Here is a 54710-nt window from a genome sequence, read left to right on the forward strand (position 1 = left end):
CACCTGCCCCGCGTCTACGCATTGCTGATGCGCGGGATGAACTACGGCGCCAACAAGGCGCTTCCCGCCGTCCAGGCCGCCCGGCGCGAGGAGGCCGCATGAGCACCGCGCGACTGACGCCCGGGAGGCGCCGCGACGTCGGGATCGTGACCTGGCTGTTCGCGGGTGCCGCCGGCCGCGTCACCGGCACCGAGCCGCCGGCGATCTTCCTGACCTTGGGGCGCAACAAAGGGCTGTTCTGGGGGTGGCTGCACTTCGCCGGACGGTTGATGCCCGGCGGCAGGCTGCCCCGGCGCGAGAGCGAGCTGGTCATCCTGCGGGTCGCCACCCTGGCGCGCAGCGACTACGAGCTCGCCCACCACCGTCGCCTGGGCCGGCGGGCCGGGTTGAGCGAGGCCGAGATCGACCGGGTGACCGAGGGGCCCGAGGACCCTGGCTGGTCCGCACGCGAGCGGCTGCTGCTGACCGCGACCGACGAGCTGCACCGCGAGCGCGACCTGGGTGACCGCACCTGGGCCGCGCTGTGCGCCGAGCTCGACGAGCGGGCGCGGCTGGAGTTCCTGCTGCTGGTGGGGCACTACGAGATGCTGGCGACGACCCTGCACACACTGCGCGTGCAACCGGACAAACCTCGCGGCTGAGGCCACACTGTGCTGCATGTCGGCACCCGTGACCCGCAGCCTCGCGCCTCGCCCCTGGACCCCCGCCCTCGTCGAGGAGCGGGTGAGCGCGGTCAGCTCCGCGGTCGCGGGTCTGGACCCGGCCGCGACGTACGCCGAGATCGAGCGCCTCGTCGGTGAGAACCACCGGATCCACGACCGCGACTGCCTGAACCTCAACCCGGCCACGAACGTGATGAACCCGCACGCCGAGGCACTCCTCTCGCGGGGCCTGGGGTCGCGGGCGAGCCTGGGCTACCCGAGCGACAAGTACGAGACCGGCCTCGAGGCGATCGAGCAGATCGAGGTGATCGCGGCCGAGCTCAGCGCCCGGGTCTTCGGCGCGAGGTTCGCCGAGGTGCGCGTGGGGTCGGGCGCGCTGGCCAACCTGTACGCGTTCATGGCCACCTGCTCCCCGGGCGACTCGATCATCTCCCCGCCGGCCGAGATCGGCGGCCACGTGACCCACCACGGTCCCGGCGCCGCCGGTCTCTACGGACTGCGCAGCATCCCGGCCGAGGTGCACCCGGGCAGCTACACCGTCGACCTCGACGCCCTCGCCGCCACCGCCCGGGCCGAGAAGCCCCGGCTGATCACCATCGGCGGCAGCCTGAACCTCCTCCCGCACCCGGTCGCCGCCATCCGCGAGATCGCCGACGAGGTGGGCGCGAAGGTGCTCTTCGACGCCGCCCACCTGTGCGGGGTGATCGCCGGCGGTGCCTGGCCCAACCCGCTGCGCGAGGGTGCGCACCTGATGACGATGAGCACCTACAAGAGCCTCGGCGGCCCGGCCGGGGGACTGGTCGTCACCGACGACGAGGAGCTGGCCCGCCGCCTGGACGCGATCGCCTACCCCGGCCTGACCGCGAACTCCGACGCGGGCCGGATCGCCGCGCTGGCCGTCACCATGAACGACTGGGTGGCCGCCGGCCCCGGCTACGCGACGGCGATGGTGGCCAACGCGACGCGGCTGGCCGGGGAGCTCGAGCTGCTCGACGTGCCGGTGTTCGCCACCGAGCGGGGCCGGACCGAGTCGCACCAGTTCGCGGTGCTGGCTGCGGCGTACGGCGGCGGGCAGAACGCCTCGCGCCGGCTCCGGCGAGCCAGCCTGCTCACCTGCGGCATCGGTCTCCCGACGGCGGCCGTGCCCGGGGACACCAACGGACTGCGGATCGGGACGCCCGAGCTCACCCGCCTCGGGATGGGCGAGGACCAGATGCCCACGCTGGCGGGCTTCCTCGCCCGCGGACTACGTGAGGACGACCCCGAGGCCGTGGGCGCCGAGGTCACCGAGTGGCGCTCGGCCTACACCGAGGTGCACTTCACGGCTCAGTCACCTGGGCAGTCACCGCTGCCGTAGCCACCCGCAGCGGTGCGCGAGCGCGACCGCCTGCAGCTGGGAGGTGACGCCGAGCTTGGTCAGGACCGCCCGCACCTGGGAGCGCACCGTCGCCTCGGAGACGTACGCCGCCTCCGCGATCGTGGTGACGCAGTGCCCCTCGGCGAGCGCCCGGAGGACCTCGTCCTCGCGAGTGGACAGCCGCTCGAAGGGGGCCACCGCCTCGTTGTGGCAGGCACGCCGGGCGCGTGTCTCCTCGACCAGGTCCCTGCGCCGCGTGGGGTCCAGCACCTGCCGGCCCCTGGCCGCGGCGACCACGGTGTCGAGGAGCACGGTGAACGTCGCTGCCTTGTCCAGCACCCCCACGGCGCCGTTCTCGATGGCGCGGCCGATCTGGTCGGGGTCCACGGACCCGGAGACGACGAGCACACGGGCGCCGGAGCGCACCAGTGGCGCGACTAGCAGCGAGCCGTCTCCCAGCGCACCCCCGAGGTCCAGGTCGAGCAGCACGAGATCGGCAGCGGTCTCGGCCACGGTCCGGAGCAGGCCGTCGCGGTCCTGCAGCGGCGCCACCGAGCAGGAGAGCCCCTCCATCTCCAGGGCCACGGCCAGCGACTGCGTCAGGAGCTGGTGGTCGTCGACGAGCACCACGTGTGGCCGGTGGTCCGGCGCCAGCTCTCGCGTCTCGGTGCTGGCGAGGCTCATCGGGTGCCGACCGGGGTCAGGGGGGTCAGGGCGGCGGCCGCCGCGACGGTGGAGCGGGTGCGTTGGGCCGGGACGTGCGCCGTGGGGCGCGTGCCCTGCGGTGCCGGTGCGGAGGGGAGCAGCACCTCGAAGCCGGCTCCCGAGCCGGTGGCGGCGAGCACGAGGTCTCCGCCCTGGTCGCGCATCAGCTCGCGTGCGTGGTGCAGGCCCAGGCCCGAGCCGGGGCTGCCGGAGGAGTGGTAGCCGCGCTCGAAGAGCCGTGCCGGGTCGGCCGTCCCCAGCCCGGGACCGTCGTCGGAGCAGGCGATCACCACCCCGGACGACGTGGCGCGGACCCGCATCGTCACCGCGCTGCCCGGTGCGTGGGTCTGGGCGTTCACCAGCAGCGTCTTGAGCACCGCGACCAGGTCCTGAGCGCGCCCGTGCCCCGTCGCGGGGTCACCGTGCACGGTGACCAGGGTGCCGAGCGGTCGTGCCGCCGCGGAGACCGCCCGCACGACCTCGGTGACGTCGAAGGTCTCGCACGGCTCGGTGGACGAGCGCGTGAGCAGGTGCTCGATGTGGCCGACCTCCTGGAGCGCGGCCACCCGCAGGCTGGCGGTGACCGCGGGATCCACCCGGCCGTCGTACCGCTCCAGGATCTCCATCGCGGCGCGCAGGCCCAGGCAGGCGCTGCGGGCGTCGTGGGCGAGCTGCTCGCGCCACCGGGCGAGCTCGGTGGTCTCCTCGGCCTCGGTGGTGAGGGCCTCCCCGAAGGCGGTCACGGCGAGCACGGTCGCCGCCGCTGCCACCGCGGCGCAGACGAGTACGCCGGTCAGCGTCCAGCCGGTCGTGCGACCGCTGTCGACCATGCTCACCATCTGCGCGAGCCCCATCCCCCACAGAAGAGGGGCGGACTGCCGGGCCCAGTGGTTCCCGTCCAGAGCGGCCCGCGCGCTGAGCAGCACCCAACCCATCGCCACCGTGACGGCCACAGCCCGGGCCAGCGTCGAGCGGTCGAGCCCGGCCCCGGCGGCCAGCACGGCGAGGTCCTCGACCACCGCGACGAGGAGGAGTGCGCCGGTGCCCAGGGTGATGAGCTGGTCACCGAAGCGGCGGGACTGCTCGGGCGTGGGCTCCTCGGTGGGTCGCAGGGCCCGGGCCACCAGCCACATCGCCGTAACGGAGACCACGGCGTGCAGGGCCACGCCGAGCATGAAGGCCTCGTGGTCGGGGGCGATGACGCGTCCGAGGGCCCCCAGAGGCAGGCACATGCACGCCATCAGGACGTGAGCCGCGCCGACGAGCTCGCTGCGGGGGTCACCGGTCACCCTCCAGGTGACCAGTCGCAGCACCCCGGCGGCGAGGAACAGCGCGGCGGCCAGGCAGGCGACCGTGACCACCCAGCTCGCCGTTCCACCGGGAAGCGTCAGGTCCCACGGCGTCCGGAGGTGGCCGGTGACGAGAAGTCCCGGCAGCACGACAGCGATGCCCAGACCGCCGGCGATGACCGGCACCGGGTGTGGCGGCGCCGCTGTCGAAGCGCCTTGGTTTCCCCCCATGGGAGGAGGATGCATGCCGACAGGGCGTCGCGCGAGTGCCGCCGAGGGCCTCCCAACGGCCTGACATGCCGTTTCAGGCGGGCGGAACGTCCTTTTCGACACTGTAGAAGGTTGTTCGTCCCGGTGGACGGTCTAGTCCTCCGGGGCGTCCGCGACGGCTTGTTCGGGCGTTTCCGCCCCCGGCTCGGGCGGCTGTGCTTCCGGGGCGGCCGGGGCTGGGACGACCGGGGCAGCGGGGGCCTGCGGGGCAGGTGTCGGGGTGGGCGTCGGCTTCTGGGCCGTCTCGGGGGCCGGCTCCGGTGCCGGAGGAGAGGTGGGCATGCCTGCCGCGGGGGAGACAGGCATGCCCACGGCCGGGTGGTCGAGGGTGGGGCCGCCGGACAGGTGGTCCTGGCCGGGGCCGCCGATGAGGATGTCGTGCGCGCCGGTGCCGCGGAGCCGGTCGTCGCCGGTGCCGCCGACCAGGCAGTCCCGGCCGCTGCCGGCCTCGATCACGTCGTCGCCACCGAGGCCCATGATGATCTGCGGTCGCGGTCCGCCGTGCAGGACGTCGTCACCGGGGGTGCCCCACAGGATGCGGTCGTAGCTCGCGACCGGCCCGCAGGCTGCGGGCGGGTCGGGCGCCCAGACGCCGGCCCCAACGGTGCTGCGGACCTCGACGTGGTCGGAGTAGGCGGCGTACGTCGAGGGCGAACCGCCGAGCGCGGCGCCGAGGAAGAGGGCGGCCAGGGCGGCTGCGGCCACTCCGGCTGCCCTATGCGTGCGCACGCTCGTCCTCCTCGCGAGTCCGCGTCAGCGACCTTGCCTCGAGGCCAGACAGGGTGCCCGCCTGGTCGATGATCCGGAGCTGCAGTGGTTGCACGTCGTGCAGCCGTTCCAGGGTGACGGCGATCGCCTCTGGTGCCGGTGTGAGCAGGAAGAGGCAGCTGGTCTCGTCCTCGTGCACCACGGCGGCGGACCACAGGGCCGCGATGGCGTCGGGCGAGAGGCCGGTGCGGGAGTCGAGCCGGGCCTTGTCCAGGTGCGCCAGCACCAGGAGCCGGTTGACCGCGATGTCGCCGGAACGAGCCGTGTCGGGCGTGCCCTGCGCCTTGCGGTCGCGAAGGCCCGCACCCAGCTGGCTCAGCGCGTACCCGCCGAGGAGCAGCATCGCGACCAGGGTGATGCCGCCCTTGCCGTGCAGGGCGTCGCGGATGGCGCCGAGGTAGGGGACGTGGAACCAGACCCGGCCGCGAATCTGGTCGGCGGTTACGGGATCGAGGTCCGCCCCGCGGTTGGCGTCGCCCTTCAGGACGAACGAGGTCGGCGTCGTGGCGGTGTCGACCTTCATGATCCGGTGCGTGATGTATCCCGGCTTGCCGGGCTCGGCCTGGTAGGTGACCACGTTGCCGACCCGGAGCGTCCCGGTGTCGACCGGACGGATCACCACGACCGAGCCGACCGGGATCTCCGGGGTCATGCTGCCGGTGAGCACGGTCAGGGCGCTTCCGTGGGTGGCCCGGGGCAGCACCACCACGACCACCAGTGCGCCGACCACCAGCAGCGCGAAGGCGAGCAGGACCAGGCGGGTCACCCAGCGAGCCAGCAGCTGTGCTGCCTGCCTCGCCGTGCGGGGGGTGGTGTCCCGTGCCATGGTCCTGCTCGCTCTCGTGTCCGGTTCGGTGCGGTCAGGTGGGGCCGGTCTTGGGCTGGCCCCACCTGGGTCGCGCTAGGCGATCGGGGTCCTCGGCGTGCCGTTCGGCGCCTGCTCGAGGTCGAACCTGGTGAGGAACGAGGCGGCGTCGCCCTGCGAGGCGTTGTCCACCGAGGTGGCGAGGTTCAGCGTCATCGACACGCACAGGCCCTGGCCGGGAGCCAGGTAGGAGCGGTTGGCGCCGCCCTTGTCGGAGAGGTCGCCGGTGAGCTCATACGGGGCGGTCTTGCTCGCCCAGAACTTGAGCGAGCCGTTGTGGCTGGCCGTGACCTGCTTGCCACCGGGTGCGTATGACTGGGTGCACTGCCCGGGGCTGTTCACCGCGTAGGAGGTCACCTGCAGGAGCGCGTCCTCGACGAACTGGCCGTCCCCGTTGGTGTCCGCGCAGTTCTTGTCGGCGAGGACCTCCGCGTTGCCGTTGCAGCCGTCCTCGATGCCGTCGAGGTCCTTCAGGCTCATGAACAACCTGCCGCTGGGCGTCGAGTCGCCGGCGTTGCTGGCGACGTACACGTTGCGCTGGGTCGCGATCTGGCCGGGAGCCATCTTGACCTCGTCGAACTTGAAGTCGCTGCTCTTGTTCGGGTCGACGTCGAGCTTCAGGACACCGGCTCCTGCGTTGTTGCCGGCGATCTCGTCGAAGTCGGACCATGCGGCCAGCGTGTTGCCGCCGGCTGCGAGGGCGATGACGGCGACGCCGGCGAGGCTGCCCCGAAGGATCTTCTTGTTCATGGTTTTCTCCCCTGCAGATGCCGCAGTCGCGGCGGTGGTTTGCGAATGCCCACAGCCTCGCTGTCACGCCGGGGCAGCCGCATCACCAGAATTGTTGAAAGCGTTGCCGCCCGGCTTTCCTCAGGATTGGGGATGTGGGGAGGAGACGGCGCTGGCACAGTGTCGGGTCCCTGATCGACCCGAGACGAGGGATGACCTTGCGCCGCCTGCTGGTTCTGACCGCGACCGTGGTTGCCGTGCTGTGCGGCTCCGCTGCGCCTGCTACCGCCGCGGTTCCGGGCCTGCTCGTCGACGTGCCGGGTGACGGCCGGGGCTTCACTCACGAACCGGGTGCTCCGCTCCTGGACGTGGACCGGCTGGTGCCCGGCCTGACGCGGGCGGCCGAGTTGGGTCTACGCAACGACTCGCCCTCCGACGCCCGTGTCGACCTGTCCTCCTTCGGCGTCACGGACGGGGAGAACGGGTGCGTGCGACCGGAGACCCGGGAGCCGGACGAGCGCTGCGAGGCCGACGGAGGGGAGCTCTCCGGGTGGCTGCAGGTCGGGGTCGACCGGCTGGACGAGTCGGGCCCGGTGCCGCTGTGGAGCGGCCCCTTCTCCGCGCTGGACGCGGGGGTGCGGCTGACCGACGAGATGCCCGCCGGGGCCACCTGGTCCCTGCGGATCACGGTCACGCTTCCCGGGGCGGCGACGAACTCGACGATGACCGACACCGTCTCCTTCGGCACCCGTCTGCACGCCCAGTCCGCGCACGGGGGCACCGTCGTCGCCGGTCCGCCGGGCACGGTGGGAGCCGGCGACGCCGGGCCGACCCAGGTCGCCGGCCCGTCCTCCGGCTCGGCCGTCCTGGGGCCGCTGGCCGGGGGCCCGCAGGTGGCGCTGCCGATGACGGGCGCGACCGTGAGCCTGTGGGTCCTGCTGCTCGCGACGGCGCTGGTCGTCCCGGGGGCCGGGCTGGCGTGGCGGTCGAGGAAGCGGCGCGCGGTCGCGGTGCCGGCCGGCCGGCACCGCGCCTGAGGGCTCTCAGTCGAACGCCTGCCTGAGCAGGTCCACCCCTGCCTCCGCGTCCAGTCCCAGCGAGCGCAGCGTGGCCGCGTACTCGTGGGCCGCCTGGCGCGCCGCCCGGTCCACTCCGGCTCCGGTGACCACGCTGCCGGCGCGCCCACGCGTCTCGATCACGCCCAGTGCCTCCAGCTCCCGGTAGGCGCGCGCGACAGTGTTGGTCGCCAGCCCGAGGTCGCCGGCCAGGCGGCGTACGGTCGGCAGCTTGGTGCCCGGCGCCAGCTCCCCGGAGGCCACCTGGGCGCGCACCTGCTCGCGGACCTGCACGTACGGCGGCTCGGGTGACTGGGCATCGATGGTGATCACCCGCCGAGTCTCATTCGTACCATGCATTGTGTCAATCCGGCTGCGCCACCGGACCACCACGCGGCACGCCGTAGGCTGGGCCAGCGATGACCGTCTATCTCGACCACGCGGCGACGACGCCGATCCTCCCCGAAGCGGCAGCCGCGATGACTGCCCAGCTCGGCCGGGTCGGCAACGCGTCCTCCCTGCACGCCTCGGGCCGCCATGCCCGGCGGGTGGTCGAGGAGTCCCGCGAGACGATCGCCCGTGCCCTGGGGTGCCGTCCCGGTGAGGTGGTGTTCACCTCCGGCGGCACCGAGGCCGACAACCTGGCCGTCAAGGGCCTGTTCTGGTCCCGGCGCGCGGAGGACCAGCGCCGCGTGCGGATCCTGAGCACCCCGATCGAGCACCACGCCGTCCTCGACCCGCTGCTGTGGCTGGCCACCGAGGGCGCCAAGGTCGAGCTGGTCGAGGTCGACAAGCTCGGGCGCCTCGACGTCGAGGCTTTCCGGGCGACGCTGGAGGCCGACCCCGACAGCGTCGCGCTGGTGACGGTGATGTGGGCCAACAACGAGGTCGGCACGGTGCAGCCGATCCGCGAGGTCGTCGAGATCGCGCACGCGCACGGCATCCCCGTACACACCGACGCCGTGCAGGCGCTCGGCCAGCTGCCCCTGGACTTCGAGGCGTCCGGGGTGGACGCGATGACGGTGACCGGGCACAAGATCGGTGGCCCCTACGGGGTCGGCGCCCTGCTCGTGCGGCGCGAGCTGCACCCCACCGCGCTGCTGCACGGCGGTGGCCAGGAGCGCGACATCCGCTCGGGCACGATCGACCCCCCGGCCATCGCCGGGTTCGCGGTGGCCTGCGAGCTGGCCGTCGAGCAGCAGCCCGAGCTCGCGGAGCGGCTCTCCGTGCTGCGTGAGGAGCTCGTGGCCGGCGTACGCCGCGAGGTGCCGGACGCGATCTGCAACGGCGACCCGGAACCAGGCCCCGAGCACCGGCTCCCCGGCAACGCCCACCTGGAGTTCCCCGGCTGCGAGGGCGACTCGCTGCTGATGCTGCTGGACGCGCGCGGCATCGAGTGCTCCACGGGGTCGGCCTGCGACGCCGGCGTGCCCCAGGCCTCACACGTCCTGCTCGCGATGGGCTCCTCGGAGGAGTTCGCGCGGTCCTCGCTGCGGTTCTCGCTCGGGCACACGTCCACGCAGGACGACGTGGACGCGCTCGTCGCGGCGATCGGCCCGGTCGTGGCCCGCGCCCGCAACGCGACCCAGTCCACGAGGCGCTGATGCGGGTCCTCGCAGCCATGTCGGGCGGCGTCGACTCTGCGGTCGCCGCTGCTCGCGCCGCCGAGCAGGGCCACGACGTCACCGGCATCCACCTCGCGCTGTCCCGCAACCCGAAGTCCTACCGGACCGGTGCCCGCGGCTGCTGCACCATCGAGGACGCCAACGACGCCCGCCGCGCCGCCGACGTGATCGGGATCCCGTTCTACGTCTGGGACATGAGTGAGCGCTTCCACGAGGACGTCGTCGAGGACTTCCTCAGCGAGTACGCCGAGGGCCGTACGCCGAACCCGTGCCTGCGCTGCAACGAGAAGATCAAGTTCGCCGCGGTCCTGGACCGGGCGATCGGGCTCGGCTTCGACGCGGTGGTGACCGGGCACTACGCGCAGCTGCGCACCGGCGCCGACGGGCTGATCGAGATGCACCGGGCCGAGGACATGTCCAAGGACCAGTCCTACGTGCTCGGTGTGCTCACCCAGGACCAGCTCGCGCACTCGATGTTCCCGTTGGGGGACACCCCCAAGTCCGTGATCCGCGAGGAGGCCGCCCGGCGCGGCCTGGCGGTCGCGGCCAAGCCCGACAGCCACGACATCTGCTTCATCAGCGACGGTGACACCGGCGGCTGGCTGGCCGACAAGCTCGCCGAGTCCGGCCGAGGCGTCAACAGCGGCGGCTCGATCGTCACCGAGGACGGCGAGCGGCTCGGCGAGCACGAGGGGTCCTGGCGCTACACGATCGGGCAGCGCAAGGGCCTGCGGATCGGGACCCCTGCCGAGGACGGGAAGCCCCGCTACGTGCTCGACATCGAGCCTGTCTCCGGGACCGTCACGGTCGGACCGCGGGAGTCCCTGGAGGTCTCCGGCCTCGAGGCGATCCGTCCCCGCTGGTGCGGCACGGCTCCTGCTCCCGGCGTACCCCTGGACTGCTCGGTGCAGCTGCGCGCCCACGGCGCCGAGCACCGCGCCCGGCTCACCGTCGTCGAGGACAACGTCGAGGTCGACCTCCTCGACCCAGCCTCCGGCATCGCCCCCGGTCAGGCCGTGGTGGTCTACGACGGCTCCCGCGTGGTCGGCTCGGCCACGATCACCTCCACCCGGCGGACGGGTCCCGTCCCCACAAATGTTGGGTTGTGACGTGTTGAGCGGCCATTTCGACGTTCCGATCCAACATTTGTGGGGTCCCGCCGGCCCCCACAGGACCACCACGTGACCGCGGCAACAGGCATCGGCTCCATGCCGGGCGTGGACTTCACCAGGTCGGTGCAGGTCGTGGCGGACGCCCTGACCGGGATGCCGTTCCTGCCCGAGCTCCCGGCCCGTGGCCCGGCCGCCGACCTGACTGGGCGGGCGGCTGCGGTCGTGGCGCACCTCGGCTTCGACCTGCAGCCCGCGGGCTGGCGGCTCACCGACGCCGCCGGCGTCGACCACCGTCGGGCGCGCTCGCTGCTGGCGCAGGACCTCGACGTGCTGGAGGAGCAGCTCCAGGGCTACGCGGGTCCGCTGAAGGTCCAGGTGGCCGGACCCTGGACGCTGGCCGCCACCGTCGAGAAGCCCCGCGGCGACAAGGTCCTCTCCGACCTCGGCGCCAGGCGCGACCTGGCGCAGGCACTCGCCGAAGGGGTCGCGGTCCACCTCGACGACGTGCAGCGCCGCGTGCCGGGCGCCGAGCTGTGGCTCCAGGTCGACGAGCCCGCGCTGCCCTACGTCCTCGGGGGACAGGTGCCCACGGCGTCGGGGTTCAGCCGGCACCGCTCGGTGAAGCCGCCGGAGGCGCAGGAGTCCCTGGAGTGGGTGCTCGGTGCGGCCGGCTCCCGCTCGACGCTGGTGCACTGCTGCGCGGCGGAGGTACCGATCGAGCTGCTGCGGCGCTCGGGTGCCGGGGGAGTCTCGGTCGACCTCGCGGTGCTGCCGGTGGACGCCTACGAGGACCTGGCGGTCGCCATCGACGAGGGCTCCACGGTCTTCCTGGGCGTGGTGGCCTCGACCGGCGAGAACGTCCCGGCCGTCAAGGCCCCGCTGGAGCGGGTGCTGCGCCTGCTCGACATGCTCGGCTTCGACCCCGAGGAGGTGGCGGACCGGCTGGTCCTCACCCCGTCGTGCGGGATGGCGGGCGCGAGTGCGTCGTACGCCGCAGGCACGCTGCGGGCACTGCAGGAAGCGGCCGCCGAGATCGGCTGACGTGCTTGTCATCGATCCCGGCTGGGTACGACACAGGCAAACCGATGAGAAGGAGTGACATGGACGACCTGGACGGCAAGCGGATCGCCATCATCGCGACCGACTACTTCGAGGAGGCCGAGCTGGTCACGCCTCGTGACGAGCTCGCCAAGGCGGGGGCCGAGGTCAAGGTGTACTCCTCGAGCGGCAACGCGATCCAGGCGGTCGAGGGCGACACCACACAGACCCAGAAGGTCGAGGTCGACGGCAGCCTCAGCGACGTGGACATCTCGGTGTTCGACGCCGTGGTGGTGCCCGGCGGGACCGTCAACGCGGACCACCTGCGGCTCGACGAGGACGCCCAGAGCATCGTCAAGGAGGCCTACGACGCCGACAAGGTCGTCGCGGTCATCTGTCACGGACCCTGGCTGCTGATCAACGCAGGTCTCGCCGAGGGGAACAGGCTGACCAGCTTCGGGAGCCTGGCGATGGACCTGCAGAACGCCGGCGCGACCTGGGTCGACGAGGAGGTCGTCGTCGACGGCCCCCTGATCACCAGCCGCAACCCCGACGACCTCCCGGCGTTCGTCGAGGCGATCAGCACCGCACTGGTGGGCTGACCGCCCGGCCCCCTCCGGGGCCTGGTCAGGGGGCCTGGGACGGCTCCGCCGGCGGGGCTCCCTCGGGCTCGCTCGAGGGAGCCGGCTGCTGCGGAAGCGGCTCGCCCGGGGCACTGGGCTCGGGCTGCGTCGAGTTCTCCGGCTGCGCGGGACCCTCGCTGGGCTCTGAGTCCTGCTCGGGCTCCGGCGCCTGGGAGGACTCGTCCTGGGGTGTGTTGCGCTCCTCGGTGGGCTGCTGCTTCTGCGGGGCGGCCGGCTCCTTCTTGCCGACGACGTTGCCCACGGTGGTGCCCTTGCTGTCGTCCCCGCCCACGAGCGAGGAGATCGGCTGCCCGGTGACCGCCTCGAACGTGGTGATCCCGCCCAGGGCGAGCGCGGTGACGCCCACGCTCGCGATGGCGAGCTTGCCCCACGGCAGTGCACGGCGCACGGAGTCCTGGTCCTCGTCGGCCTCGTCCGCCTCCGCGTCCGCAGCCGCCTGCTCCGCCGGGGTCGGGTCGTCGGTGTTGTTCCTGGAGCGCATCGGGCCCTGGGCCACGGTCCGCGGCTGCTGGCCGGTCAGCAGCGCCGTCTGGCGCACCTGGGCGGCGCGGCGGCGTACGGCAGCGCTGGTCCGCCGCAGCGACCAGGTGTAGATCGCGGCTCCCACCGTGGCGACGATGCTGCCGACGGCGGCGCCGATGATGGTGCCGGTCACGCCTGCGAAGGAGGCGAGGACGGCGCCGGAGACGGCCGCCAGGGCGCTGCCCGCGACCTGCGCCGGGGAGATGCCTAGCTTGGGTTGTTCATCGGTTTCCTGTGCCATGTGTCCCGTGGGGTCGAGGGTGGGTCCACGTCGTATGACGCATCCGGGGTCCCAGATGTTTCGTTCCGTGGCCGTGACGTCGCCCACCATGCCTGTTCGGCTCGGGTCGCGTCGAACTGGAGTGGGTCAGTCGAGCACGCGGCCCACGGGTGCGACCCGCAGCTGCGGGACCAGGCCCAGGAGGCCGGCGACCGGCAGGATCGCGATCAGGAGCAGGGCGTAGGGCATCCCGAGCACCGACCCCAGGCCCCCGACCACTGCTGAGCCGATGCCGCCGCCGACGAGGAAGAACAGGCTGGCCACGCCGAGCGCGACGCCGCGCACGTCGTCGCCCACCGCGTCCCCGACCGCCTCCATCAGCGCGGGCTGTCCCAGGCCGAACGCCACGGTCACCACGACCACCGCGAGCACCATGAGCGTGGCCGAGGCGACGTGGGCGCCGAGCGAGGCGACGAGCATCGCGACCACGGACAGGATCGCGGCCACGGCCAGCGACCGGGTCGAGCCGACCCGGGCGAGCAACGGGCCGGCGAGCCGGGGTGCCAGCAGCCCGGCGACCGCGCTGGGGACCAGTGCCACGCCCACCTCCCACGGCTCCCAGCCCTGGCCCACCATCACGGCCGGGACCGCGATCAGCAGCCCGAACCAGGCAGCGGGCACGGCCGCGGCCGCCAGCGCGCTGCGCACGACGGCGGGGTTCCGGATGACCGTGAGCGGCAGGAAGCCGTGCGGACGGCGGCGGACCCACGCGGCCACGGCCGGTACGCCGACCACGGCCAGCACGGCGCCGACGACGCCCACCACCGGTCCGGTCGAGGGCGACTGCACCACGAGCACCACACCAGCGGCGGTCGCGGCGACCAGGGCGCCGCCGAACAGGTCGAGCCGGGCGCCACTGCCCTCGGTCGGGACCGAGCGCCACAGCAGGGGGACCAGCAGCATCCCGAGCATCGGGAGCGCGATCACCGCGCGCCAGCCGAAGAGCCCCTCGACCAGGCCGCCGGCCAGCGGGCCCAGGCAGCTCACGGCTGCCGCCAGCCCGGCCACACGCCCCAGGGCCGCGCCCTTCGCCGAGCCGGAGTAGAGCCGGCTCACCACTGCCACGCCCAGGGTGGGTACGGCGGCCGCGCCCGCGCCCTGGAAGACACGCGCCACGAGCAGCACCCCGAAGTTGGGGGCCAGCGCCCCCGCCAGCGCGCCGACGGTCATCAAGGTGACCCCGGCGACGAGGGGGAGCCGGATCCCGACGAGGTCGGAGATGCGTCCGTAGAGCGCGGTGGTCACGGCCAGCATCAGCACGTAGAGGCTGATCGCCCAGGCACCGACACCGGTGGACACGTCGAGGTCGGCGCCCATCACGGGCAGGGCGATCGCGGCCGAGGAGCTGCCCAGCCCTGCGAGCCCGAACAGCAGGCCGACGAGGAGCGGGACCCGGCGCGCGCCGGTCTCGGTTCTGGAGGAAGACATTGCGGGTAGCAACCAATTCCCGGCCGCTGGCATTCCGCTGCGGCGCGTCGATCTTCGTTCGTCCGGCTCGGCACCTGTCGGCGCCACCCGGCAAGATGGTCCCCGTGACCGAGACGCAGAGCTCAAGTGACAACACCACCGAGCAGGACCCGCTCGCCGACCTGCGCCAGGAGCACCGTGTGCTTGCCGAGCAGGTCGAGGACGCCCGGTGGCGCTACTACGTCAAGGACGACCCGACCCTCTCCGACGCCGACTTCGACCTGTTGATGCGGCGCCTCGAGGAGCTCGAGGAGCAGGTCCCCGACCTGCGCACGCCCGACTCGCCGACGCAGAAGGTCGGGGGCGCGGTCTCCACCGAGTTCACCCCGGTCGACCACCTCGAGCGGATGGAGAGCCTGGACAACGCGTTCTCCTTCGAGGAGCTCGAGAGCTGGGCCGCTCGCCTCGGGCGTGACGGCGTCACCGACCCGGCGTACCTGTGCGAGCTGAAGGTGGACGGCCTCGCGATCAACCTGCTCTACGAGGACGGCCGGCTGGTGCGCGCCCTGACCCGTGGCGACGGCCGCACCGGCGAGGACGTGACCCCCAACGTCAAGACGATCGACTCCATCCCGCACCGGCTGAAGTCCAGCGAGGAGTTCCCGGTCCCGGAGCTGATCGAGGTCCGCGGCGAGGTGTTCTTGCCGGTGAAGGCCTTCGAGCGGCTCAACGAGGCGATGGTCGACGCCGGCAAGCCGATGTTCGCCAACCCCCGCAACGCGGCCGCGGGCTCCCTGCGCCAGAAGGACCCCAAGGTCACCGCGACCCGGGCGCTCGGGATGGTCTGCCACGGCATCGGGGCTCGCAGGGGCTTCGAGCCGAAGGCCCAGTCGCAGGCGTACGCCGCACTGCGGGCCTGGGGCCTGCCGACCAGCGACCGCGCGAAGGTCGTCCAAGGGCTCAAGGCCGTGGAGGAGTTCGTCGAGCACTACGGCGAGCACCGCCACGACGTGGAGCACGAGATCGACGGCGTCGTGGTCAAGGTCGACGACGTCAGCCTGCAGCGGCGGCTCGGCTCGACGAGCCGAGCACCCCGGTGGGCGATCGCGTACAAGTACCCGCCCGAGGAGGTCAACGCCAAGCTCCTCGCGATCGAGGTCAACACCGGCCGCACCGGCCGGGTGACCCCGTTCGGGGTGATGGAGCCGACCAAGGTGGCCGGCTCCACGGTCGAGATGGCCACCCTGCACAACGCCCACGAGGTCAAGCGCAAGGACGTGCGCCCCGGCGACACCGTGATCCTGCGCAAGGCCGGCGACGTGATCCCCGAGATCCTCGGGCCGGTCCTCGGCCTGCGTCCCGAGGGCCTGGCGGAGTGGGTGATGCCCACCGAGTGCCCGGCCTGCAACACGCCCCTGGCCCAGGAGAAGGAGGGCGACAAGGACCTGCGCTGCCCCAACCACCAGTTCTGCTCCGCCCAGGTGCGCGAGCGCGTCTTCCACGTCGCCGGGCGCGGCGCCTTCGACATCGAGGGCCTCGGCTACGAGGCCGCGGTGGCACTGCTGGACGCGGGGGTGCTCGACAACGAGGGCGACGTGTTCGACCTCGGCGCCGAGAAGCTGCTCCGGGCCCCGCTGTTCACCCGGGCGCCGAAGAAGGGCGAGGGCGACCAGCCGGTGCTCTCCGCCAACGGCCGGCGGCTGCTGGACAACCTCGACAAGGCCAAGCAGGCGCCGCTGTGGCGGGTCCTGGTCGCGCTCTCCATCCGCCACGTCGGTCCCACGGCGGCCCGGGCGCTGGCGGGGGAGTTCGGCTCGATGGAGTCCATCCGTGGCGCCTCCGAGGCCGAGCTCGCCGCGGCCGAGGGGGTCGGGCCCACGATCGCGGAGGCCGTGGTGGCCTGGTTCGCGGTCGACTGGCACCGCGCGATCGTCGACAAGTGGGAGGCCGCCGGGGTCACCATGGCCGACGAGCGCGACGAGTCCACCCCGAGGACCCTCGAGGGCAAGACCCTGGTCGTGACCGGGTCGCTGGTCGAGTTCAGCCGCGACGGCGCCAAGGAGGCGATCCTGTCCCGGGGCGGGAAGGCGTCCTCGAGCGTGTCCAAGAAGACCGACTACGTGGTGGTGGGGGAGAGCCCCGGCTCGAAGGCGGAGAAGGCCGAGCAGCTCGGCGTGCCGATCCTGGACGAGGCCGGGTTCAAGCGGCTGCTCGAGAACGGCTCGGTGTGAGGCTCAGCCCTTCGCCGCCGCGACGACCAGCTTCGCGACGGCGGCCTGCTCCGCGGCGAACGGGTGGTAGGCCGCTGCCCGCTCCTGGTCGGTGACCGCACCGTTGAACCACGGGTCCTTGGAGCAGATGCCGTGTCCCTTGCTGGCGCCGAACACGTCGACGTAGGTCGCCTCGGTCGTCTCCGCGGACTCCCGCAGCATCGTGACCATCGCGCGGTTGATCTTCGCCGCGTAGGCGTAGTCGCCCCGGGCCAGTGGCAGCTGGGCGCAGGTCTCGTCGGCGGTGATGATCTCCGGGTAGCCGACCACCAGGAGCTTCGCGTCGGGGGAGCGCCGCTGCACCTCGCGCAGGGCGGAGGTGATCCGCGGAGCCGTCTGCGCCAGGGTCGCGAGCAGCCTGTCCTCGCCGCCCGCCGTCATCTCCCGCTCGCACGGGGCGCCGGCCGGGTCCTGGGCCCGCAGCTCGGTGCACCGGCTCACCAGCTGGTTGAACACGCCGCCGTCGTTGCCGCCGATCCCGATGGTCACCAGGTCGGTCCCGGCCTCGAGCGCGGAGAGCTGGGGGGCCACTCCGGCGTACTGGCTGGCGATGAGGTGCTTGGTCTCCGCGGCGCCACAGCTGCGGTCCAGGAGCGTGACGCCGAGCTCGCGCGCCGCCAGCGTGGGGTAGTTGTTCGAGGACCGGAAGCAGCCGTTGGCCACGTCGGTGACCGGCACCAGCGGGGCGGAGGTGTAGGAGTCGCCCAGCGCGACGTAGGTCATCGACCCGGCAGGGGCGGACGGGGCGTCCTCCTCGGTGCTCGCAGCATTCTTGCTGCCGGTGGAGGAGCAGGCGCTCACGACGAGGAGCAGGGCGAAGAGCAGCGCGGTCAACCGCAGTGCTGACGCAGGTTCGGGCCGGTACATGTGCCTCCAGTCTGTGGTCCCGACCGTATCCGCCGCCTGGTGGGGAACTGCTGCCCGCCCTTTCGTCCAAGACGCGAGGGGGACGCCTCCCCGATGATGGATGGCATGGACATCGAGGATCGCGCCACCTTCCAGGCTCTGCTCGACCAGTGGGCGGAAGCCATCGTCTCCAACGACTCGGTGAGGATCGGCTCCTTCACCGAGCCTGACTGGGTGATCGTCGGGCCCGAAGGCGGGCCGGGGGATCGGGGGTCGTTCCTCGCGATGGTCGAGTCAGGCGACCTGACCCACTCCGAGATGGCCTTCGAGCTGCTCGACGCCAGGGTGTACGGCGACATCGCCGTCGTCCTGTCCCACGGCACCAACCGCGGGGAGTGGCGCAACGAGCCGTTCGCGGCCGACGAGTGGACCACCGACGTCTTCGTCCGCCGACCTGGAGGCTGGCGCTGTGCCTGCACGGCGCTGACCCCGAACCAGGCGGTCCGGCCCGACCCGCCCGGAAGTGGGGCGTGACGCGCCACATCTAGGATGGTGCCCATGCTTGCTATTGCTGGGTCGACCCATGCCTGAGCCCACCGAGGGGATCGCCCGCGAGGAGGTCCGCCACCTCGCGGACCTCGCGCGGATCGACCTCGACGACGCGGAGCTGGACCACCTGGCTCCGCAGCTCTCGGTGATCCTGGAGTCCGTTGCCTCGATCAGCGAGGTCGCGGCTGACGACATCCCGCCGACCTCGCACCCGCTGCCGGTGGTGAACCGGTTCCGCGAGGACGTCGTACGTCCCTCGCTCACCCCCGAACAGGCGCTCTCCGGTGCCCCTGCGGTCGAGGGCCAGCGTTTCGCCGTTCCCCGCATCCTGGGTGACGAGCAGTGAGCGCCGCGAAGAGCCTTCCCCTGGTCCAGCGCAGCGGTGCTGCCCTGGCTGAGGCGCTCGCATCGGGCGAGACCACCAGCGTCGAGCTGACCCAGGCGTTCCTCGACCGGATCGCTGCGGTCGACGGCGAGGTCAACGCGTTCCTGCAGGTCGACGCCGAGGGCGCCCTCGCTGCGGCCGCGGCCTCCGACGAGCGCCGGGCCGCGGGCCGGCTCGCGTCGCCGTTGGACGGTGTCCCCGTCGCGGTCAAGGACGTGCTCACCACCGAGGGCCTGGTCACCACCTGCGGCTCGAAGATCCTCGAGGGCTGGGTGCCGCCGTACGACGCCACGGTGGTCGCGCGGCTCAAGGCAGCCGGCCTGCCGATCCTGGGCAAGACCAACATGGACGAGTTCGCGATGGGCTCCTCCACCGAGCACTCGGCGTACGGACCGACCCACAACCCCTGGGACCTCGACCGGATCCCGGGCGGGTCCGGAGGCGGCTCGGCCGCTGCGGTGGCCGCGTTCGAGGCCCCGCTCGCGATCGGCACCGACACCGGCGGCTCCATCCGGCAGCCGGGTGCGGTCACCGGCACGGTCGGCGTCAAGCCGACCTACGGCGGCGTCTCGCGCTACGGCCTGGTCGCGATGGCCAACTCGCTCGACCAGGCGGGGCCGGTGACGCGCACCGTGCTCGACGCCGCCCTGCTCCACGAGATCATCGGCGGCCACGACCCGCTCGACTCCACCAGCATCGACCAGCCCGTCCCGCCGGTGGTCGACTCCGCCACCTCGGGCGCGCTGGGCGACCTCAGCGGCCTGCGGGTCGGCGTGGTCACCGAGCTCGGCGGCGAGGGCTACCAGCCCGGCGTGCAGCAGCGCTTCGACGAGGCGGTCGAGCTGCTCGTCAAGGCCGGGGCCGAGGTCGTGCAGGTCTCCTGCCCGAGCTTCGTGCACGCGCTCGCGGCGTACTACCTGATCATGCCGAGCGAGGCGTCCTCCAACCTCGCCCGCTTCGACGCGATGCGCTACGGACTCCGGGTGCTGCCCGAGGGCGTGGAGTCGCCCAGCGCCGAGGAGGTCATGCGAGCCACCCGCGACCAGGGCTTCGGCGACGAGGTGAAGCGCCGGATCATCCTGGGGACCTACGCGCTCTCCAGCGGCTACTACGACGCGTACTACGGCCAGGCCCAGAAGGTGCGCACGCTGATCAGCCGTGACTTCGAGGCCGCGTTCGAGCAGGCCGATGTGCTCGTCTCGCCCACCTCGCCGACCACTGCGTTCCGGCTGGGGGAGAAGCTCGACGACCCGCTGGCGATGTACCTCAACGACGTCGCCACCATCCCGGCCAACCTCGCCGGCATCCCGGGCATCTCGCTGCCGGTCGGTCTCGCCGAGGAGGACGGCCTCCCCGTGGGGCTGCAGGTCCTGGCGCCGGCGCTGGCCGACGACCGGCTCTACCGCGTCGGTGCGGCCCTGGAGGCCGTGCTCGAGCAGCAGTGGGGCGGCCCGTTGATCGATCCCGACAAGCTCGACGACCAGCTCGACAAGGGGCTCACACGATGACCAACTCCGCCACCACGGTCGAGACCCTGTCCTTCGAGGAGGCGCTGGAGAAGTTCGACCCGGCGATGGGCCTCGAGGTCCACGTCGAGCTGAACACCAACACCAAGATGTTCTGCGGCTGCCCGGCGCACTTCGGCGGCGAGCCCAACACCCACACCTGCCCCACGTGCCTGGGCCTGCCCGGCTCGATGCCGGTGGTCAACGCCAAGGCCGTTGAGTCGGCGATCCGGATCGGCCTCGCGCTGAACTGCTCGATCGCGAAGTGGTGCCGGTTCGCCCGGAAGAACTACTTCTACCCGGACATGCCGAAGAACTTCCAGACCAGCCAGTACGACGAGCCGATCGCCTTCGACGGCTGGACCGACGTCGAGATCGCCGGCCCGGACGGTCCGGAGACCTTCCGCGTGGAGATCGAGCGCGCGCACATGGAGGAGGACACCGGCAAGTCGCTGCACGTCGGCGGCTCCACCGGGCGCATCCACGGCGCCGACTACTCGCTGGTGGACTACAACCGTGCGGGCATCCCGCTGATCGAGATCGTCACCCGCCCGATCATGGGCGCGCGTGAGAAGGCGCCGGCAGTGGCCCGTGCCTACGTCGCCCAGCTGCGCGAGCTTTTGCTCGGGCTCGGTGTCTCCGACGTACGCATGGAGCAGGGGTCGCTGCGGTGCGACGTCAACCTGTCGCTGGCCCCGGCCGGGACCGGCGCTCTGGGCACCCGCACCGAGACCAAGAACGTGAACTCGCTGCGCTCGGTGGAGCGGGCCGCTCGCTACGAGATCGGCCGCCAGGCCGCGATCCTCGCCTCCGGTGGCTCGATCCTGCAGGAGACGCGTCACTGGCACGAGGACACCGGGGTCACCACGTCGGGCCGCGAGAAGTCCGACGCCGACGACTACCGCTACTTCCCCGAGCCCGACCTGGTGCCGGTCGCGCCCGACCCCGAGTGGGTCGAGCAGCTTCGGCTGGCACTGCCCGAGCCTCCCCGCGAGCGCCGCGCCCGGCTGCAGGCCGAGTGGGGCTTCTCCGAGCTCGAGATGCGCGACACCGTGGGCGCCGGGGCGCTGCCGCTAGTGGAGGAGACCATCGCCGCCGGCGCCTCGCCGCAGAGCGCCCGGAAGTGGTGGCTCTCCGAGCTTGCCCGCCGCGCCAACGAGCTCGGCACCGAGCTCTCCGCGCTGCCGATCACCCCGGTCGGGGTGGCCCGGATCCAGGCCCTGGTCGACGAGGGCGCGATCAACGACAAGCTGGCCCGCCAGGTCTTCGACGGCGTGCTCGCCGGTGAGGGGACCCCCGACGAGGTGGTCGCGGCCCGCGGGCTCGCGATCGTCTCCGACGACGGTGCCCTCGGCGCCGCGGTCGACCGCGCGATCGAGTCCAACCCCGACGTGGCCGACAAGATCCGCGACGGGAAGGTGGCCGCCGCCGGTGCCCTGATCGGCGCGGTGATGAAGGAGATGCGCGGCCAGGCCGACGCCGGCCGGGTCCGCGAGCTCATCCTGGAACGCCTCGCCTAGAAGGCCATAAAGGTGGTCGAGCAGCGAGCGCCAGCGAGCGGACAGCCGAGACCACTCGGGGTGAGCCGAAAGGCAGCCGTACGCCGGGGCACGCGACCCATGGTGGTCGAGCAGCGAGCGAAGTGAGCGGATAGTCGAGACCACTCGGGGTGACGGATCTGCTCGGCGGTGACCCCCGTGCGGGTGCTCTCGACCCGGGCGAGGTGGAGGCCGTCGCCGCGGATCGCTGCGTCGGAGAGATGCACGTGCAGGATCACCTGGCGGGGTCTCGACTGGCCACTCGCTGCGCTCGCTGCTCGACCACCTGGGGGTCGCCGGACGCCCGACCCGAGGCTCGTCGTACCTCTGCCTTCCGGCTCACCTCACGTGGTCTCGACTGCGCTCGCTGCTCGACCACCTTGGGGTTGCTGGACGCCCGGCCCACCTGACGCCCGGCCCACCACCTGGCGTGTCTGTTCACGCCCGCTCGGCGTGCTACGGTCCGGCCAGCCCCGTCGGGGCCACAACTCCACATCCATCACGTTCGTCGTTGGGGAAAGCCGGTCCAAGTCCGGCGCTGACCCGCAACCGTAGGTCGTCATCTGTTCGCAGTGACGACGAGCCGGAGCACCCACTTCAGACGTCTTCGAACACACGCTGTCGTGGAAAGCAGCGGGTGGTCCACGAGTCATGTGTGCCTCCCGCTGTGCAGCGGGAAGGAACCAACTCATGCGCACAGCTGCGCGCACCACCACCAGGCTCGGGGCGTACGTCGCCTCCGCAGGCCTGGTCATCTCCGGCGCGATCCTCGCCACCACGCCCGCCCAGGCCGCCCCACGCGACCCGGTGGGTGTCCAGACAGGGGCAGCCTGGCTGGTCGCTCAGGCCAGCAACGGCCTGCTGCAGAGCGGCTACGCGGACTCCGCCACGGGCGACTGGGTCCTCTACGACGACCAGGGCCTGACCATCGACGCCGTCGAGTCCCTCGTCGAGGCTGGCCAGCAGCCGGCAGCGGTCCAGAAGATGACCGACGCGGTCGAGGACGACGCTGCGGAGTACGCCGGCTACGGGCCCGGTCAGGCCGCCAAGCTGCTGGTCCTCGCAGACCTGGCCGGGCGCAACCCGGCCACCTTCGGTCCCGGGGACCTGGTCGGGCAGGTCGAGTCCAAGGTGGACACCAGCACCGGCCGGGCGGGGGCGCTCACCGGCGCCTACGACAGTGTCGTCTCCCAAGTCTTCGCGGCGCGCGCCCTCGCGACCGCGGGATCGACCAAGGCCGCAGACGTCACCTCGTTCCTGCTCCGCCAGCAGTGCCCCTCGGGCTACCTGCGTGACTCGTTCACCACCGGCAACGACTGCGTCGAGGGCACCAGTGTCCCCTCCGTCGACGCCACGGCGCTCGCTGTGGTCGAGCTGGCCTCGGTCACCGGGAACCCGGCCGTGTCGGCCGCGGTGGCCAAGGCGCGGCGTTGGCTGGCCGGCCAGCAGCGGGCCGACGGCTCGTGGAGCGCGTCCGGCGCCGGCAACGCGAACGCGACCGGCCTCGCGGCACGCGCCCTCGGTGGGAACGCCGCGTCGGAGAGGGCAGCGGCCTGGCTCTACCGGCACCAGGCTCGCCACGGTGGCCCCGCCCGCCTGGCAGCCGAGACCGGGGCCATCGCCGTGGACGATGCGAGCTACCAGGAGGCTGCGGCCGACGGCCTCGACGAGCGCAGCCGGACGGTGTTCGTCCGTGCCACCGCGCAGAGCCTCTCGGCCCTGCGGTGGCTGCCGTCCTCCGCGACCGGGTCGCTGAGCCTGGTGGCTCCCGCGGACTACCGGAAGGCGAGGAGCACGCTCACGCTGAGCGTCTCGGGCACCAGGGCGGGTCACCGGCTGACGCTGTCCGGCCCGGGTGTCGCCACCACGACCGGCACGGCCACCGGCCCCACCTGGAGGAAGAACGTCACCCTGCCCGCGGGTACGGCGACCCGCACCTACACCGTCGTCGACGACCACGGGCACCGCGCCTCGCGCACGGTCAAGGTGCTGGGCGCGAAGAAGTTGGCGGTGCGAACCTCGAAGAAGCGCATCAAGCGCTCCCGGCTGGTCACCGTCACCGTGGCCGGGCTGGCACCGGGTGAGAAGACGACCGTGTACTACAAGGGCAAGCCCACCCGTCGCGGGGTCGCCTCACCGAAGGGTGTGTTCAAGGCGCAGTTCCGGGTGGGCCGCGCCAAGGGCGTCAAACGGATTGCCGCCTACGGAGCCTTCGGCGACATCCGCCGCGGTGCCCGGACGATCCGCGTGGTCCGGTGACCTCGCGGATGCGCAGGCACACCCTCACCGGGCTGGTCGTCACGGCGCTCGCCGTGGCGGCCGGCCTGGTGGGAGTCGTGCCGCCGGCGTCGGCAGCACAGTGCAGCGCGGCCGGTGGCGTCAGCGTGGTCGTCGACTTCGGGCGTGGCGCGGGAGGCGGCGTCCAGACCGCGTGTGCGCCCGACGGAGGTGGGAAGTACGCCAGCACGATCTTTGCCTCAGCCGGGTTCCCGCTGGAGTACGTCGGCGGCTCGGGCGGCTTCGTGTGCCGGGTGAAGTCCGCGCCCGCGGGCGCGGACTGCTCCACCACCTCGCCTGCGGACGCCTACTGGGGGCTGTTCTGGGCGAAGAAGGGCGCCTCCGCTTGGAGCTATGCGAGCGCGGGGGTGTCCACCCTGAAGGTCCCCGACGGCGGGTCGGTGGCGTGGAGCTTCCAGAACGGCGGCGACACCGACGTTCCTGGGGTGCCTCCGGTTGCCAGGGCCCCGGTGGCCCCGACCAAGGCCCCGACCAAGGCACCGACCAAGGCGCCGGCCGAGCCGAGCAAACCGAGCAAGCCAGCCGCCCCGAGCAAGCCGACCAAGCCGACCAAGCCGACCAAGGCGCCCGGTGAGGCCGCGGACCAGGGGAACGTGCAGGCGCCGACGGCGAAGCCACAGGTCCCGGGCCAGTCCGGGCCGGCACGACCGGCGGCCTCGGGGGTCCCGTCGGCAGCGGTTCCCTCGGCGGGCGCGAGTGTCTCCACGAACGCTCCTTCGGCGTTGGGGTCGCCGTCCACGAGCCCCGACAGCGGTGCGACCCCGGCGGCCGGTTCCGGAGGTGACGCGGGGGAGGGCCTCGCCAGCGCCACCACGGACGGGTCGCTCGGGGACCGGGAGGACGGCGGGCTGCCGCTGTGGGTGCCGGCGACGTTGATCGTCGTACTCGCCGGCGCCGCTGGCGGAGGGGTGTGGCTGCGCAACCGGAGGGGTGCCTAGGACCTCTCGCCTCTCCCGGCTCAGACCTCCCTGAACTGGTGTTACGGTTGCCCGGCCTTCGGGCACCCACTACAAGTCAATGTCACGCCCGCAGACGGGGGAAGCCGGTGCAACTCCGGCGCTGACCCGCAACCGTGAGCCGCCTCGTGCGGCGAGCCGGAGCACCCGATGTGGACGTCACTCCACGCACGCTGTCGCGGAACGCAGCGGGTGGCCCTGTCCTGGTGGCAGTCGCTCCCGCTGTTGCAGCGGGAAGGACCACCATGAACATCACGACGTACCCCGGGCGATCCCTGGTCGTACTCCTCCTCTCCGTCCTCGCAGGGGTGGGCTTCACCGCCGCCCCGGCGCAGGCAGCCGGGTACTGCGAAGGCGACGGCGTCAACGTCGTCGTCGACTTCCAGGGCATCGGTGACGGCGTCCAGCAGGAGTGCGTCCAGGACGGCGCGGGCAAGACCGCGACCGCGGTCTTCGAGGAGGCCGGCTTCGACCTGACCCCCGTCGGCGCCTTCCCCGGCGTCGCCTGCCAGGTCGACAAGCTGCCGGCCGACGTCAAGTGCCAGGACATGCCGCCGGGCAACGCCTACTGGGGCCTGTTCGTGGGAGCCGACGGGAAGTGGGACTACGCCTCCACCGGCGCCGACCAGCTGAAGGTCAAGGACGGCGACTACGTCGGCTTCGCCTGGCAGACCTCCGAGAAGCCGGCGTTCCCGCGGGTGGCTGCGTCACCGGGGGCCGAGCCCACGGGTGCGGCGGCGCCGCAGAGCGCGGAGACCGAGCCGGCCGCGAAGTCCAGCGAGTCCAGCGAGTCCGATGAGGACGACGGTCTTCCGGTCTGGGTCCCGATCCTGGGCGTGGTCGCTCTCGCGGCGGGAGTGGGCGCCATGATGGTGACCCGGCGGCGCCAGGGAGCATGACCACCACGTCCCGGCCGGCGAGGGACCTGCACCCCGGAGCCTGGTGGCTCTGGGCGCTGGGCCTCGCCGCCGCGGCGACCGCGACCACCAACCCGCTGTTCCTGCTGCTCCTGGTGGCGGTCGCCGGGTTCACCGTGTCGCTGCGCAAGTCCGACCACCCGTGGTCCCGGTCGTTCCGGCTCTACCTGGTCTTCGGGCTGGTCATCATCGGCATCCGGGTGCTCTTCCGGGTGCTCCTGGGCGGCGGCGCGGGGACCTTCGTCCTCCTGGAGCTCCCGGAGATCCCGCTGCCGGAGTGGGTCGCGGGCATCCGGCTGCTCGGGACGGTGACCCTGGAGTCGGTGCTGGCGGGTCTCTACGAGGGGATGCGGCTGGCGGCCATCGTGATCTGCGTCGGTGCCGCGAACTCGCTGGCCAACCCCAAGCGGCTGCTGAAGTCGATGCCGCCGGCGCTCTACGAGATCGGTACCGCCATCGTGGTCGCGGTGGCGCTGCTGCCACAGATGGCCGACAGCCTGGGCCGGGTGCGTGCGGCGCGCCAGCTCCGCGGCGTCCCGGGTGGTCGCATCGGGAGGCTGCGCGGCATCGTCGTGCCGGTCATGGAGGACGCACTCGAGCGGTCGATGTCCCTGGCGGCCGGCATGGACTCCCGCGGCTACGGGCGAGCCGGTGAGCTCACCAGTGGGCAGCGGCGTACGACGGGTGCGCTGATGATCGCCGGCCTCGCCGGGATCTGCGTCGGCACCTACGCGCTGCTCGACCAGACTGCCCCGCAGTGGCTGGCCGTCCCCGGCCTGCTCGGCGGCATCGCGCTCGCGGCCGGTGGCTTCTGGTCCGCAGGCCGTCGGGTACGCCGCACCCGGTACCGCCCCGACCACTGGGGCCCGGAGGAGCTGCTGGTCGCCGGGAGCGGACTCGCCGTGGCCGCCGGGGTGCTCGGCGCGCTGCGCGGTGACGCGCTGCTGCACCCCGCGCTGGACACCGTCCCGGCGATGAGCGCGGGCATGCTCGTAGTCGTGGGCCTCGGGCTCGTCGCGGCCTTGGTGGCGCCGCAGCCCCTGCAGTCGCAGTCGGTCACCCGCGTCGAGGAGGTGGCCGGTGCTGGAGCTGCGTGACCTGACCTTCGGCTACCACGGCGACCCCGTGCTCAGCCACGTCGACCTGACCCTCGAGGAGGGCGAGCTCGTCCTGGTCGCGGGCCGCACGGGCGCGGGCAAGTCGACCCTGCTCGGGGTGTTCAACGGGCTGGTGCCCACCTTCACCGGTGGCCGGCTCACCGGCGACGTCCTGCTCGACGGCGCCAGCATCCTGCACCTGCCGCCCCGCGACCGCGCCCACTTCGTCGGGTACGTCGGCCAGGACCCGACCGCAGGATTCGTCACCGACACCGTCGAGGAGGAGCTCGCCTACGGGATGGAGCAGCTCGGCCTGGACGCACCCACCATGCGCCGCCGGGTCGAGGAGACCCTCGACCTGCTCGGGATCGCCGAGCTGCGCCGCCGCGACCTGCGGACCCTGTCGGGAGGACAGCAGCAGCGCGTCGCCATCGGGTCGGTGCTGACGATGCACCCGCGCCTCCTCGTGCTCGACGAGCCCACCTCCGCGCTCGACCCCACCGCCGCCGAGGACGTGCTGGCGACGCTCACCCGGCTGGTGCACGACGTCGGCGTCACCGTGGTGCTCGCGGAGCACCGGCTGGAGCGGGTGGTGCCGTTCGCCGACCGGATCGTGCTGGTCGAGGGTGGCCGGATCGTGGCCGGTGACCCCGCGCAAATGCTGGCGGACTCGCCCGTGGCGCCGCCGATCGTGGAGCTCGGTCGCTGGGCCGGCTGGTCACCGCTGCCGCTGAGCGTGCGCGACGCCCGCCGGCGCGCCGTACCCCTTCAGCTGCACGCACCGGCCCCGACACCCAGCCCGGACAGGACAAGGGAGCGGCTGCTCGCCGCCCGCGGGACGCGGGTGAGCTACGGGCGGCAGGAGGCGGTCCGCGGCGTCGACCTCGACCTCGACGCCGGCGAGGTCGTCGCGCTGATGGGGCGCAACGGGTCGGGCAAGTCCACCCTGCTGTGGGCGTTGCAGGGCAGCCGCAAGCGCAGCGGTGGCTCCGTGGCCGTCCTCGGCAAGGACCCCGCCGAGCTCTCCGCGCCGGCGCGCAGGCGGCTGGTCGGGCTGGTGCCGCAGACGGCGGCCGACCTGCTCTACCTCGAGACCGTCGAGGAGGAGTGTGCCGCCGCGGACCGGGACGCGGCCGCGCCCGGACGTGCTCGCGCGCTGCTGGACCGGCTGGCACCCGGCATCGATCCCACGCTGCACCCACGTGACCTCTCCGAGGGACAGCGGCTCGCGCTGGTGCTCGCGGTCGTGCTGTGCGCGGAGCCGCGGGTGATCTTCCTCGACGAGCCGACCCGTGGCCTCGACTACCCGGGCAAGGCCGCGCTGGGCGAGATCCTCGCCTCGCTCAAGGCCGACGGCCGGACCGTCCTGGTGGCCACCCACGACGTGGAGTTCGTCGCCCAGGTGGCCGACCGGGTCGTCGTGCTCGCCGACGGCGAGGTGGTCTCGGAGGGCCCGACCGAACGGGTGGTGGCGGAGTCGCCGGCGTTCGCGCCCCAGGTGCAGAAGGTCCTCGGGCCGGGCTGGCTCACCGTCGACCAGGTGGTCGCGGCAGGGGCGCTGCGGTGAGCGCCACGCTCCGGATCACCTCACGCGCGTCGGCGGCGGTGCCGCTGCGACCCAGGTCCCTGCTCGTGCTGGGGATCGCCTCGCTGGCCGGGGTGCTGATGTTCGTGTGGCCGCTGCTGGTCAGGGTGGGCGAGGACGGGCGCTCGGTCCAGGCGCCGTTCGTGTTCGTGCTGCTCCTCCCGGTGGTGATCCTCGTCTGCCTCGCGGAGTTCACCGAGGGCGGGATGGACTCCAAGGTCCTCGCCATGCTCGGGGTGCTGACCGCGATCAACGCGGTGATGCGAGGGCTCAGCGCCGGCCTGGCCGGGGTCGAGCTGGTGTTCTTCCTGCTGATCCTGGGCGGGCGCGTCTTCGGGGCCGGGTTCGGGTTCGTGCTCGGCTGCACCTCGCTGTTCGCCTCGGCGCTGCTCACCGGCGGGGTCGGCCCCTGGCTACCGTTCCAGATGCTCGCCTCGGCGTGGGTCGGGATGGGCGCCGGGCTGCTGCCGCGCCGGGTCACCGGACGCTGGGAGATCGCGATGCTGATCGCCTACGGGGTCGTGGCCGCCTACGCCTTCGGCCTCGCGATGAACATGTCGAGCTGGCCGTTCCTGCTCGGCATCGAGCTCCCCGGGCACACCGGGGGAATCTCGTTCGTGCCCGGAGCGCCGCTGCTGGAGAACCTCCACCGCTTCGGCATCTACACCCTGCTGACCTCGACGGGCAGCTGGGACACCGGGCGGGCGATCACCAACTCGATCGCGCTGGTGCTGCTCGGCCCCGCCGTGCTCGCCACCCTGCGCCGCGCCGTACGACGGGCCAGCGTCAACCAGGCCTGACCAGGATTCAGGGACGGACGAGCAGGATCCGGTCGTCCTGCTCGGCCGGGTCACCGCGACCGTCGCGGTTGGAGGTGCTCACCCACAGGTTGCCGTCGGGGGCGGCGGCCACGGTGCGGATCCGGCCGTACTTGCCGACCAGGAAGCCCTTCTCGCCGCTCGCCTTCTTCCCGTTCACGTCCACCCGCCACAGCTGCTCGCCGCGCAGGGCGCCCAGCCACAGCCGCCCGCCGAGGAACGCCAGCCCCGAGGGGGAGGCCTCGTCGGTGGACCAGGTCACCTGCGGGTTGGTCATGCCGGGCTCCCTGCCCATCCCCTCGACCACGGGCCAGCCGTAGTTGCGGCCCTTCTCGATCAGGTTCAGCTCGTCGTAGGTGCTGTCGCCGAACTCCGAGGCCCACAGGTTGTCCTCGTCGTCGAAGGCGAGTCCCTGGACGTTGCGGTGGCCCCAGCTCCACACGGGGGATCCGGGGAAGGGGTTGCCCGGCGCCGGCCGTCCCTCGGGGGTGATCCGCAGGATCTTGCCGCCGAGGGAGTCGCGGTCCTGGGCGAGGTCGCGCTGGCCGGCCTCGCCGGTGGAGACGTAGAGCATCCCGTCGGGCCCGAAGATCATCCGGCCGCCGTCGTGGTTGCTGCCCAGCGGGATGCCGGTGAGCACCGGCTTCAGCGCGCCGAGCTTCCCGTCGCGCAGCGTGGTGCGCAGGACGCGGTTGTCCTCGTCGGTGGAGACGTAGAGGAACACCTGCTGGTTCTCGGCGTACGACGGGGACACCACCACTCCCAGCAGGCCCGCCTCCCCGTTGGGTGCCGCCTGGTCGACGGTGCCCACCTGGTCGACCTTGCCGCCGCCGACGGTGAAGACCTTGCCGCTGTCCCGCTCGGTCACCAGGCCCGTACCGTCGGGGAGGAACGCGATCCCCCACGGGGCCTCGAGGTTCTCCGCGACCGTGCCGATCACCTTCGGCCGGGCCGAGACCTTCGGCGGCGCGGAGGGAGTGGCGCTGGCCGACGGCGACGTGCTGCTCGACGAACCGGGGTCCGGAGCAGGCGTGTCGCCGGCGCGGGGCTCCTCGTCGGCACCGCAGCCGGCGAGCCCGAAGATGAGCCCGGAGACGAGCAACGTGAGCAGGACCAGGGGAGAGGCGAGCCGGAACATCTCGCGAGCGTAGCCAGCGCCCCTACTGGGACACGCGGTCCAGGAGCTCGAGCAGTGCCTCGTGCACCTCGTCGGGACGCTCCATCGCGATGAAGTGGGTGGCGGGCAGCTCGGTGTAGGTGGCGCCGGGGATCCGTGCGGCCGCGGTCGACATGTCGTGCGCGGAGGCGAGGATGTCGTACTTGCCGGCGATGAAGCTGGTGGGCACCGCGATGTCGCGCAGCGAGACCCGCCCGTGCAGCGAGGAGTGCAGCGCGAGGTGCATGTACCAGTCGATCGGCGTGGTCAGGAACGTTCGGATCGCGTGCCGGGCCAGCTCGGGGTCCGGCATCGAGAGCATGAACCCCGAGTGCGAGAGCACCCGGTAGGTCGTCGGCCCGATCGGCAGCCGGGAGGCGACCGCGGTGAGCGGCTTGCCGGCCAGCTTGAGGCCGCGCACGACGTTGACCGCGATCGGCTTGCGCAGCACTCGCGGCACGAGGATCGGGGCGCCCATCGAGGAGAACGTGTCGCCCGGGACCCCGCCCACGGCGAACAGGCCGGTGACCCGCTCCGGGTGGGTGACGGCGAGCTCGAACATCGTGTTCACCCCGATGGACCAGCCCATCGCCACGCAGGCGTCCACGCCCGCGTCGTCCAGCACCGCTACCGCGTCCTCGACGAACGCCTCGACGCCCACTCGCTCGGGGTCGCTCGGTCGCTCGGACTCCCCGGTGCCGCGGTGGTTCCAGGAGATGACCCGCACTCCGCACCCGGGCTCGAGCAGGGCCGGCCAGGCGTAGGGGTTGGTGCCGAGGCCGTTGCACAACAGCACCGTGGGCCCGTCCGCGTCGTTGGTCCACGCCTGCAGCTCGGTGCCGTCCGCGCTGGTCACGGTGTAGTAGCGCAGGGCCAGGCCGTCGTCGTCCGACGGCGCGAGGTGCAGGGGCGCGGGGGTAGCCATGGCGGGATTGTGCCCCAGGCCCCGGGCGGCCGCGCGGGTTCGTGCGCGAGATCACCAACAGGCGAGCGGGCACGTCTCGGATGCTGGAGGTGCCGCGCGGCCCCGGTCCGCGCGGTGGGCTCAGCCGAGCCGGGCCACGCGGTGCCGGGAGTGGGCCTCGCCGAAGCTCGCACTGCGCCGGGCGAGCGTGGTCTCGACGTAGTCCTGGGCGTCGTCCCACTCGGCCCGCACCTCGGCCAGGGTGGTGGAGGCCACCATCGCGTTGCGGCACGCCTGCTGCTGGCTGTGCTCGGCCCACCTGGTCACGGGCCGCATCATCGAGTCGAGTATCTGGTTCATGTGCATCTCCCCTGGCTGCTCCGCGCTGTGTGCTCAACGTCGTTAACGAGACGCTAGGCAGTGGGGGAGTCCGAGAGGTCTCAGGTGTGTGACAAGTGTGTGAACAACGCCGGTCAGGCGCCGTCCTTGATCCGCTGCAGCAGGTCCTCGATGATCGTGCGCTCGTGCTCGAAGTAGGACAGCCCCCAGTCCGCCACGAGCGCCGGGTAGCGGAACGCCTCCCCGTCGCGGTCGACCCCTCGCAGCGAGACCCGCACCTGCTCGAGGTCGGCTCGTTCGCGCTCCAGGGCCTCGAGGTGCTCGTGCAGCATGGCAGTGACCGTGGCCGGCTCCACCAGGGCGCCGAGCAGCAGGCGCAGCGCGACGGGGTGCTTGAGCACCGGGAAGCCGACGGGCGAGTCGCGCAGCCAGCGGGTCAGGGCCTCGGAACCCTGCGGGGTCAGCTCGTACGACGACGTGCGGCCGTCCCCCGACCGGCGTACCAGGCCGTGCGCGTGCAGCCGCTCGAGCTCGCTGTACACCTGGCTCATCGCGGGGGAGACCCAGTAGTAGCGCAACGTGCGGTCGGCGCGCTGCTTGAGCTCGTAGCCGGTCAGCGAGTCGCCGAAGGTGAGCAGCCCCAGCAGTGCGTACGCCGTCACCGGCAGGTCTTGACCCATGGTGGGGTCAGGCTACTATTCCTAATAGGAATATGCGAGAGGCGGGGTTCTGGTGCAGACGGTGCTGATGGTGGGGACACGCAAGGGGCTGTGGATCGGCCGCTCCGACGCAGCGCGGACCGACTGGACCTGGACGGGGCCGCACTTCGACATGGAGGAGGTCTACTCCTGCATGATCGACACCCGCGGCCCGACGCCCCGGCTGCTGGCCGGTGCGTCCTCGATGTGGCTGGGTCCCCGCGTCCGCCACTCCGACGACCTCGGCGAGACCTGGCACGAGTCGGCCGACGGCGGGGTCCGCTTCCCCGAGGGGACCGACGCGAGCGTGGAGCGCATCTGGCAGCTCGCCCCGGGAGCCGATGAGGACGTGGTGTACGCCGGCACCGAGCCCGGCGCGGTGTGGAAGTCCACCGACCGGGGCGAGACGTTCGCCCTCGAGCAGGCACTGTGGGACCACCCGCACCGCCCGCAGTGGGGGGCCGGCTTCGGCGGCCAGGCGTTCCACACGATCCTGCCGCACCCCACCGACCCCGACTCGGTGACCGTCGCGATCTCCACGGGCGGGGTCTACCAGACCACCGACGGGGGCGGGTCGTGGTCGCCGCGCAACCAGGGCATCCGGGCCGACTTCCTGCCCGAGGACCAGCAGTACCCGGAGTTCGGCCAGTGCGTGCACAAGGTCACCCGGCACCCCTCACGCCCGGAGCGGCTGTTCCTCCAGAACCACGGCGGGGTCTACCGCTCCGACGACGAGGGCGGTTCCTGGACCTCGATCGCCGAGGGCCTTCCCTCCGACTTCGGCTTCCCGATCGTGGTGCACCCGCACGAGCCCGACACCGTCTACGTCTTCCCGATCGGCAACGGCGCGGGCCGCTACCCGCCGGGGGGCAGGGCCCGCGTGTGGCGGTCCCGGGACGCGGGGGAGAGCTGGCAGGAGCTGGACCGGGGCCTGCCCGACTCCTTCTACGTCGCGGTGATGCGCGACGCGATGTGGCCCGACGCCCACGACGCTTCCGGGATCTACTTCGGTGCCCGCAACGGCGCGGTCTGGGGCAGCGCCGACGGCGGTGAGTCCTGGAGCCAGGTCGTCTCCGACCTCCCCGACGTGATGACGCTGCGCGCCGCCGCCCTCTGAGCCCTCACACGTGCGGGACCGGGGGCACCTCCACCGGAGCCGCTGCCGTATCGGTCCCCAGGTCGCCGCCCAGGTCGTCGAAGTCGATCGGCTCCGGGACACCCGCGGTGATCCGGGTGCCGTCGGCACGGGTACCACCGAGGATGGGCTTGTCCCCGAGCAGTCCGTCGATGCGGTCGCCCTGGTGCTCCAGCGGCACCCGCAAGGGCTCCTCGACGGTGACGACGTACTCCGTGCCGCGCACCGAGAGCCCCACCCCCTCCGGCTCCCCGGCCGACGCCACGGTGAACGCGATCTCGTCCTGGGTCAGCTCCACACGCAGCTGGGAGCCGCGCCACTTCAGCGGGAACCGCAGCCGGGGCCACGAGGCGGGCAGGCGCGGGTCGAAGGACAGGGTGCGGTCGCGGTCGCGCATGCCGGCGAAGCCGAAGACCAGCGCGCTCCACACGCCGCCGGTCGAAGCGACGTGGAGGCCGTCCACGGTGTTGCCGTGCAGGTTCGCGAGGTCGACGTACAGCGCCTGCAGGAAGTAGTCGTGGGCGACCTCGTGGTAGCCGACCTCGGCCGCGATGATCGACTGGACCACGGCCGAGAGCGTGGAGTCGCCGGTGGTGATCGGGTCGTAGTACTCGAAGTCGGCGCGCTTCTCCTCGGCGGTGAACCGGTCGCCCTGCAGGAACAGCGCGAGGACGACGTCGGCCTGCTTGAGCACCTGGAACCGGTAGATCACCAACGGGTGGTAGTGCAGCAGCAGCGGCCGCAGCTCGTCGGGGGTCTGGGAGAGGTCCCAGACCTCGCGGTCGAGGAAGAAGTCGTCCTGGGGGTGGATGCCGAGGCCCTCGTCGAAGGGGATCGCCATCCCCTTCGCGCACGCGCGCCACTCCTCGATCTCGTCGTCGTCGAGGTCGAGGCGGGTGACCAGCTGCGCGTACTCGGTGGGGTGCTCCTCGCGGATCCGCTCCAGTGCCTCCACGGCCTGCTCGAGGTTGAAGCGAGCCATCACGTTGGTGAACAGGTTGTTGTTCACCACGGTGGTGTACTCGTCCGGGCCGGTGACCCCGTGGATGTGGAACGAGGGCGTGCCGTTGCTGCGCCAGAAGCCGAGCTCGGCCCACATCCGGGAGGTCTCCACGAGGATGTCGATCCCGTCGCGGACCAGGAAGCCCCAGTCGCCGGTCGCCGCGACGTACTGGGTCAGCGCGTAGGCGACGTCCGCGTCGATGTGCACCTGTGCGGTGCCGGCCGCGTAGTACGCCGAGGCCTCCTCGCCGCTGATCGTGCGCCACGGGAACAGCGCTCCGGCCTGGGCCATCTCGCGGGCGCGGTGCCGCGCAGCGGGGAGCATCCGGGTGCGGAAGTGGAGCAGGTTTCGCGCCACGTCGGGCTGGGTGTAGCTCAGGAACGGCGCGACGTAGATCTCGCTGTCCCAGAAGTAGTGCCCCTCGTAGCCCGAGCCGGTGACCCCCTTGGCGGGGACGCCCTGCTGGTCGGCCCGCGCGCTCGCCTGAGCAATGGAGAACAGGTTGAACCGGATCGCCTGCTGGAGCACCTCGTCGTCGATCTCCACGTCGGTGGCAGCCCAGTAGCGCTCGTACCAGTCCAGCTGCTCCTGGTGGTAGTGCTCCACGCCGTGGCGCGCAGCCCGGTCCAGGGTCCGGTCGCACCGGTCGGAGAGCTCGCGCACCGGCACGCCCCGGGACGTGTGGTAGGCCACCGTCTTCTCCAGGCGGATGGTGTTGCCCTCCTTGGCGTCGACGCGGATGGATCTCTTGGCGAGGTCGGGGTCGTCGCTGAGGATCGTCTCGCAGTCGTCGGGGGTCTCGAGGTGGTGGTCCGCAGCCACGGCGATCGTCATCAGGGAGTTGGTGCACTGGTAGCCCAGCAGCATCCGGTCCTCGCGGGCGTAGTGCATCCGGGGCACGAGCACCCGGCCCTCAAAGCCGGAGGCCTTGCGGGGATCGACCTGATCGCCCATCGGCTGGACCGTGTCGTGGTACTCGTCCTTGCCGTCCTGCCGGTTGAGCAGCTGGGAGGAGATCACGATGGGGGCGTCGCCCGAGAGCATGGTGACCTCGAGGGTGAGCACCGCCAGGTGGCGCTGGGTCATCGAGACCATCCGGGTGGACTCGACCCGGACCCGCTTGCCCGAGGGGGTGCGCCAGATCAGGGAGCGCCGCAGTACGCCGTCGCGGAAGTCCAGCGAGCGCTCGTAGTGCTCCACGTCGGCGGTCCCGAGGGTCAACGGCTCGTCGTCGACGTAGAGCTTGAGCAGCTTGGCGTCCGGGGCGTTGACGATGGTCTGGCCGGTCCGCGCGAAGCCGAAGGCCGCCTCCGCGTGCCGGATCTCCCAGGTCTCGTGGAAGCCGTTGATGAAGGTGCCGTGGGCGAAGGCGTCGCGGCCCTCCTCGGGGTTGCCGCGCATGCCGAGGTAGCCGTTGGCGACGGTGAACAGGGTCTCGGTGACGCCGAGGTCCTCGGGGTCGTAGTTGAGCTCGACGAGCCGCCAGGGGTCGACCGGGAACCGTCCGCGGTCGAGGGGGTCGCTGTTGACGTGGCGGGTCCTCACGCCCGGGCTCCGCTCGTGTCGGGGACCGTGTCGGGGCTCTTGCCGGGGACCGTCTCCGCGAGGTCTGCCACGACGAGGTCGGCACCTGCGTCGGTGAGGGTCTGCACACCCGCACCCCGGTCGACGCCGATCACCAGGCCGAAGTCGCCGGCACGTCCGGCGCGTACGCCGGAGACGGCGTCCTCGAGCACCACGGACCCGGCGGCGGTGGCGCCGAGCACCTCGGCCGCGTGCAGGAAGGTGTCGGGGGCGGGCTTGCCGGCAAGGCCGAGCTCCGTGGCGACGCGGCCGTCGACGACGGTGGCGAAGCGGTCGGCGAGCCCGGCCGAGTCCAGGACCGCGGGGGCGTTGGCCGAGCTCGACACCACGGCGAGCGGGATCCCCAGGTCGCGGAGGTGGTCGAGCAGGGCCACGGAGCCCGGGTAGGCGACGACACCGTCGCGCTCCAGGACGTGGTTGAACGCATCGTTCTTGCGGTCACCGAGCCGGGTCACGGTGGGCTCGTCGTCCGAGCCGCCGTCCTCGGGCAGGGAGATGCCCCGGGAGTCCAGGAAGTCGCGGACCCCGTCGTAGCGGGGCTTCCCGTCGACGTGGGCGAAGTAGTCGGCGTCGGTGTAGGGAGCCAGGTCCGCGTCGGTGTCCGGGTGCGCCTCGGCGTACTCCTCGAGGAAGGTGTTGAACATCTCCGCCCAGGCACGCATGTGGACCTCGGCGGTGGGGGTGACCACGCCGTCTAGGTCGAAGAGAATGGCGTCGTAGTCGGCCCAGTCGACGACTGGACCGTGATCGCCGTCGGGGGCGTCGGTCGGTGGGGTCACCCAATCAGGCTATGACCAGCGGGGCGATCGGCGCAGTGAGACCCGTTACTCCGGGTGTCGAGAGTGGTCCAGGGGCGAACCAGGAGGACCGGGTGCGACGGCGCCGAAGTAGTCTCGACCTCATGACACAGCAGGATTCTCCGCAGGGCTCCGCACCCGACATCAAGCCCCGTTCACGCGACGTCACCGACGGCCTGGAGAAGGCCGCGGCCCGGGGGATGCTCCGCGCGGTGGGCATGGGTGACGACGACTGGGTGAAGCCGCAGATCGGGGTCGCTTCGAGCTGGAACGAGATCACCCCCTGCAACCTGTCCCTGGACCGGCTCGCGAAGGCGGCCAAGGTCGGTGTCCACGCAGCGGGCGGGTTCCCCCTTGAGTTCGGCACCATCTCGGTCTCCGACGGCATCTCCATGGGCCACGAGGGGATGCACTTCTCGCTGGTCTCGCGCGAGGTGATCGCCGACTCCGTGGAGACGGTGATGATGGCCGAGCGGCTGGACGGCTCGGTGCTGCTCGCGGGCTGCGACAAGTCCCTGCCCGGGATGCTGATGGCTGCCGCCCGTCTCGACCTCGCGTCGGTCTTCCTGTACGCCGGGTCCACGCTGCCGGGCCAGGTCGACGGCAACGACGTGACGATCATCGACGCGTTCGAGGCCGTCGGCGCCTGCCTCGCCGGCAAGATCACCCGCGAGGAGGTCGACCGCGTCGAGCGCGCGATCTGCCCCGGTGAGGGTGCCTGCGGCGGGATGTACACCGCCAACACGATGGCGGCCGTCGCCGAGGCGCTCGGGATGAGCCTGCCCGGGTCCGCCGCCCCGCCTGCCGTCGACCGCCGGCGCGACGGGTTCGCGCAGCGCTCGGGGGAGGCCGTGGTCGGGATGCTCCGCGAGGGGATCACCGCGCGGCAGATCATGACCCTGGAGGCCTTCGAGAACGCGATCGCCGTGGTGATGGCGCTCGGCGGCTCCACGAACGCCGTACTGCACCTGCTGGCGATCGCCCGTGAGGCCGAGGTCGAGCTGACCATCGACGACTTCAACCGGATCGGCGACAAGGTGCCGCACCTCGGCGACCTGAAGCCGTTCGGGCGCTTCGTGATGAACGACGTCGACAAGATCGGCGGCATCCCCGTGGTGATGAAGGCGCTGCTCGACGCCGGGCTGATGCACGGCGACTGCCTCACGGTCACCGGCAAGACGATGCGCGAGAACCTCGAGGCGCTCGCGCCCAAGCCGCTCGACGGCGAGGTGCTGCGCCAGATGGACGCCCCGATCCACAAGACCGGCGGCATCACCGTGCTCCGCGGGTCGCTCTCGCCCGACGGCGCCGTGGTGAAGTCCGCGGGCTTCGACGACACCACCTTCACCGGCACCGCCCGGGTCTTCGACGGCGAGCGGGCCGCGCTCGACGCGCTCACCGAGGGGCAGATCACCGCCGGCGACGTGGTGGTGATCCGCTACGAGGGTCCCAAGGGCGGGCCGGGCATGCGCGAGATGCTCGCGATCACCGGCGCCATCAAGGGAGCCGGCCTCGGCAAGGACGTCCTGCTGATCACCGACGGCCGCTTCTCCGGCGGTACGACGGGTCTGTGCGTGGGCCACATCGCCCCCGAGGCCGTCGACGGCGGTCCGATCGCGTTCGTGCGGGACGGCGACCAGATCACCCTCGACGTCGCGGGCAAGACGCTCGACGTCGCCATCGAGGAGTCCGAGCTCGCGGCCCGCAAGGACGGCTGGACCCCGAACGCGCCGAAGTACACCAAGGGCGTGCTGGGCAAGTACGCCAAGCTGGTGCAGTCGGCGGCCCATGGGGCCGTCTGCGGCTAGTCCCGCTCCGCGCCTGCAACGCCCTTTGTCAACCGAATGGTTGACAAGGGGCGTTGCTGTTTCCTAGGCTCGACTTATTCAACCAATCAGTTGAGGACGAGATGCCCGATCAGCTGTCCCAGGTGTTCGCAGCACTGGCCGACCCGACCCGCCGCGACATGGTGGCCCGCCTGACCGAGGGCGACGCCACGGTCGGTGAGCTGGCCGCGCCGTACGACGTGAGCGTGCAGGCGGTCTCCAAGCACCTCAAGGTGCTGGAGACGGCAGGCCTGGTCACGCGCGGCAGAGAGGCGCAGCGCCGACCGGTCCATCTCGAGGCCGACGTGCTCGACCTGATGACCAAGTGGATCGAGCGCTACCGCCAGCAGGCCGAGGAGAGGTACCGCCGTCTCGACGCGGTGCTGGCCGAGATGAACGACGCCGAGAACGGTCTCGACGCCGACACCCGCAGGGAAGGAACCGCATCATGAGCACCACCATGAAGACCGCCGACGGCACCACCACGATCGAGGCCGACCCGTCGGTCCCGCTGATCCGGATGACCCGCGACTTCCGCGCCACCCCGGCGCAGCTGCTCAGGGCGCACACCGACCCCGACCTGTACGCGAAGTGGGTGGGCCCGGACGGCATCGAGACCCGGATCGACCACTGGGACGCACGCACGGGCGGCAGCTGGCGGTTCACCAACATCCACGAGGGCGAGGAGTACGGCTTCCACGGCTGCTTCCACGAGGTCGGGGAGAACCGGCTCGTGCAGACCTTCACCTTCGAGGGCATGCCCGAGGGCGTCTCGCTCGAGACGATGTGGTTCGAGGAGCTCGGCGACGGCGTCACCCGGTTGCACGCCACCTCGCTCATCGACAGCTTCGAGGCCCGCGACGGCATGCTCTCCAGCGGGATGGACGTCGGCGTGAACGACGGCTACGCCAAGCTCGACGCGCTGCTCGCCGACGGGGCCCTCTGACCGCGATGGACCAGCGGATCAGCTTCATCACCCTGGCCGTCGCCGACCTCGACCGGACCCGGGCGTTCTACGTCGACGGGCTCGGGTGGAGCCCGGAGGTGTTCGTCCCCGGCGAGGTGCTGATGATCCGGGCAGGGGAGAGGCTGATGCTCTCGTTGTGGTCCGAGCAGGGCTTCGAGTCCGAGGTCGGCCCGATCCGCCGCGGCGAGGGGGCGGTGCCGGTCACCCTGGCGCACAACGTGGCGACCGAGGCCGAGGTCGAGGAGATCCTCGACCTCGCCCGATCACTGGGGGCGGAGGTGAGCGGCCCGCGGCATCGCGAGTGGGGCGGCTACACCGGCTACTTCGCCGACCCGGACGGCTTCCGCTGGGAGATCGCGGTCAATCCCGCGATGCCCGACCTCGTCGCGCCCTAGTGGTCAGCTCGGGCGCACGTCCATCACGACCTCGAACTCCAGCAGGTCCGCGCCCGAGGCCACCGGCTTGGCGCGCTCACCGGAGTGGGCGTCGATCGCCGGGCCGTCACGCCAGGCGGCGAAGGACTCCTCGTCCTCCCACTGGGTCACCACGAAGTAGCGGTCCTCGCCCTTGACCGGCCGCAGCAGCTGGAAGCCGAGGAACCCCGGGGTGCCGTCGACGCTGTGGGCCCGGTTGGAGAAGCGCTTCTCCAGCTCCTCGTGCGCCTGCGGGGGGACAGAGATGGCGTTGATCTTCACGACTGACATGAGGTCGAGGCTAGTCACCCCTGACTAGCGTGACGACCATGCCCGCGGTTCCCGACGCTGCCCGACTCGTGCTCCGCGCGTTCGAGCCGGCCGACCTCGACCGCGTGAGCGCGTGGTTCGAGGACCCCGAGGTCCAGCTGCGGCTCGGCGGCCCGGAGTGGCCGGCTCGAGCGCTGCGCCTGGATGCACGCGAGGTCGCAGGCGAGGAGTTCCGCGGCCGCAAGGTGCTGCGCAACCATGCTTGGCTCGCCTGGGCCGGCAGGGTCCCGGTCGGGTACCTCGGTGGCGAGGTCTACGACACCTGGGCCTCGTACGACGGCTCGGACCCCGAACGACCAGTGGTCAGCAGCGTCGAGCCCGGGCCCGCGATGGGCAGCGCCTACGTCATCGACCCGGGCCGGTGGCGCCAGGGGTACGGCGCCGCGATGCTCCGTGCCTGGGTCGAGGCCCCGGAGCTGACCGACGTGCGGGTCTTCGCGCTCGGGATCGACGAGGACAACCACGCGAGCCGCCGATGCGCCGTCGCGGCCGGTTTCGTCGCGGACCCGATTGCGCCGGACTGGGAGGGAACGGTCCACCACCTCCTACGGCGCTGGTAGGTCCTCGGTCACTCAGCGCGCTACCGAGACGGCGGGCAGGTCGAACCAGCGCAGGTGCTCGAAGTCGGCGGAGACCGAGGCCGGGGGAGTGAGGTCGGGCTCGGCGGCGCCGGCGAGGATCTCCTCGGCGTCGAGCAGGTGCTGCCGGAGCAGGGACTCGTCACCGGTCAGCTGCGACGTCGGCGGGTGCATCCCGTGCTCGTCGTAGGTGATCGAGGTCAGTCGCAGCGGCGGCTCGACCAGGCCGTCGCGATGGGTCCAGACCCCGCTCGTGGTGTCGAAGCGGTAGTCGCCGAGCAGCCGCCACCCGTCGCGTGCCACGAGGCGCACCGCCTCGACGATGTAGTCGGCGACGGTGTCGGAGAGGAAGTAGTTGAAGTTCACCCGCACCCACCCGGGCTTGATGCCCTCGCAGCCGCCGGTGATCTCGCGCTCGAACTCCCGGCTCTGCGCCATGTCGATCCCGAGCAGCCGGTGGCCGTACGGCCCGGCGCAGGAGCAGCCGCCACGGGACTGGATGCCGAAGAGGTCGTTGAGCAGCGCGACCACGAAGTTGTGGTGCAGGTAGCGGCCCGAGGGCGCGCGCACCACGAACGAGACGATCGAGAGCCGCGGCGCCTCGAGGTTGCCCAGGATCTCGATCGCGGGCTCCTGGCGCCACGCGGCCACGGCCCGGCCCAGGAACCGCTCCTCGGCCGCGCGGATCGCCGGCACCCCGACGGCCTCCTTGAGCTGGAAGACCAGGCCGGCGCGGATGGACTCGATGATCGCGGGAGTGCCGCCCTCCTCGCGGTGCTCGGGGTCGGGCAGGTAGGCGTGGTCGTCGTCGTTGACGTAGGCCACCGTCCCGCCGCCGGGAACGTCGGGCACCCGGTTGCCGAACAGCTCGCGCCGCGCGACCAGCACCCCCGGGGTCGACGGGCCGCCGATGAACTTGTGCGGTGAGAGGAAGACCGCGTCCTTGTACGCCGCGCGGTCCTGTGGGCCGCCGGGGCACATCTCGATGTCGACGTACGGCGCCGCCGCGGCGAAGTCCCAGAAGGACAGTGCACCGTGCTCGTGCAGGATCCGGGTGATCGCCTCGGTGTTCGACACGATGCCGGTGACGTTGGAGGCGGCCGAGAACGAGCCGATCTTCAGCGGCCGCTCCGCATGGTCCGAGAGGGCCGCACGCAGCGCGTCGAGGTCGATGTGGCCGTCGGCGTCCTGCGGGATCACCACGACGTCCGCGATCGACTCGCGCCAGGGGATCTCGTTGGAGTGGTGCTCGTAGGGGCCGATGAACACCACCGGCCGTTCCTGCGGCGGGATCTGCTCCAGCAGGGAGTACCGGTCCTCCAGCGCCGAGGGGATCCGCAGGCCCAGGACGCCGATCAGCTTGGAGATCGCACCGGTCGTCCCGGAGCCGGCGAAGATCACCACGGTCTCCTCGTCGCCCCCGACCGCCTCGTGGATGATCCTCCGGGCGTCCTCGCGCAGGCGAGTGGTCTGCAGGCCGGTGCCGCTGGACTCCGTGTGCGTGTTCGCGTAGCTCGGCAGCACCTCGTCGCGGATGAAGTCCTCGATGAACGACAGCGCGCGGCCCGAGGCGGTGTAGTCGGCGTAGGTCACCCGCCGGTCGCCGTACGGGGTGCGCATCACGTGGTCCTCCCCGATCACCGAGTCCCGGATCAGTCGCAGGAGGGGGGAGGCGGTCATCTGTTCACTCTAGGCTCAGCGCATGCGATTCAACGTGCACGGGCAACCGGTCGGCGACCCCGTCGACCCGGTCGCCGGCGTCCCCCTGGGGCCGGTGACGCTCACCGGCCGCAGCTGCCGTCTGGAGCCCTTGGCCGAGCAGCACACCGACGCGCTGTACGCCGCGCTGTGCGTCGACTCGCCGCCCTCGGTGTGGACCTACATGTCGGCGGGCCCCTTCGACAGCCGGGCGGAGTTCACCGCATACCTCGACCACCTGCACGCCCTCCCGGCGACAGTGCCGCTGGCGATCGTCCTCCCCGACGGCACCGCGGTCGGGGTCGCGACCTGGCTGCGGATCGACCACGCCAACCGGACCGCGGAGGTCGGCAACATCACCTACGGCCCGGCCCTGCGGCGCAGCACCGCCGCGACCGAGGCGATGTACCTGATGGCGGCGCACGCCTTCGGCTCGGCCGGCGTACGCCGCTACGAGTGGAAGTGCGACTCCCTCAACGAACCCTCGCGCCGGGCTGCGGAGCGGCTCGGGTTCACCTTCGAGGGCGTCTTCCGGAACGCCGTGGTCTACAAGGGGCGCAACCGGGACACCGCGTGGTTCGCGATGACCGACGACGAGTGGCCGCGGATCAGGACCGCCTTCGAGACCTGGCTGGAACCGGCCGGTTTCGACGAGCATGGGCGGCAGCACGCGCGCCTGGACACCAGGTGAACCGACACTGAGAGGAGCCAGCGATGGCGCAGGGCAAGGCAGCAGAGGACAGAAAGGCCCTCACCGGGGCCGAGATCGCGGAGTCGGGGCTGGCCGGTTGGCGCAAGGTGCTGGACCGGCTCACCGTGCGCTACGAGACCGGTGACTTCGGCACCGGCGCGGCGCTGGTGTCCCGGATCGCCGAGGCGGCCGACGCCGCGGACCACCACCCCGACGTGGACCTGCGCTACCCCCACGTGACGGTGTCGCTGAAGAGCCATGACGTGAACGCGATCACCGCCCGCGACATCCGGCTCGCCCGGACCATCAGCGACCTCGCCGACGAGGCCGGGGTGGCCACGGCCGACCGGGCGCCGGACGTGATCGAGCTCGCGCTCGACACCCCCGACATGGGGCGGATCTCCCCGTTCTGGTCGGCGATCCTCGGCTACGAGGCCTCCGACGACGACCAGGTCACCGACGCCGCAGCCCGCACGCCGACGGTGTGGTTCCAGCCCACCGACTCCGAGGACGAGGGCCGGCAGCGCTGGCACCTCGACGTCTCCGTGCCGCACGACGTGGCCCAGACCCGGATCGAGGCGGCGCTCGAGGCGGGTGGGAGGCTGGTCACCGACGAGTACGCCCCGGCCTTCTGGGTGCTCGCCGACTCCGACGGCAACCAGGCGTGCATCTGCACCTGGCAGGGGCGTGACTAGGTTCAGGATGCGGGCACGTGTCTCGCCTGTCGGGACTGATGGCACACTGAGTTGAGCAGTGAGGGGTGCGAGGGCATCCTTGTGCCCATGCGTTTCGATCTCCTTGTACGCACGCGACGCGTGAGCTGAGGGCCTGAACCCTCCGCCCCACGCGTCCACCCCTCGCTCGCCGACAGGCTCGAGGGGTTTTTTGTTGGCCGAAACACGACAGGTTGAACCAGGCAGGAAGAGGAGTGCGATGTCCGAGCAGGGAACCGAGGGCGAGCGCGTCACCGGCGCGCAGAGCCTGATCAAGTCCCTGGAGAGTGCCGGTGCCGAGAGCATCTTCGGGATCCCCGGAGGAGCGATCCTGCCGGCGTACGACCCTCTCTACGACTCCAAGATCCGGCACATCCTCGTCCGGCACGAGCAGGGCGCGGGACACGCGGCCCAGGGCTACGCCGTGGCCACCGGCAAGGTGGGCGTCTGCATGGCGACCAGCGGGCCCGGCGCCACCAACCTCGTCACCCCGATCGCCGACGCCTACATGGACTCGGTCCCGATGGTCGCGGTGACCGGGCAGGTCGGCGCCAGCATGATCGGCACCGACGCCTTCCAGGAGGCCGACATCCGCGGCATCACGATGCCGATCACCAAGCACAACTTCCTGGTCACCGACGCCGCCGAGATCCCGCGGGTGGTCGCCGAGGCCTTCTACATCGCCTCCACGGGACGCCCCGGCCCGGTGCTGGTCGACGTCGCCAAGTCGGCGCTGCAGGCCGAGACCACCTACTCCTGGCCGACCGAGCTCAACCTCCCCGGCTACCGGCCGGTGACGCGGCCGCACTCCAAGCAGATCCGGGAGGCGACCCGGCTGATCCTGGAGTCGCGCCGCCCGGTGCTCTACGTCGGCGGTGGCGTGATCCGCTCGCGCGCGGCCAAGGAGCTGCGCACGCTGGCCGAGCTCACCGGGATCCCGGTCGTCACCACGCTGATGGCTCGTGGCGCGTTCCCCGACAGCCACCCCCAGCACCTCGGGATGCCGGGCATGCACGGCACCGTCGCGGCGGTCGCCGGGCTGCAGAAGAGCGACCTGATCATCAGCCTCGGCGCCCGCTTCGACGACCGGGTCACCGGAAACCTGGACTCGTTCGCCCCCGGCGCCAAGGTGATCCACGCCGACATCGACCCCGCCGAGATCGGCAAGAACCGGTTCGCCGAGGTGCCGATCGTGGGTGACGCCCGCGAGGTGATCTCCGACCTGATCATGGCGCTGAAGGCCGCGCAGGACACCGGCACCACCGGTGACTACGAGGGCTGGGTGAAGTTCCTGGCCGGCGTGAAGATGCAGTACCCGCTCGGGTACGACGCTCCCGCCGAGGGCCTGGCCCCGCAGTACGTCATCGAGCGCCTCAGTGCGATCTCCGGACCCGAGTCCATCTACGTCTCCGGCGTGGGCCAGCACCAGATGTGGGCCACCCACTTCGTGCAGTACGAGCACCCGAACACCTGGATCAACTCCGGCGGCCTCGGCACGATGGGCTTCGCGGTTCCCGCCGCGATGGGCGCCAAGGTCGGCTGCCCCGACACCACGGTGTGGGCCATCGACGGTGACGGCTGCTTCCAGATGACCAACCAGGAGCTCGCCACGTGCACGATCGAGGGCATCCCGATCAAGGTGGCCGTGATCAACAACGAGTCGCTGGGCATGGTCCGCCAGTGGCAGACCCTGTTCTACGAGGGCCGCTACTCCAACACCGACCTCCAGTCCAAGCGGGTGCCGGACTTCGTGAAGCTCGCCGAGGCGTACGGCGCCGTCGGGCTGTCCTGCGACCACCCCTCCGACGTGGATGCCACGATCAACAAGGCGATGGAGATCAACGACGTGCCGGTCGTGGTCGACTTCCGGGTCGAGCGGGACGCGATGGTGTGGCCGATGGTCGCAGCCGGGACCTCGAACGACGAGATCAAGTACGCCCGTGACCTGGCCCCCGAGTTCGAGGAGGACGATCTCTGATGAGCACGCACAAGCACACGCTCTCCGTGCTCGTGGAGAACAAGCCCGGCGTGCTCGCACGCATCGCGGGCCTGTTCAGCCGGCGGGGGTTCAACATCGACTCCCTCGCCGTGGGCCCGACCGAGCACCCCGAGATCTCCCGGATGACGATCGTGGTCGGCCTGGAGTCCTCCCCGCTCGAGCAGGTCACCAAGCAGCTGAACAAGCTGGTCGAGGTGATCAAGATCGTCGAGCTCGAGGACCGGGAGTCCGTCGAGCGCGAGCTCCTGCTCGTCAAGGTCAGGGCTGACGCGGACACCCGCGGCCAGGTCCTCGACGCGGTGCAGCTGTTCCGCGCGAAGGTGGTCGACGTCGCCCTCGACGCGGTCACGATCGAGGTGACCGGCAACGCCGCCAAGCTCAAGGACTTCCTCGCCGTGCTCGAGCCCTTCGGCATCCGCGAGCTCGTCCAGTCGGGCATGGTCGCCATCGGCCGGGGCAGCCGCTCCATCTCCGAGCGCACCCTGCGCCCGGTCCCGGTGTCCGTCCCTGCGGCGTACTCGATCCCGGGCTGACCCCATGTAAATCGGGGTTATGGACGCTCATCAAGCGTCCTGCCGCCCCGGAGCCGTCCACAACCCTCACCAAGCCAACAAGATTCACGAGATGAAGGAGAGCCCCTGTGGCTGAAATGTTCTACGACGACGACGCTGACCTGTCCCTGATCCAGGGCAAGAACGTGGCCGTGCTCGGCTACGGCAGCCAGGGGCACGCGCACTCCCTGTCGCTGCGCGACTCCGGTGTCGACGTCCGCATCGGCCTGCCCGAGGGCTCCAAGAGCCGCGCCAAGGCGGAGGCCGAGGGCCTGCGGGTGCTCACCCCGGCCGAGGCGGTCGAAGAGGCCGACGTGATCGTGATCCTCGCCCCCGACCACGTGCAGCGCAAGCTCTACACCGAGTCCGTCGAGCCGAACATCGCGCCGGGAGACACCCTCGTCTTCGGCCACGGCTTCAACATCCGCTTCGGCTACATCACCCCGCCCGAGGGCGTCGACGTGTTCATGGTCGCCCCGAAGGGCCCCGGTCACCTCGTGCGTCGCGAGTACGTCGACGGCCGCGGTGTGCCCGTGCTCGTCGCGGTGGAGAAGGACGAGTCCGGCACGACCTGGGACCTCGCCCTCTCCTACGCCAAGGCGATCGGCGGCCTCCGCGCCGGCGGCATCAAGACCACCTTCACCGAGGAGACCGAGACCGACCTGTTCGGTGAGCAGGCCGTCCTCTGCGGTGGCGCCAGCCAGCTGGTGCAGTACGGCTTCGAGGTCCTCACCGAGGCCGGCTACCAGCCCGAGGTCGCCTACTTCGAGTGCCTCCACGAGCTCAAGCTGATCGTCGACCTGATGTACGAAGGCGGCATCGCCAAGCAGCGCTGGTCGGTCTCCGACACCGCTGAGTACGGCGACTACGTCTCCGGCCCCCGGGTGATCGACGCCCACGTGAAGGAGAACATGCAGGCCGTCCTCGAGGACATCAAGAACGGCAACTTCGCGCAGCGCTTCATCGACGACCAGGACAACGGCGCCAAGGAGTTCAAGGAGTTGCGCGCCAAGGGCGAGCAGCACCCGATCGAGGAGACCGGTCGCGAGCTTCGCAAGCTGATGGCCTGGGTCAAGAGCCACGACTCGGACTACGTCGAGGGCACCGCCGGCCGCTGACGGGGTTCCCGGTTTCCCAGGTTATGAACCCAGACTGCCTCTTCACACACCTCACACGGTGTGTGAAGAGGCAGTTCCGGTTCATAACCTGGGAAACCGTCCCCCCGCCCACCACAATCACCAGATGACCCACCGCCCGGTCTTCGTGCTCCACGAGCACGACAAGCCGACCCACCACTTCGACCTGCGGCTCGAGGAGGGCGGGGTGTTGCGGTCGTGGGCGGTGCCCAAGGGGCTGCCCGACGACGTACGGCGGGACCGGCTCGCCGTGGCGGTGGCGGATCACGATCTCGGGCACGCGTCGTACACCGACGCCGACAAGCGGATCGCCGACGAGGGCTGGTGGGAGCTCGAGGACCGCGACGAGCGGCGATTCGTGTTCGTGCTGCACGGACGGGGCGGCGCGCGGCGCTACGCCCTGATCGACACCGGGCGGGACTGGCTGGTCCATCTGACACGTGAACAGCCGTGACCGGATCGGGCGGCGACCGGTAGCCTCTGCCTGCCCTGGCTCGGGCCGCCAGCCGCCGTCGCCCGGACCTGTTCGGGCACCACCGCACGAGGTCGTCAGATGTCTCGCACTCCCGCTGTCGTGGTGGCAGCAGTCCTCGTGGTGCTCGGCATCGCGTCGTTCGCCCTGCAGGACCTGCGCAAGCCCGAGCCGACCTGTCTCGCGCCGGGATCGCCGCCCTCGGGGTTCGTCGACAACGCGTCCGGGTGCCCCATCACCGCCGCGAGCTACCGCGAGGTCCGGCGCTACGAGTCCGGCCTGCAGGGGTGGCGCATCGCCGGGCTGCTGCTGGTCGTCACCGGCCTCGGCGTCGGCATCGGTGCCCTGACCGCAGGGTCCCGCGCCCGGACGGCGACAGCTGGCGGCGGGACGGACGACGACCCGAGGGTCGACACGGGTGCCGGGGCCAGGGACTGAGACGGGCGCCGCGAGGCGCTGAACACCAGGTTTTCGCTCATCCCCACGTGGCAACCTGTGCTGCATGGGACCCGGCGAGGTGCGCAGCGACGGCGCCCGCGCCACCCGCTGGGTCGTCGGCGGTGCCGTGGTCGCCACCATCGCGCTCCGGATCCCGCTCCTCGACCTCCCGGCCTGGCCCGACGAGGGCGGGTTCCTGCTGGTCGGTGGTGGGTGGCGCCTGGGGGGCCACGCCGCCGACGGAGGGCTGTACGGCGGCTACTGGGTCGACCGGCCACCGGTCCTGATCACCCTCTACGGCCTGGCCGAGCGGCTCGGGGGCCTGCTCGCCCTGCGCCTCCTCGGGGCCCTGGCCGCGGCGCTCACCGTGGCCTGTGTCGCCTGGATCGCCCATTCGGTTGCGGGAAACCGCGCTGCCCGGTGGGCGGCGGTGACCGGGGCAGCGCTCCTCTGCACCCCGCTGCACTGGTCGTTCATGGTCGACGGGGAGCTGGTGGCCGCGCCGTTCGTCGCCGCCGGCATCGGGTGCGTGGTGCGCGGTCTCGTCACGGGCGGGCGCCGCGGGCTGCTGCTCCAGGCCGTGGGCGGGGTGCTCGCGGTCGCGGCGATCCTGACCAAGCAGAACCTCGCCGACGTGTTCGTCTTCGTGGCGGTCGCCCTGCTCGCGAGGCTGCTCTCGCGCTCGCTGCGCCCCGGTGACGCCCTGCGGCACGCCGCTGCGTTCGCGGCGGGCGCGCTCGCCGGCGGTGCCGTGGTGGCCGCCTGGACCCTGGCCCACGGCACCCGCCTGGGCCCGGTCCTCTACGCGATGTACCCCTTCCGCCTCGATGCCGCCGAGGCGTCCGCGTCCAGGGTCGGGTCGGAGTCCGCGTTCTCCTGGGACCGGCTCGGCGCGATGACCACCGCGGCGCTGCTCAGTGGGCTGCTGCTGCTCGCGGTGTGGGTGGTCGTCGCGGGAGTCCGGCGACGCAATCGCGACGCCTACGTGCTGGCGCTCCTGGCGGTGCTCGCCTTCGACGTGTTCTCCGTGGCCGCGGGGACCAGCTACTGGCTGCACTACCTGATCCAGCCCGTGGTGCCGGTCGCAGCCCTGACCGGGATCGTGGCGGCCCGGGGGTCCTTCATCCGTGTCCTGGGCGTGGCTGCGGGGATCAGCGCCGTGATCGCCTGGGCGGTATTGCTGACGTCGCCTCCCCGGACCGCCCAGGAGCTCGTGGGGGAGGCGATCGCCGACGTGTCCGCGCCGCAGGACACCATCGTCACCCTCCCGGGGCAGTCGAACGTCAACTACGCCGCGGGCCTGGACTCGCCGTACCCCCATCTCTGGGCGCTCCCGGCCCGCACCCTCGATCCCCGGGGTCGCCGGCTCGAGCGGCTGCTGGCCGGGCCGGAGGCGCCGACCTGGGTGGTCAGCTTCGCGCCCGTACGCCGGACGCCTCCGCCCGGCTCGATCGGCGCGGCGATCAGGGAGCACTACCGCCCGGTCGCGCGGATCTGCGGGGCCACGGTGTTCCTGCGCGCGGACGAGAGCCGGGCACACCCCGTGCCGGACCCCCGGCCGGACGCGACCGCGGACTCGCGCTGCACCTCGATCGCCCGGGCGCCCTCGCTGTCGCTGCTGCCCGACTGAGACGACGATCAGGGGCGCCGGGCGGCCTCACGCGAGAGCCCACGCACGGAGGAGAACGTCCACACCTTGTTCAGCACGAAGGACAGCGGCGTGACCAAGCCGACCGCGATCAGCTGCGCCCAGTAGAGCCGGGTCCGGAAGCCGCTGGAGTCGTCGAAGATCCCGCTCGGCAGGGCGAGGGGCGAACCGGGGTGGAGCATCAGCGTCAGCAGGCCGAGGTTGGCCAGCAGGCCCGCCAGCCCCACGACCAGGAAGGGGACGTACTCGCGGCGCCAGCTGGCGTGCACCGAGCTGCGGAAGGTCCACCGCCGATTGAGCTGGAAGTTCCACAGGTTCGCGACCAGGAACGCGAGCGTGGCGTAGACGTGGTACCAGCGGACGTTGAAGTCGGTGCCGGGCAGGTCGACGGCCACGTGGTCGGGATCGGCGCCGAGCTTGTTGCACGCGATCACCACCAGCAGGTTCACCACGACGCCGGTGCCGCCCACGGCCGCGAACCGGAACAGCAGCTTCCAGTTCTGGCCGTGCCGGACGAACACGTAGTCACGGATCCGTCGCACCCGACCGACAGTACCGAGGCAGTGGTCCTCCACCCCGCCCGCCACGACGAGGGGAGGACCACCGCCTCGGGGGCGGGTCGGCTACTTCACCTCCGAGCGCAGCACCAGCCAGAGCCCCACCGCGAGCGGAGCAGCCAGCCAGATCGCACCGGAGACGCCCAGCTGGGCCCACTGCTCTCCCGAGGGTGTCCCGTCGAACAGCGCCGTCTGGGAGTAGTTGAAGTCCACCCAGGCCTGCAGGTCCGCGAACCACTGCTGGAAGGCGGCCAGCATCCCGAAGATCGTGGGCAGCACCAGGGAGTAGACGAAGTACGCCACGATCGCGCCGGCCGAGTTGCGGATCAGCACCCCGAGCATGAACCCGATCAGCAGGCCGAGGACGTTGGCCAGCACGATCAGGGCGAACTCGGTCACCGAGACGTTCCAGACGGTCTCCGTGCCGGTGATGGCCGTGCCGACCACGTTGCCCAGTGCTCCCACCACGAGCGCGACCAGCATGGAGGCGACACCGACGCCCACCGCACAGATCGCCTTGGCCCAGATGACGCGGCCGCGGTGGGGAACCAGCGTGAACGTGGTGAGCCCGCTGCGCTGGCTCCACTCGCTGGTCACCGACAAGATCGCGATCATCGGCAGGATCACCGCCATCGGGAAGCCGATCGCGCTGGCGAAGGTCTCGAAGGTGAGCTCTGACTCCGGAGCGAACAAGATCACCGCGCCGGTGGCGAGCAGGGCCGTGATGCCGATGCTCGCCAGCAGCCAGAAGCCCGACCGGGTGTCGAACATCTTGCGCAGCTCCACCCCGACGACCCGGCCCAGCGGGATCGGAGCGGGCTCGGCCCGGGTGGCGGCGCTCCGGGCCGCCCCGCGCTCGACGGGCAGGGCGGCCGCATCCGGGGACGCCGCGTCGGCGAGGGCGTGACGGGCGGTTTCCTGGAATGACCTCATGCTGCTGCTCCTTCTCGTTGTGACTGCGCGGTGAGCTCGAGGAACATCTCCTCGAGCCCTGCTCCGTCGGCGGACCGGAGCTCGGTCAGGGCGATACCGGCGGCCAGGGCGACCTGGCCCACCCGGGCGGCGTCGGCGCTGGTGCGCACCGACCCGTCGGGCGACGCGGCGGCCGTGATGCCGCAGGCCTCCAGCGCCTGTGCGAGCCGGTCCGGCGAGGCGCTGCGCGCGACGGTCCCGGCCGCCTGCAGCAGCTCGGCCTTGGTGCCCTGGGCGACGATGCGGCCGTTGCCGATCAGCACCAGGTCGTCGGCGATGACCTCGATCTCGTGGAGGAGGTGCGAGGAGAGCAGCACCGTGCCGCCCTGGTCGGCGTAGCTGCGCAGCAGGTCGCGCATCCAGCGGATCCCTGCGGGGTCGAGGCCGTTGGCCGGCTCGTCGAGGATCAGCACGCGGGGGTCCCCGATCAGCGCCGTGGCGATCCCGAGCCGCTGGCGCATGCCGAGCGAGTAGTTGCGCACCCGCCGGCCGGCCTCGCTCTCGGTGAGGCTCACCCGGTCGAGCATCTCCTCGACCCGCGCCTTGGGGATCCCCATGGTGCGCTGGGCGATGGAGAGGATCTCGCGGCCGGTGCGCCCGGCGTGCTGCGCGGACGCGTCGAGGAGCACCCCGATCTCGCGGCCCGGGTTGGGCAGGTCGGCGTACAGGCGTCCGTCGATGCGGACGTCGCCGGAGGTGGGCGGGGTCAACCCGACCATCACCCGCATGCTGGTGGACTTGCCGGCCCCGTTGGGGCCCAGGAAGCCGGTCACTCGTCCGGGACGGGCGGTGAACGTGACGTCGTCGACGGCGGTGAAGCGGCCGTAGGTCTTCGTGAGGGAATCAACCGTGATCATGGTCCGAGCCTCGTCGCCGACGGGGTCCGGCCACATCAGGGAGGTTGCTGGACTCACCCCTGAACCGTCCCTGAGGTGCCTCAGGGGAGCCCGGGGGTGCGCGCCGGGGGCGGCGGGAACACGGGGGAACACGGGACCCCGCGGCGTGGTTGTGCGACACATGAGGATCGAGATCTGGTCGGACGTCGTGTGCCCGTGGTGCTACATCGGAAAGCGGCGGCTGGAGACGGCGCTGTCGCGGTTCGAGCACCGCGACGAGGTCGAGGTGGTCTACCGCTCCTTCGAGCTCGACCCCTCCTCGCCGCGGATCCCCGACCAGACGGTCGCGGAGCACCTCGGCGACAAGTACGGCGGCGGGCCGGAGGCCGGTCGCCGGATGCTGGAGCAGGTGGAGGCGGTCGCCGCCGAGGAGGGGCTGATCTTCCGGCTCTCCGAGGCCCAGCGCGCGAACACCGTCGATGCCCACCGGTTGCTCCACCTCGCGCTCGACGCCGGGGGGCCGGCACTGCAGTCGGTGCTCAAGGAGGAGCTGCTCGCGGCGTACTTCCTGCGGGCGGAGAACGTGGCCGACCCGGAGGTCCTGCGCCACGTCACGCAGCAGGCGGGTCTGGACCCCGCCCGGGTCGAGGACGTGCTCGCCGGCGCGGAGTACGCCGACGCGGTCGAGGCCGACGTCCGGGAGGCAGCCTCCCTGGGCGCAACCGGGGTCCCGTTCTTCGTCGTGGACCGCAAGTACGGCGTCTCCGGCGCCCAGCCCGCCGACACGTTCCTCGAGGTGCTGGAGCGTGCCTGGAGCGAGTCCCACCCCACGCTGGAGCACGTGGGCGCCGCGGCGACCGACGGCGAGATCTGCGGTCCCGACGGGTGCCCGGTCTGAGCTCGAGGGCACGGCTCAGCAGGTAGGGTTGAGGCTCCGCACGGCACCGTGCTCCGCGGCTCTCGGGCCACGCATCCCGTCCACCATGCGAGGACCAACCCTGTGACCCACACCCGTCCGCGGCCCGTCGTACTCATCGCCGAGGAGCTCAGCCCGGCCACGGTGGCCGCCCTGGGTCCCGACTTCGAGATCCGGCACTGCGACGGCGCCGACCGCGCCGAGCTGCTGGCGGCGATCGTGGACGCCGACGCGATCCTGGTGCGCTCCGCGACCCGGGTCGACGCCGAGGCACTGGGTGCGGCGCGGCGGCTCAGCGTGGTGGCACGTGCCGGGGTCGGCCTGGACAACATCGACGTGCGGACCGCGACCCAGAACGGCGTGATGGTGGTCAACGCCCCGACCGCCAACATCACCAGCGCCGCGGAGCTGGCGGTCGCGCTGATGCTGGCCGCCGCCCGGCACATCAGCCCGGCGCACGCCGCGCTGACCCGGGGGGAGTGGAAGCGCAGCAACTTCACCGGCACCGAGCTGTTCGAGAAGACCCTGGGCATCGTGGGCCTGGGCCGGATCGGCGTACTCGTGGCGCACCGGCTGGCCGCGTTCGGCATGGACGTGATCGCCTACGACCCGTTCGTGCAGCCCGGGCGCGCGGCCCAGATGGGCGTACGGATGGTCACCCTCGAGGAGCTGATGACCGAGTCGGACTTCATCAGCGTGCACCTGCCCCGCACCCCCGAGACGATCGGCCTGATCGGCGCGGAGCAGTTCGCGCTGGCCCGACCAGGCCTGGTGCTGGTCAACGCTGCGCGGGGCGGGATCGTCGAGGAGAAGTCGCTGTACGACGCCCTCAAGACCGGCCGGATCGCGGCCGCCGGCCTCGATGTCTTCGCCCAGGAGCCGTGCACCGACTCGCCCCTGTTCGAGCTGGACAACGTCGTGGCGACACCGCACCTCGGTGCCTCCACCGCGGAGGCGCAGGAGAAGGCCGGCCTGGCCGCGGCGAGGTCTGTCCGCCTCGCCCTGTCCGGCGAGCTGGTGCCGGACGCGGTCAACGTGCAGGGCGGCCTGATCGCCGAGGACGTGCGCCCCGGGATCCCGCTGGTGGAGAAGCTCGGCCGGATCTTCACCGCCCTCGCGGGCGAGGTCGCCCAGCAGATCGACGTCGAGGTCCGCGGCGAGATCGCCGACCACGACGTCAAGGTCTTCGAGCTCGCCGCGCTCAAGGGCGTCTTCGGCGAGGTGGTGGAGCACGACGTCTCCTACGTGAACGCACCTCTGC

General features: G+C 71.8%; 55 protein-coding genes and 1 riboswitch (2 of these 56 only partly in view). Of the genes, 35 read left to right on the forward strand and 20 right to left on the reverse strand.

Translation table 11 applies throughout. From position 1 onward, the window contains the following. The 3 genes in view from AC4BGB_RS16930 to glyA are tightly spaced (at most 16 nt apart) and all read left to right on the forward strand, a layout consistent with a single transcriptional unit that may run on beyond the window. Nucleotides 1-102, forward strand: partial view of an SDR family oxidoreductase gene (locus AC4BGB_RS16930; protein WP_490548081.1) — the end only. Its footprint begins 783 nt before the window's first position; 102 of the gene's 885 nt are visible here — the last part of the coding sequence; its start codon lies beyond the left edge, outside the window; its stop codon occupies nucleotides 100-102. Further along, nucleotides 99-641, forward strand: a complete 543-nt coding sequence (locus tag AC4BGB_RS16935) for a carboxymuconolactone decarboxylase family protein (RefSeq protein WP_490548082.1) — start codon at nucleotides 99-101, stop codon at nucleotides 639-641. The genes AC4BGB_RS16930 and AC4BGB_RS16935 overlap by 4 nt, the downstream gene beginning before the upstream one ends. Nucleotides 642-657: 16 nt before the next feature. Continuing rightward, nucleotides 658-2019: a serine hydroxymethyltransferase gene (gene glyA, locus AC4BGB_RS16940; protein WP_490548083.1), complete on the forward strand. Its 1362-nt coding sequence runs from the start codon at nucleotides 658-660 to the stop codon at nucleotides 2017-2019. Here the strand turns inward: glyA and AC4BGB_RS16945 are convergent. The 5 genes from AC4BGB_RS16945 to AC4BGB_RS16965 all read right to left on the reverse strand — a co-directional run bounded on the left by AC4BGB_RS16945 (nucleotide 2005) and on the right by AC4BGB_RS16965 (nucleotide 6666). Continuing rightward, nucleotides 2005-2703, reverse strand: a complete 699-nt coding sequence (locus AC4BGB_RS16945; protein ID WP_490548084.1) for a response regulator — start codon at nucleotides 2701-2703, stop codon at nucleotides 2005-2007. The two genes, glyA and AC4BGB_RS16945, sit on opposite strands and share 15 nt — an antisense overlap. Continuing rightward, nucleotides 2700-4244 carry a sensor histidine kinase gene (locus AC4BGB_RS16950; protein WP_490548085.1) on the reverse strand — a complete coding sequence of 515 codons (1545 nt, stop codon included), beginning with the start codon at nucleotides 4242-4244 and terminating at the stop codon, nucleotides 2700-2702. The genes AC4BGB_RS16945 and AC4BGB_RS16950 overlap by 4 nt, the downstream gene beginning before the upstream one ends. 132 nt (nucleotides 4245-4376) lie before the next feature. Then, nucleotides 4377-5012 (reverse strand): calcium-binding protein, encoded by a 636-nt coding sequence (locus tag AC4BGB_RS16955; protein WP_490548086.1) that lies wholly within the window; start codon nucleotides 5010-5012, stop codon nucleotides 4377-4379. Beyond that, on the reverse strand, nucleotides 4999-5877 hold the full coding sequence (locus tag AC4BGB_RS16960) for a signal peptidase I (protein ID WP_490548087.1): 879 nt from the start codon (nucleotides 5875-5877) through the stop codon (nucleotides 4999-5001). The genes AC4BGB_RS16955 and AC4BGB_RS16960 overlap by 14 nt, the downstream gene beginning before the upstream one ends. Before the next feature lie 75 nt (nucleotides 5878-5952). Continuing rightward, nucleotides 5953-6666 (reverse strand): hypothetical protein, encoded by a 714-nt coding sequence (locus tag AC4BGB_RS16965; RefSeq protein ID WP_490548088.1) that lies wholly within the window; start codon nucleotides 6664-6666, stop codon nucleotides 5953-5955. Nucleotides 6667-6857: 191 nt separating this feature from the next. Here AC4BGB_RS16965 and AC4BGB_RS16970 point away from each other — a divergent pair, with 191 nt between their 5' ends. Continuing rightward, on the forward strand, nucleotides 6858-7682 hold the full coding sequence (locus tag AC4BGB_RS16970; RefSeq protein ID WP_490548089.1) for a hypothetical protein: 825 nt from the start codon (nucleotides 6858-6860) through the stop codon (nucleotides 7680-7682). 6 nt (nucleotides 7683-7688) lie between these two features. On the opposite strand, the gene AC4BGB_RS16975 is transcribed toward AC4BGB_RS16970, so the two are convergent. Further along, on the reverse strand, nucleotides 7689-8033 hold the full coding sequence (locus AC4BGB_RS16975; protein WP_490548090.1) for a GntR family transcriptional regulator: 345 nt from the start codon (nucleotides 8031-8033) through the stop codon (nucleotides 7689-7691). Between the two features lie 86 nt (nucleotides 8034-8119). Between AC4BGB_RS16975 and AC4BGB_RS16980 the strand changes: the two genes are divergently transcribed. From AC4BGB_RS16980 to AC4BGB_RS16995, 4 genes are all read left to right on the forward strand, one after another. Beyond that, entirely contained in the window at nucleotides 8120-9304 is a 1185-nt protein-coding gene (locus tag AC4BGB_RS16980) for a cysteine desulfurase family protein (RefSeq protein ID WP_490548092.1), read from the forward strand. Continuing rightward, complete coding sequence (gene mnmA, locus AC4BGB_RS16985) at nucleotides 9304-10434, forward strand: tRNA 2-thiouridine(34) synthase MnmA (RefSeq protein WP_490548093.1); 1131 nt, start codon at nucleotides 9304-9306, stop codon at nucleotides 10432-10434. The genes AC4BGB_RS16980 and mnmA overlap by 1 nt, the downstream gene beginning before the upstream one ends. Nucleotides 10435-10506: 72 nt before the next feature. After that, nucleotides 10507-11478, forward strand: coding sequence for a uroporphyrinogen decarboxylase/cobalamine-independent methonine synthase family protein (locus tag AC4BGB_RS16990; protein WP_490548094.1), 972 nt, complete (start codon nucleotides 10507-10509; stop codon nucleotides 11476-11478). A 59-nt stretch (nucleotides 11479-11537) separates the two neighbouring features. Then, on the forward strand, nucleotides 11538-12077 hold the full coding sequence (locus tag AC4BGB_RS16995) for a type 1 glutamine amidotransferase domain-containing protein (RefSeq protein WP_490548095.1): 540 nt from the start codon (nucleotides 11538-11540) through the stop codon (nucleotides 12075-12077). Between the two features lie 25 nt (nucleotides 12078-12102). Here the strand turns inward: AC4BGB_RS16995 and AC4BGB_RS17000 are convergent, their stop codons facing one another. Next, nucleotides 12103-12882: a hypothetical protein gene (locus AC4BGB_RS17000; protein WP_490548096.1), complete on the reverse strand. Its 780-nt coding sequence runs from the start codon at nucleotides 12880-12882 to the stop codon at nucleotides 12103-12105. A 126-nt stretch (nucleotides 12883-13008) separates the two neighbouring features. Further along, on the reverse strand, nucleotides 13009-14349 hold the full coding sequence (locus AC4BGB_RS17005) for an MFS transporter (RefSeq protein ID WP_490548097.1): 1341 nt from the start codon (nucleotides 14347-14349) through the stop codon (nucleotides 13009-13011). 95 nt (nucleotides 14350-14444) lie between these two features. On the opposite strand from AC4BGB_RS17005, the gene ligA reads away from it, so the two are divergent. Continuing rightward, on the forward strand, nucleotides 14445-16559 hold the full coding sequence (ligA, locus tag AC4BGB_RS17010; RefSeq protein WP_490548098.1) for an NAD-dependent DNA ligase LigA: 2115 nt from the start codon (nucleotides 14445-14447) through the stop codon (nucleotides 16557-16559). A gap of 3 nt (nucleotides 16560-16562) precedes the next feature. Here the strand turns inward: ligA and AC4BGB_RS17015 are convergent, their stop codons facing one another. Continuing rightward, nucleotides 16563-17465: an SGNH/GDSL hydrolase family protein gene (locus AC4BGB_RS17015; RefSeq protein WP_490548099.1), complete on the reverse strand. Its 903-nt coding sequence runs from the start codon at nucleotides 17463-17465 to the stop codon at nucleotides 16563-16565. 105 nt (nucleotides 17466-17570) lie between these two features. Between AC4BGB_RS17015 and AC4BGB_RS17020 the strand changes: the two genes are divergently transcribed. From AC4BGB_RS17020 to AC4BGB_RS17065, 10 genes are all read left to right on the forward strand, one after another. Further along, nucleotides 17571-17978 (forward strand): nuclear transport factor 2 family protein, encoded by a 408-nt coding sequence (locus AC4BGB_RS17020; RefSeq protein WP_490548100.1) that lies wholly within the window; start codon nucleotides 17571-17573, stop codon nucleotides 17976-17978. 49 nt (nucleotides 17979-18027) lie between these two features. Beyond that, a complete protein-coding gene (gatC, locus tag AC4BGB_RS17025) occupies nucleotides 18028-18339 on the forward strand; it encodes an Asp-tRNA(Asn)/Glu-tRNA(Gln) amidotransferase subunit GatC (protein WP_490548101.1) in 312 nt (103 codons plus the stop codon). After that, complete coding sequence (gatA, locus tag AC4BGB_RS17030; protein ID WP_490548103.1) at nucleotides 18336-19886, forward strand: Asp-tRNA(Asn)/Glu-tRNA(Gln) amidotransferase subunit GatA; 1551 nt, start codon at nucleotides 18336-18338, stop codon at nucleotides 19884-19886. Before gatC ends, gatA begins: the two co-directional genes overlap by 4 nt. Further along, nucleotides 19883-21403, forward strand: a complete 1521-nt coding sequence (gene gatB / locus AC4BGB_RS17035) for an Asp-tRNA(Asn)/Glu-tRNA(Gln) amidotransferase subunit GatB (protein WP_490548104.1) — start codon at nucleotides 19883-19885, stop codon at nucleotides 21401-21403. The genes gatA and gatB overlap by 4 nt, the downstream gene beginning before the upstream one ends. Nucleotides 21404-22111: 708 nt before the next feature. Next, nucleotides 22112-23680 (forward strand): prenyltransferase/squalene oxidase repeat-containing protein, encoded by a 1569-nt coding sequence (locus AC4BGB_RS17040; RefSeq protein WP_490548105.1) that lies wholly within the window; start codon nucleotides 22112-22114, stop codon nucleotides 23678-23680. Further along, nucleotides 23677-24657, forward strand: coding sequence for a hypothetical protein (locus AC4BGB_RS17045; RefSeq protein ID WP_490548106.1), 981 nt, complete (start codon nucleotides 23677-23679; stop codon nucleotides 24655-24657). Before AC4BGB_RS17040 ends, AC4BGB_RS17045 begins: the two co-directional genes overlap by 4 nt. 27 nt (nucleotides 24658-24684) lie before the next feature. Then, nucleotides 24685-24832, forward strand: a riboswitch (cobalamin riboswitch). Between the two features lie 88 nt (nucleotides 24833-24920). Next, entirely contained in the window at nucleotides 24921-25574 is a 654-nt protein-coding gene (locus tag AC4BGB_RS17050; RefSeq protein ID WP_490548107.1) for a hypothetical protein, read from the forward strand. After that, the gene (locus AC4BGB_RS17055) at nucleotides 25571-26689 is read left to right on the forward strand and encodes a CbiQ family ECF transporter T component (protein ID WP_490548109.1); all 1119 of its coding nucleotides are present in this window, start codon (nucleotides 25571-25573) and stop codon (nucleotides 26687-26689) included. Before AC4BGB_RS17050 ends, AC4BGB_RS17055 begins: the two co-directional genes overlap by 4 nt. Next, nucleotides 26673-28256 carry an ABC transporter ATP-binding protein gene (locus AC4BGB_RS17060; RefSeq protein WP_490548111.1) on the forward strand — a complete coding sequence of 528 codons (1584 nt, stop codon included), beginning with the start codon at nucleotides 26673-26675 and terminating at the stop codon, nucleotides 28254-28256. Before AC4BGB_RS17055 ends, AC4BGB_RS17060 begins: the two co-directional genes overlap by 17 nt. Beyond that, nucleotides 28253-29074 (forward strand): ECF transporter S component, encoded by an 822-nt coding sequence (locus AC4BGB_RS17065; protein ID WP_490548112.1) that lies wholly within the window; start codon nucleotides 28253-28255, stop codon nucleotides 29072-29074. The genes AC4BGB_RS17060 and AC4BGB_RS17065 overlap by 4 nt, the downstream gene beginning before the upstream one ends. Nucleotides 29075-29081: 7 nt before the next feature. On the opposite strand, the gene AC4BGB_RS17070 is transcribed toward AC4BGB_RS17065, so the two are convergent. From AC4BGB_RS17070 to AC4BGB_RS17085, 4 genes are all read right to left on the reverse strand, one after another. Then, complete coding sequence (locus tag AC4BGB_RS17070; RefSeq protein ID WP_490548114.1) at nucleotides 29082-30230, reverse strand: PQQ-dependent sugar dehydrogenase; 1149 nt, start codon at nucleotides 30228-30230, stop codon at nucleotides 29082-29084. A gap of 22 nt (nucleotides 30231-30252) precedes the next feature. Continuing rightward, on the reverse strand, nucleotides 30253-31173 hold the full coding sequence (locus AC4BGB_RS17075; protein ID WP_490548115.1) for an alpha/beta fold hydrolase: 921 nt from the start codon (nucleotides 31171-31173) through the stop codon (nucleotides 30253-30255). Between the two features lie 120 nt (nucleotides 31174-31293). After that, nucleotides 31294-31512: a hypothetical protein gene (locus AC4BGB_RS17080; RefSeq protein ID WP_490548116.1), complete on the reverse strand. Its 219-nt coding sequence runs from the start codon at nucleotides 31510-31512 to the stop codon at nucleotides 31294-31296. A 113-nt stretch (nucleotides 31513-31625) separates the two neighbouring features. Continuing rightward, nucleotides 31626-32171: a helix-turn-helix transcriptional regulator gene (locus tag AC4BGB_RS17085; protein ID WP_490548117.1), complete on the reverse strand. Its 546-nt coding sequence runs from the start codon at nucleotides 32169-32171 to the stop codon at nucleotides 31626-31628. A 52-nt stretch (nucleotides 32172-32223) separates the two neighbouring features. Here AC4BGB_RS17085 and AC4BGB_RS17090 point away from each other — a divergent pair, with 52 nt between their 5' ends. Next, nucleotides 32224-33306, forward strand: a complete 1083-nt coding sequence (locus AC4BGB_RS17090; protein ID WP_490548118.1) for a WD40/YVTN/BNR-like repeat-containing protein — start codon at nucleotides 32224-32226, stop codon at nucleotides 33304-33306. A 4-nt stretch (nucleotides 33307-33310) separates the two neighbouring features. Here the strand turns inward: AC4BGB_RS17090 and AC4BGB_RS17095 are convergent, their stop codons facing one another. After that, on the reverse strand, nucleotides 33311-35872 hold the full coding sequence (locus tag AC4BGB_RS17095) for a glycoside hydrolase family 65 protein (protein ID WP_490548119.1): 2562 nt from the start codon (nucleotides 35870-35872) through the stop codon (nucleotides 33311-33313). Then, nucleotides 35869-36690, reverse strand: coding sequence for an HAD family hydrolase (locus tag AC4BGB_RS17100; protein WP_490548120.1), 822 nt, complete (start codon nucleotides 36688-36690; stop codon nucleotides 35869-35871). The genes AC4BGB_RS17095 and AC4BGB_RS17100 overlap by 4 nt, the downstream gene beginning before the upstream one ends. Before the next feature lie 122 nt (nucleotides 36691-36812). Between AC4BGB_RS17100 and ilvD the strand changes: the two genes are divergently transcribed. The 4 genes from ilvD to AC4BGB_RS17120 all read left to right on the forward strand — a co-directional run bounded on the left by ilvD (nucleotide 36813) and on the right by AC4BGB_RS17120 (nucleotide 39896). Next, nucleotides 36813-38516 (forward strand): dihydroxy-acid dehydratase, encoded by a 1704-nt coding sequence (gene ilvD / locus AC4BGB_RS17105; protein WP_490548121.1) that lies wholly within the window; start codon nucleotides 36813-36815, stop codon nucleotides 38514-38516. 101 nt (nucleotides 38517-38617) lie between these two features. After that, on the forward strand, nucleotides 38618-38986 hold the full coding sequence (locus AC4BGB_RS17110; RefSeq protein WP_490548122.1) for an ArsR/SmtB family transcription factor: 369 nt from the start codon (nucleotides 38618-38620) through the stop codon (nucleotides 38984-38986). After that, the gene (locus AC4BGB_RS17115; RefSeq protein ID WP_490548124.1) at nucleotides 38983-39480 is read left to right on the forward strand and encodes an SRPBCC family protein; all 498 of its coding nucleotides are present in this window, start codon (nucleotides 38983-38985) and stop codon (nucleotides 39478-39480) included. The genes AC4BGB_RS17110 and AC4BGB_RS17115 overlap by 4 nt, the downstream gene beginning before the upstream one ends. A 5-nt stretch (nucleotides 39481-39485) precedes the next feature. After that, entirely contained in the window at nucleotides 39486-39896 is a 411-nt protein-coding gene (locus AC4BGB_RS17120; RefSeq protein WP_490548125.1) for a VOC family protein, read from the forward strand. A 3-nt stretch (nucleotides 39897-39899) separates the two neighbouring features. Here the strand turns inward: AC4BGB_RS17120 and AC4BGB_RS17125 are convergent, their stop codons facing one another. Further along, nucleotides 39900-40205, reverse strand: coding sequence for an antibiotic biosynthesis monooxygenase family protein (locus AC4BGB_RS17125; RefSeq protein ID WP_490548127.1), 306 nt, complete (start codon nucleotides 40203-40205; stop codon nucleotides 39900-39902). Nucleotides 40206-40243: 38 nt separating this feature from the next. Here AC4BGB_RS17125 and AC4BGB_RS17130 point away from each other — a divergent pair, with 38 nt between their 5' ends. Then, complete coding sequence (locus tag AC4BGB_RS17130; protein ID WP_490548128.1) at nucleotides 40244-40804, forward strand: GNAT family N-acetyltransferase; 561 nt, start codon at nucleotides 40244-40246, stop codon at nucleotides 40802-40804. A 12-nt stretch (nucleotides 40805-40816) separates the two neighbouring features. Here AC4BGB_RS17130 and AC4BGB_RS17135 read toward each other — a convergent pair whose 3' ends face one another. Next, nucleotides 40817-42502 carry an aminotransferase class V-fold PLP-dependent enzyme gene (locus tag AC4BGB_RS17135; protein ID WP_490548129.1) on the reverse strand — a complete coding sequence of 562 codons (1686 nt, stop codon included), beginning with the start codon at nucleotides 42500-42502 and terminating at the stop codon, nucleotides 40817-40819. Between the two features lie 22 nt (nucleotides 42503-42524). On the opposite strand from AC4BGB_RS17135, the gene AC4BGB_RS17140 reads away from it, so the two are divergent. The 8 genes from AC4BGB_RS17140 to AC4BGB_RS17175 all read left to right on the forward strand — a co-directional run bounded on the left by AC4BGB_RS17140 (nucleotide 42525) and on the right by AC4BGB_RS17175 (nucleotide 50150). After that, nucleotides 42525-43211: a GNAT family N-acetyltransferase gene (locus tag AC4BGB_RS17140; RefSeq protein ID WP_490548130.1), complete on the forward strand. Its 687-nt coding sequence runs from the start codon at nucleotides 42525-42527 to the stop codon at nucleotides 43209-43211. Nucleotides 43212-43234: 23 nt separating this feature from the next. Next, a complete protein-coding gene (locus AC4BGB_RS17145) occupies nucleotides 43235-43906 on the forward strand; it encodes a 4a-hydroxytetrahydrobiopterin dehydratase (RefSeq protein WP_490548131.1) in 672 nt (223 codons plus the stop codon). A gap of 238 nt (nucleotides 43907-44144) precedes the next feature. After that, entirely contained in the window at nucleotides 44145-45902 is a 1758-nt protein-coding gene (locus tag AC4BGB_RS17150; protein ID WP_490548132.1) for an acetolactate synthase large subunit, read from the forward strand. Beyond that, nucleotides 45902-46456: an acetolactate synthase small subunit gene (ilvN, locus tag AC4BGB_RS17155; protein ID WP_490548133.1), complete on the forward strand. Its 555-nt coding sequence runs from the start codon at nucleotides 45902-45904 to the stop codon at nucleotides 46454-46456. The genes AC4BGB_RS17150 and ilvN overlap by 1 nt, the downstream gene beginning before the upstream one ends. Nucleotides 46457-46563: 107 nt before the next feature. Further along, nucleotides 46564-47592: a ketol-acid reductoisomerase gene (gene ilvC, locus AC4BGB_RS17160; RefSeq protein WP_490548134.1), complete on the forward strand. Its 1029-nt coding sequence runs from the start codon at nucleotides 46564-46566 to the stop codon at nucleotides 47590-47592. A gap of 124 nt (nucleotides 47593-47716) precedes the next feature. Further along, nucleotides 47717-48064 (forward strand): DNA polymerase ligase N-terminal domain-containing protein, encoded by a 348-nt coding sequence (locus tag AC4BGB_RS17165; RefSeq protein WP_490548135.1) that lies wholly within the window; start codon nucleotides 47717-47719, stop codon nucleotides 48062-48064. Nucleotides 48065-48163: 99 nt separating this feature from the next. Then, the gene (locus AC4BGB_RS17170; RefSeq protein ID WP_490548137.1) at nucleotides 48164-48520 is read left to right on the forward strand and encodes a hypothetical protein; all 357 of its coding nucleotides are present in this window, start codon (nucleotides 48164-48166) and stop codon (nucleotides 48518-48520) included. Between the two features lie 64 nt (nucleotides 48521-48584). After that, nucleotides 48585-50150: a hypothetical protein gene (locus AC4BGB_RS17175; protein ID WP_490548138.1), complete on the forward strand. Its 1566-nt coding sequence runs from the start codon at nucleotides 48585-48587 to the stop codon at nucleotides 50148-50150. 8 nt (nucleotides 50151-50158) lie between these two features. Here AC4BGB_RS17175 and AC4BGB_RS17180 read toward each other — a convergent pair whose 3' ends face one another. The 3 genes from AC4BGB_RS17180 to AC4BGB_RS17190 form a co-directional block, all read right to left on the reverse strand. After that, nucleotides 50159-50710, reverse strand: a complete 552-nt coding sequence (locus tag AC4BGB_RS17180; protein ID WP_490548139.1) for a GtrA family protein — start codon at nucleotides 50708-50710, stop codon at nucleotides 50159-50161. An 81-nt stretch (nucleotides 50711-50791) separates the two neighbouring features. Then, on the reverse strand, nucleotides 50792-51658 hold the full coding sequence (locus AC4BGB_RS17185) for an ABC transporter permease (RefSeq protein ID WP_490548140.1): 867 nt from the start codon (nucleotides 51656-51658) through the stop codon (nucleotides 50792-50794). Beyond that, entirely contained in the window at nucleotides 51655-52554 is a 900-nt protein-coding gene (locus AC4BGB_RS17190; protein ID WP_490548141.1) for an ABC transporter ATP-binding protein, read from the reverse strand. The genes AC4BGB_RS17185 and AC4BGB_RS17190 overlap by 4 nt, the downstream gene beginning before the upstream one ends. 160 nt (nucleotides 52555-52714) lie before the next feature. Between AC4BGB_RS17190 and AC4BGB_RS17195 the strand changes: the two genes are divergently transcribed. Then, complete coding sequence (locus AC4BGB_RS17195) at nucleotides 52715-53431, forward strand: DsbA family oxidoreductase (RefSeq protein WP_490548142.1); 717 nt, start codon at nucleotides 52715-52717, stop codon at nucleotides 53429-53431. Between the two features lie 102 nt (nucleotides 53432-53533). Next, nucleotides 53534-54710, forward strand: the 5' portion of a protein-coding gene (serA, locus tag AC4BGB_RS17200) for a phosphoglycerate dehydrogenase (protein ID WP_490548143.1). Its footprint extends 425 nt past the window's final position; only the first 1177 of its 1602 coding nucleotides appear in the window; it begins with the start codon at nucleotides 53534-53536; the stop codon falls past the right edge of the window.

This window comes from Nocardioides sp. Z30_9, from assembly GCF_058215735.1.

Excerpts from the sequence above, each read along its gene's own strand:
- AC4BGB_RS16935 (WP_490548082.1), top strand. The coding sequence starts at position 99 with ATGAGCACCGCGCGACTGACGCCCGGGAGGCGCCGCGACGTCGGGATC.
- glyA (WP_490548083.1), top strand. The coding sequence starts at position 658 with ATGTCGGCACCCGTGACCCGCAGCCTCGCGCCTCGCCCCTGGACCCCC.
- AC4BGB_RS16945 (WP_490548084.1), bottom strand. The coding sequence starts at position 2,703 with ATGAGCCTCGCCAGCACCGAGACGCGAGAGCTGGCGCCGGACCACCGG.
- AC4BGB_RS16950 (WP_490548085.1), bottom strand. The coding sequence starts at position 4,244 with ATGGGGGGAAACCAAGGCGCTTCGACAGCGGCGCCGCCACACCCGGTG.
- AC4BGB_RS16960 (WP_490548087.1), bottom strand. The coding sequence starts at position 5,877 with ATGGCACGGGACACCACCCCCCGCACGGCGAGGCAGGCAGCACAGCTG.
- AC4BGB_RS16965 (WP_490548088.1), bottom strand. The coding sequence starts at position 6,666 with ATGAACAAGAAGATCCTTCGGGGCAGCCTCGCCGGCGTCGCCGTCATC.
- AC4BGB_RS16970 (WP_490548089.1), top strand. The coding sequence starts at position 6,858 with ATGACCTTGCGCCGCCTGCTGGTTCTGACCGCGACCGTGGTTGCCGTG.
- AC4BGB_RS16980 (WP_490548092.1), top strand. The coding sequence starts at position 8,120 with ATGACCGTCTATCTCGACCACGCGGCGACGACGCCGATCCTCCCCGAA.
- mnmA (WP_490548093.1), top strand. The coding sequence starts at position 9,304 with ATGCGGGTCCTCGCAGCCATGTCGGGCGGCGTCGACTCTGCGGTCGCC.
- AC4BGB_RS16995 (WP_490548095.1), top strand. The coding sequence starts at position 11,538 with ATGGACGACCTGGACGGCAAGCGGATCGCCATCATCGCGACCGACTAC.
- AC4BGB_RS17000 (WP_490548096.1), bottom strand. The coding sequence starts at position 12,882 with ATGGCACAGGAAACCGATGAACAACCCAAGCTAGGCATCTCCCCGGCG.
- AC4BGB_RS17005 (WP_490548097.1), bottom strand. The coding sequence starts at position 14,349 with ATGTCTTCCTCCAGAACCGAGACCGGCGCGCGCCGGGTCCCGCTCCTC.
- ligA (WP_490548098.1), top strand. The coding sequence starts at position 14,445 with ATGGTCCCCGTGACCGAGACGCAGAGCTCAAGTGACAACACCACCGAG.
- AC4BGB_RS17015 (WP_490548099.1), bottom strand. The coding sequence starts at position 17,465 with ATGTACCGGCCCGAACCTGCGTCAGCACTGCGGTTGACCGCGCTGCTC.
- AC4BGB_RS17020 (WP_490548100.1), top strand. The coding sequence starts at position 17,571 with ATGGACATCGAGGATCGCGCCACCTTCCAGGCTCTGCTCGACCAGTGG.
- gatC (WP_490548101.1), top strand. The coding sequence starts at position 18,028 with ATGCCTGAGCCCACCGAGGGGATCGCCCGCGAGGAGGTCCGCCACCTC.
- gatB (WP_490548104.1), top strand. The coding sequence starts at position 19,883 with ATGACCAACTCCGCCACCACGGTCGAGACCCTGTCCTTCGAGGAGGCG.
- AC4BGB_RS17040 (WP_490548105.1), top strand. The coding sequence starts at position 22,112 with ATGCGCACAGCTGCGCGCACCACCACCAGGCTCGGGGCGTACGTCGCC.
- AC4BGB_RS17050 (WP_490548107.1), top strand. The coding sequence starts at position 24,921 with ATGAACATCACGACGTACCCCGGGCGATCCCTGGTCGTACTCCTCCTC.
- AC4BGB_RS17055 (WP_490548109.1), top strand. The coding sequence starts at position 25,571 with ATGACCACCACGTCCCGGCCGGCGAGGGACCTGCACCCCGGAGCCTGG.
- AC4BGB_RS17070 (WP_490548114.1), bottom strand. The coding sequence starts at position 30,230 with ATGTTCCGGCTCGCCTCTCCCCTGGTCCTGCTCACGTTGCTCGTCTCC.
- AC4BGB_RS17075 (WP_490548115.1), bottom strand. The coding sequence starts at position 31,173 with ATGGCTACCCCCGCGCCCCTGCACCTCGCGCCGTCGGACGACGACGGC.
- AC4BGB_RS17080 (WP_490548116.1), bottom strand. The coding sequence starts at position 31,512 with ATGAACCAGATACTCGACTCGATGATGCGGCCCGTGACCAGGTGGGCC.
- AC4BGB_RS17085 (WP_490548117.1), bottom strand. The coding sequence starts at position 32,171 with ATGGGTCAAGACCTGCCGGTGACGGCGTACGCACTGCTGGGGCTGCTC.
- ilvD (WP_490548121.1), top strand. The coding sequence starts at position 36,813 with ATGACACAGCAGGATTCTCCGCAGGGCTCCGCACCCGACATCAAGCCC.
- AC4BGB_RS17110 (WP_490548122.1), top strand. The coding sequence starts at position 38,618 with ATGCCCGATCAGCTGTCCCAGGTGTTCGCAGCACTGGCCGACCCGACC.
- AC4BGB_RS17115 (WP_490548124.1), top strand. The coding sequence starts at position 38,983 with ATGAGCACCACCATGAAGACCGCCGACGGCACCACCACGATCGAGGCC.
- AC4BGB_RS17120 (WP_490548125.1), top strand. The coding sequence starts at position 39,486 with ATGGACCAGCGGATCAGCTTCATCACCCTGGCCGTCGCCGACCTCGAC.
- AC4BGB_RS17125 (WP_490548127.1), bottom strand. The coding sequence starts at position 40,205 with ATGTCAGTCGTGAAGATCAACGCCATCTCTGTCCCCCCGCAGGCGCAC.
- AC4BGB_RS17130 (WP_490548128.1), top strand. The coding sequence starts at position 40,244 with ATGCCCGCGGTTCCCGACGCTGCCCGACTCGTGCTCCGCGCGTTCGAG.
- AC4BGB_RS17135 (WP_490548129.1), bottom strand. The coding sequence starts at position 42,502 with ATGACCGCCTCCCCCCTCCTGCGACTGATCCGGGACTCGGTGATCGGG.
- AC4BGB_RS17140 (WP_490548130.1), top strand. The coding sequence starts at position 42,525 with ATGCGATTCAACGTGCACGGGCAACCGGTCGGCGACCCCGTCGACCCG.
- AC4BGB_RS17145 (WP_490548131.1), top strand. The coding sequence starts at position 43,235 with ATGGCGCAGGGCAAGGCAGCAGAGGACAGAAAGGCCCTCACCGGGGCC.
- AC4BGB_RS17150 (WP_490548132.1), top strand. The coding sequence starts at position 44,145 with ATGTCCGAGCAGGGAACCGAGGGCGAGCGCGTCACCGGCGCGCAGAGC.
- ilvN (WP_490548133.1), top strand. The coding sequence starts at position 45,902 with ATGAGCACGCACAAGCACACGCTCTCCGTGCTCGTGGAGAACAAGCCC.
- AC4BGB_RS17165 (WP_490548135.1), top strand. The coding sequence starts at position 47,717 with ATGACCCACCGCCCGGTCTTCGTGCTCCACGAGCACGACAAGCCGACC.
- AC4BGB_RS17170 (WP_490548137.1), top strand. The coding sequence starts at position 48,164 with ATGTCTCGCACTCCCGCTGTCGTGGTGGCAGCAGTCCTCGTGGTGCTC.
- AC4BGB_RS17175 (WP_490548138.1), top strand. The coding sequence starts at position 48,585 with ATGGGACCCGGCGAGGTGCGCAGCGACGGCGCCCGCGCCACCCGCTGG.
- AC4BGB_RS17185 (WP_490548140.1), bottom strand. The coding sequence starts at position 51,658 with ATGAGGTCATTCCAGGAAACCGCCCGTCACGCCCTCGCCGACGCGGCG.
- AC4BGB_RS17190 (WP_490548141.1), bottom strand. The coding sequence starts at position 52,554 with ATGATCACGGTTGATTCCCTCACGAAGACCTACGGCCGCTTCACCGCC.
- AC4BGB_RS17195 (WP_490548142.1), top strand. The coding sequence starts at position 52,715 with ATGAGGATCGAGATCTGGTCGGACGTCGTGTGCCCGTGGTGCTACATC.